The organism is Caballeronia choica (assembly GCF_001544535.1).
Taxonomy (GTDB): domain Bacteria; phylum Pseudomonadota; class Gammaproteobacteria; order Burkholderiales; family Burkholderiaceae; genus Caballeronia; species Caballeronia choica.
Map to the genome: position 1 here is coordinate 1 of NZ_FCON02000041.1, position 57,671 is coordinate 57,671.

The 57,671-nt window shown below is 63.9% G+C and carries 44 protein-coding genes and 1 pseudogene; 20 read left to right on the plus strand and 25 right to left on the minus strand.

Translation table 11 applies throughout. The annotated features are described in order from the left end of the window. The first annotated feature begins 342 nt into the window (after window positions 1–342). The 3 genes from prfB to AWB68_RS19065 all read left to right on the plus strand — a co-directional run bounded on the left by prfB (window position 343) and on the right by AWB68_RS19065 (window position 4,173). Window positions 343–1,447, plus strand: a protein-coding gene (prfB, locus tag AWB68_RS19055; protein WP_200828735.1) for a peptide chain release factor 2 whose coding sequence is annotated in 2 segments (ribosomal slippage) — window positions 343–414 and window positions 416–1,447 — 1,104 coding nt in all. Because the reading frame shifts where the segments join, the coding sequence is not laid out codon by codon here. Window positions 1,448–1,600: 153 nt separating this feature from the next. Next, on the plus strand, window positions 1,601–3,127 hold the full coding sequence (gene lysS, locus AWB68_RS19060; RefSeq protein ID WP_087645908.1) for a lysine--tRNA ligase: 1,527 nt from the start codon (window positions 1,601–1,603) through the stop codon (window positions 3,125–3,127). A 275-nt stretch (window positions 3,128–3,402) separates the two neighbouring features. Next, window positions 3,403–4,173, plus strand: a complete 771-nt coding sequence (locus AWB68_RS19065; RefSeq protein WP_087645909.1) for a glycine zipper 2TM domain-containing protein — start codon at window positions 3,403–3,405, stop codon at window positions 4,171–4,173. Window positions 4,174–4,275: 102 nt separating this feature from the next. Here AWB68_RS19065 and iscX read toward each other — a convergent pair whose 3' ends face one another. From iscX to AWB68_RS19115, 10 genes are all read right to left on the minus strand, one after another. Continuing rightward, the gene (gene iscX, locus AWB68_RS19070; RefSeq protein ID WP_087645910.1) at window positions 4,276–4,473 is read right to left on the minus strand and encodes a Fe-S cluster assembly protein IscX; all 198 of its coding nucleotides are present in this window, start codon (window positions 4,471–4,473) and stop codon (window positions 4,276–4,278) included. A gap of 22 nt (window positions 4,474–4,495) precedes the next feature. Further along, window positions 4,496–4,837 (minus strand): ISC system 2Fe-2S type ferredoxin, encoded by a 342-nt coding sequence (gene fdx, locus AWB68_RS19075; protein WP_035938157.1) that lies wholly within the window; start codon window positions 4,835–4,837, stop codon window positions 4,496–4,498. Window positions 4,838–4,865: 28 nt separating this feature from the next. Beyond that, entirely contained in the window at window positions 4,866–6,731 is a 1,866-nt protein-coding gene (hscA, locus tag AWB68_RS19080; protein ID WP_087645911.1) for a Fe-S protein assembly chaperone HscA, read from the minus strand. Window positions 6,732–6,778: 47 nt separating this feature from the next. After that, window positions 6,779–7,309: a Fe-S protein assembly co-chaperone HscB gene (gene hscB, locus AWB68_RS19085; RefSeq protein ID WP_087645912.1), complete on the minus strand. Its 531-nt coding sequence runs from the start codon at window positions 7,307–7,309 to the stop codon at window positions 6,779–6,781. Window positions 7,310–7,395: 86 nt separating this feature from the next. Further along, a complete protein-coding gene (iscA, locus tag AWB68_RS19090; RefSeq protein ID WP_087645913.1) occupies window positions 7,396–7,719 on the minus strand; it encodes an iron-sulfur cluster assembly protein IscA in 324 nt (107 codons plus the stop codon). A gap of 134 nt (window positions 7,720–7,853) precedes the next feature. Continuing rightward, window positions 7,854–8,282 (minus strand): Fe-S cluster assembly scaffold IscU, encoded by a 429-nt coding sequence (gene iscU / locus AWB68_RS19095; protein WP_087645914.1) that lies wholly within the window; start codon window positions 8,280–8,282, stop codon window positions 7,854–7,856. 51 nt (window positions 8,283–8,333) lie between these two features. Beyond that, entirely contained in the window at window positions 8,334–9,557 is a 1,224-nt protein-coding gene (locus AWB68_RS19100; RefSeq protein ID WP_087645915.1) for an IscS subfamily cysteine desulfurase, read from the minus strand. Window positions 9,558–9,661: 104 nt separating this feature from the next. Beyond that, complete coding sequence (gene iscR / locus AWB68_RS19105) at window positions 9,662–10,189, minus strand: Fe-S cluster assembly transcriptional regulator IscR (RefSeq protein WP_087645916.1); 528 nt, start codon at window positions 10,187–10,189, stop codon at window positions 9,662–9,664. Window positions 10,190–10,319: 130 nt separating this feature from the next. After that, the gene (locus AWB68_RS19110; RefSeq protein WP_087645948.1) at window positions 10,320–10,802 is read right to left on the minus strand and encodes a low molecular weight protein-tyrosine-phosphatase; all 483 of its coding nucleotides are present in this window, start codon (window positions 10,800–10,802) and stop codon (window positions 10,320–10,322) included. A gap of 136 nt (window positions 10,803–10,938) precedes the next feature. Further along, complete coding sequence (locus AWB68_RS19115; protein ID WP_087645917.1) at window positions 10,939–11,181, minus strand: hypothetical protein; 243 nt, start codon at window positions 11,179–11,181, stop codon at window positions 10,939–10,941. 253 nt (window positions 11,182–11,434) lie between these two features. Here AWB68_RS19115 and AWB68_RS19120 point away from each other — a divergent pair, with 253 nt between their 5' ends. Further along, a complete protein-coding gene (locus AWB68_RS19120; protein WP_200828736.1) occupies window positions 11,435–12,013 on the plus strand; it encodes a hypothetical protein in 579 nt (192 codons plus the stop codon). Between the two features lie 483 nt (window positions 12,014–12,496). Beyond that, complete coding sequence (locus AWB68_RS19125; RefSeq protein WP_087645918.1) at window positions 12,497–13,294, plus strand: IclR family transcriptional regulator; 798 nt, start codon at window positions 12,497–12,499, stop codon at window positions 13,292–13,294. Between the two features lie 94 nt (window positions 13,295–13,388). On the opposite strand, the gene pbpG is transcribed toward AWB68_RS19125, so the two are convergent. Both pbpG and AWB68_RS19135 read right to left on the minus strand, forming a co-directional pair. Then, on the minus strand, window positions 13,389–14,585 hold the full coding sequence (gene pbpG / locus AWB68_RS19130; RefSeq protein WP_087645919.1) for a D-alanyl-D-alanine endopeptidase: 1,197 nt from the start codon (window positions 14,583–14,585) through the stop codon (window positions 13,389–13,391). 390 nt (window positions 14,586–14,975) lie between these two features. Continuing rightward, entirely contained in the window at window positions 14,976–15,920 is a 945-nt protein-coding gene (locus tag AWB68_RS19135; RefSeq protein ID WP_087645949.1) for a histone deacetylase family protein, read from the minus strand. A 317-nt stretch (window positions 15,921–16,237) separates the two neighbouring features. On the opposite strand from AWB68_RS19135, the gene AWB68_RS19140 reads away from it, so the two are divergent. Continuing rightward, entirely contained in the window at window positions 16,238–16,813 is a 576-nt protein-coding gene (locus tag AWB68_RS19140; RefSeq protein WP_087645920.1) for a phasin family protein, read from the plus strand. A 283-nt stretch (window positions 16,814–17,096) separates the two neighbouring features. On the opposite strand, the gene lpdA is transcribed toward AWB68_RS19140, so the two are convergent. From lpdA to aceE, 4 genes and pseudogenes are all read right to left on the minus strand, one after another. Beyond that, complete coding sequence (lpdA, locus tag AWB68_RS19145) at window positions 17,097–18,839, minus strand: dihydrolipoyl dehydrogenase (RefSeq protein ID WP_374729585.1); 1,743 nt, start codon at window positions 18,837–18,839, stop codon at window positions 17,097–17,099. 180 nt (window positions 18,840–19,019) lie between these two features. Beyond that, a pseudogene (locus AWB68_RS51870) lies at window positions 19,020–19,184 on the minus strand (biotin/lipoyl-containing protein); the annotation flags it as partial. A gap of 213 nt (window positions 19,185–19,397) precedes the next feature. Further along, complete coding sequence (gene aceF, locus AWB68_RS19150; protein WP_087645922.1) at window positions 19,398–21,047, minus strand: dihydrolipoyllysine-residue acetyltransferase; 1,650 nt, start codon at window positions 21,045–21,047, stop codon at window positions 19,398–19,400. Between the two features lie 79 nt (window positions 21,048–21,126). Then, the gene (aceE, locus tag AWB68_RS19155; protein ID WP_087645923.1) at window positions 21,127–23,823 is read right to left on the minus strand and encodes a pyruvate dehydrogenase (acetyl-transferring), homodimeric type; all 2,697 of its coding nucleotides are present in this window, start codon (window positions 23,821–23,823) and stop codon (window positions 21,127–21,129) included. 270 nt (window positions 23,824–24,093) lie between these two features. Between aceE and fixL the strand changes: the two genes are divergently transcribed. The 6 genes from fixL (at window position 24,094) to AWB68_RS19185 (ending at window position 33,605) form a co-directional block, all read left to right on the plus strand. After that, entirely contained in the window at window positions 24,094–26,622 is a 2,529-nt protein-coding gene (fixL, locus tag AWB68_RS19160; protein ID WP_087645924.1) for an oxygen sensor histidine kinase FixL, read from the plus strand. Beyond that, complete coding sequence (fixJ, locus tag AWB68_RS19165; RefSeq protein WP_087645925.1) at window positions 26,619–27,257, plus strand: oxygen response regulator transcription factor FixJ; 639 nt, start codon at window positions 26,619–26,621, stop codon at window positions 27,255–27,257. The genes fixL and fixJ overlap by 4 nt, the downstream gene beginning before the upstream one ends. Before the next feature lie 561 nt (window positions 27,258–27,818). Beyond that, window positions 27,819–29,237, plus strand: a complete 1,419-nt coding sequence (locus tag AWB68_RS19170; protein ID WP_087645926.1) for a DUF3300 domain-containing protein — start codon at window positions 27,819–27,821, stop codon at window positions 29,235–29,237. A gap of 62 nt (window positions 29,238–29,299) precedes the next feature. After that, on the plus strand, window positions 29,300–30,229 hold the full coding sequence (locus tag AWB68_RS19175) for a DUF2950 domain-containing protein (protein WP_087645927.1): 930 nt from the start codon (window positions 29,300–29,302) through the stop codon (window positions 30,227–30,229). Between the two features lie 271 nt (window positions 30,230–30,500). Then, the gene (gene folD, locus AWB68_RS19180; RefSeq protein WP_087645928.1) at window positions 30,501–31,355 is read left to right on the plus strand and encodes a bifunctional methylenetetrahydrofolate dehydrogenase/methenyltetrahydrofolate cyclohydrolase FolD; all 855 of its coding nucleotides are present in this window, start codon (window positions 30,501–30,503) and stop codon (window positions 31,353–31,355) included. A 117-nt stretch (window positions 31,356–31,472) separates the two neighbouring features. Further along, complete coding sequence (locus tag AWB68_RS19185; RefSeq protein ID WP_087645929.1) at window positions 31,473–33,605, plus strand: M3 family metallopeptidase; 2,133 nt, start codon at window positions 31,473–31,475, stop codon at window positions 33,603–33,605. 114 nt (window positions 33,606–33,719) lie between these two features. Here AWB68_RS19185 and AWB68_RS19190 read toward each other — a convergent pair whose 3' ends face one another. Further along, window positions 33,720–34,994: an amidohydrolase family protein gene (locus tag AWB68_RS19190; protein WP_087645930.1), complete on the minus strand. Its 1,275-nt coding sequence runs from the start codon at window positions 34,992–34,994 to the stop codon at window positions 33,720–33,722. Between the two features lie 195 nt (window positions 34,995–35,189). Here AWB68_RS19190 and AWB68_RS19195 point away from each other — a divergent pair, with 195 nt between their 5' ends. Genes AWB68_RS19195 through xth form a run of 3 tightly spaced genes read left to right on the plus strand, consistent with a single transcriptional unit; the run spans window position 35,190 to window position 37,762 of the window. Beyond that, the gene (locus AWB68_RS19195) at window positions 35,190–36,182 is read left to right on the plus strand and encodes a winged helix-turn-helix domain-containing protein (RefSeq protein WP_087645931.1); all 993 of its coding nucleotides are present in this window, start codon (window positions 35,190–35,192) and stop codon (window positions 36,180–36,182) included. Continuing rightward, window positions 36,176–36,955, plus strand: coding sequence for a hypothetical protein (locus AWB68_RS19200; RefSeq protein WP_087645932.1), 780 nt, complete (start codon window positions 36,176–36,178; stop codon window positions 36,953–36,955). Before AWB68_RS19195 ends, AWB68_RS19200 begins: the two co-directional genes overlap by 7 nt. Before the next feature lie 30 nt (window positions 36,956–36,985). After that, window positions 36,986–37,762, plus strand: a complete 777-nt coding sequence (gene xth, locus AWB68_RS19205) for an exodeoxyribonuclease III (RefSeq protein ID WP_087645933.1) — start codon at window positions 36,986–36,988, stop codon at window positions 37,760–37,762. Between the two features lie 43 nt (window positions 37,763–37,805). Here the strand turns inward: xth and ntrC are convergent, their stop codons facing one another. The 3 genes from ntrC to glnA all read right to left on the minus strand — a co-directional run bounded on the left by ntrC (window position 37,806) and on the right by glnA (window position 42,157). Beyond that, window positions 37,806–39,311: a nitrogen regulation protein NR(I) gene (gene ntrC, locus AWB68_RS19210; protein ID WP_087645934.1), complete on the minus strand. Its 1,506-nt coding sequence runs from the start codon at window positions 39,309–39,311 to the stop codon at window positions 37,806–37,808. A 129-nt stretch (window positions 39,312–39,440) separates the two neighbouring features. Further along, the gene (gene glnL / locus AWB68_RS19215) at window positions 39,441–40,583 is read right to left on the minus strand and encodes a nitrogen regulation protein NR(II) (protein ID WP_087645935.1); all 1,143 of its coding nucleotides are present in this window, start codon (window positions 40,581–40,583) and stop codon (window positions 39,441–39,443) included. A gap of 158 nt (window positions 40,584–40,741) precedes the next feature. Then, on the minus strand, window positions 40,742–42,157 hold the full coding sequence (gene glnA / locus AWB68_RS19220) for a type I glutamate--ammonia ligase (protein WP_087645936.1): 1,416 nt from the start codon (window positions 42,155–42,157) through the stop codon (window positions 40,742–40,744). A gap of 373 nt (window positions 42,158–42,530) precedes the next feature. On the opposite strand from glnA, the gene AWB68_RS19225 reads away from it, so the two are divergent. After that, window positions 42,531–42,995, plus strand: a complete 465-nt coding sequence (locus AWB68_RS19225) for a rhodanese-like domain-containing protein (protein ID WP_087645937.1) — start codon at window positions 42,531–42,533, stop codon at window positions 42,993–42,995. 21 nt (window positions 42,996–43,016) lie between these two features. Here AWB68_RS19225 and AWB68_RS19230 read toward each other — a convergent pair whose 3' ends face one another. The 4 genes from AWB68_RS19230 to AWB68_RS19245 all read right to left on the minus strand — a co-directional run bounded on the left by AWB68_RS19230 (window position 43,017) and on the right by AWB68_RS19245 (window position 46,893). Further along, window positions 43,017–43,829, minus strand: coding sequence for a competence/damage-inducible protein A (locus AWB68_RS19230; RefSeq protein WP_087645938.1), 813 nt, complete (start codon window positions 43,827–43,829; stop codon window positions 43,017–43,019). Window positions 43,830–43,838: 9 nt separating this feature from the next. After that, a complete protein-coding gene (locus AWB68_RS19235) occupies window positions 43,839–44,666 on the minus strand; it encodes an EI24 domain-containing protein (protein ID WP_087645939.1) in 828 nt (275 codons plus the stop codon). Window positions 44,667–44,789: 123 nt separating this feature from the next. Then, window positions 44,790–45,815 carry a sterol desaturase family protein gene (locus AWB68_RS19240; RefSeq protein WP_087645940.1) on the minus strand — a complete coding sequence of 342 codons (1,026 nt, stop codon included), beginning with the start codon at window positions 45,813–45,815 and terminating at the stop codon, window positions 44,790–44,792. Window positions 45,816–45,885: 70 nt separating this feature from the next. Beyond that, window positions 45,886–46,893, minus strand: coding sequence for a YVTN family beta-propeller repeat protein (locus AWB68_RS19245; protein ID WP_087645941.1), 1,008 nt, complete (start codon window positions 46,891–46,893; stop codon window positions 45,886–45,888). Window positions 46,894–47,464: 571 nt separating this feature from the next. On the opposite strand from AWB68_RS19245, the gene AWB68_RS19250 reads away from it, so the two are divergent. Both AWB68_RS19250 and AWB68_RS19255 read left to right on the plus strand, forming a co-directional pair. Then, entirely contained in the window at window positions 47,465–50,422 is a 2,958-nt protein-coding gene (locus tag AWB68_RS19250) for a YadA-like family protein (RefSeq protein ID WP_087645942.1), read from the plus strand. 118 nt (window positions 50,423–50,540) lie between these two features. Then, window positions 50,541–51,092: an outer membrane protein assembly factor BamE gene (locus AWB68_RS19255; RefSeq protein ID WP_160110031.1), complete on the plus strand. Its 552-nt coding sequence runs from the start codon at window positions 50,541–50,543 to the stop codon at window positions 51,090–51,092. 80 nt (window positions 51,093–51,172) lie between these two features. Here AWB68_RS19255 and hrpA read toward each other — a convergent pair whose 3' ends face one another. Beyond that, the gene (hrpA, locus tag AWB68_RS19260; protein WP_235028411.1) at window positions 51,173–55,861 is read right to left on the minus strand and encodes an ATP-dependent RNA helicase HrpA; all 4,689 of its coding nucleotides are present in this window, start codon (window positions 55,859–55,861) and stop codon (window positions 51,173–51,175) included. 22 nt (window positions 55,862–55,883) lie between these two features. Between hrpA and argA the strand changes: the two genes are divergently transcribed. Continuing rightward, on the plus strand, window positions 55,884–57,266 hold the full coding sequence (gene argA, locus AWB68_RS19265; protein WP_087645944.1) for an amino-acid N-acetyltransferase: 1,383 nt from the start codon (window positions 55,884–55,886) through the stop codon (window positions 57,264–57,266). A 125-nt stretch (window positions 57,267–57,391) separates the two neighbouring features. Further along, window positions 57,392–57,664, plus strand: a complete 273-nt coding sequence (locus AWB68_RS19270; RefSeq protein WP_062636188.1) for an oxidative damage protection protein — start codon at window positions 57,392–57,394, stop codon at window positions 57,662–57,664. The last annotated feature ends 7 nt before the right edge of the window (window positions 57,665–57,671 follow it).

Below are 57,671 nucleotides of genomic sequence, written 5' to 3' on the forward strand. Positions count from 1 at the left end.
TTTCTACATGCCAACAACGATGAAACCCCGCTAACGACACTCCCCCGGTTGGACCACTCCGACATAACGGGCTAGCGACGCATGGCAAGCATTGGCGGTGGAAAGCTGCTTTCTTTGCTTACTTTCTTTGCAGCAGCAAAGAAAGTGAGTCCCGCCCCGGACAGGGGCAGAGCTAATAAACCAAAAACAAAGCAAGTTCCGCAGAAGCCCAAGCGCATCAAACGGTGTAAACAAACCGACCCCGACCCCCGACCCCAACCCCACCCCCACCCCAAGCGCCAGCGGCCAAAAACATCCGATCGGCTATAATTTCCCCTTTTCACAAAGCCGAAAAGATCGACCATGGAAGCGGAACGTCTCAACTCGATCGAGAACCTGCTCGCCGACCTGCGCCGCCGCGCGGCCGAGCTACGGGGGTATCTTTGACTACGACGCAAAAGCCCAGCGTCTAGAGGAAGTCAACAAGGTTCTCGAAGACCCGAACGTCTGGAACGACTCCAAGAACGCGCAGGCGCTTGGCCGGGAAAAGAAGCTGCTCGACGGCGTCGTCACGACGCTCACCGGCCTCGATAACGACCTGCGCGACACGCAGGATCTCTTCGACATGGCCCGCGAGGAAAGCGACGAAGAAACGCTCGTCGCCTGCGAAGCCGATACGGCGTCGCTCGAAAAGCGCGTCGAAGACATGGAATTTCGCCGGATGTTCAGCAATCCGGCCGACCCGAACAACTGCTTCATCGACATCCAGGCCGGCGCCGGCGGCACCGAAGCGTGCGACTGGGCGGCGATGCTGCTGCGCCAGTACCTGCGCTACTGCGAGCGCAAGGGCTTCAAGACCGAAGTGCTCGAAGAATCCGAAGGCGACGTCGCGGGCATCAAGAGCGCGACCGTCAAGGTCGAGGGCGAATACGCGTATGGTTATCTGCGCAGCGAAACCGGCGTTCACCGGCTCGTGCGCAAGTCGCCATTCGATTCGTCGGGCGGGCGCCACACGTCGTTTTCGTCGGTGTTCGTCTACCCGGAAGTCGACGATTCGATCGAGATCGAGATCAATCCGGCCGATATCCGCACGGATACGTATCGCGCGTCCGGCGCGGGCGGCCAGCACATCAACAAGACCGATTCCGCGGTGCGTCTCACGCACGGGCCGACCGGCATCGTCGTGCAATGCCAGAACGACCGCTCGCAGCACCGTAACCGCGCCGAAGCCATGCAGATGCTGAAGGCGAAGCTCTACGAGTTCGAAATGCGCAAGCGTCAGGCTGAGCAGGACAAGCTCGAATCGAGCAAGACCGATGTGGGCTGGGGCCACCAGATCCGCTCGTACGTGCTCGACAACAGCCGCATCAAGGATCTGCGCACCAACGTCGAAATCAGCAACACGAAAGCCGTGCTCGACGGCGATCTCGACGACTTCATCAGCGCCAGCCTGAAACAGGGCGTCTAAGCGCAAGCGGCGCGGCTTCGGGTTTCGAAGACCGCGCCGCGCCGTTTTTCCGATCAGCGCCATCCGGGTGCGCGAGCGCCGGACGCATCGTCATTACAGCCACGCCGAGCCGCGCCGAACCGCCTCTCCGACCGAATTCAAAGCCAAACCATCATGACCGAACCGACCCAGACGAGCGCCGCTCCCGAACTGGAAGAAAACCAGATCGTCGCCGAGCGCCGCGAGAAACTGCGTGCGTTGCGCGAGCAAGGCATCGCCTATCCGAACGATTTTCGTCCGACGCATCAAGCCGCCGCGCTGCAAGCCGACTACGCCGACACCGACAAGGAAGCGCTCGAAGCGAATCCGCTCCCGGTGGCGCTGGCCGGCCGGATGATGCTCAAGCGTGTGATGGGCAAGGCGAGCTTTGCGACCGTGCAGGACGGCAGCGGCCAGATCCAGTTCTTCATCACGCCGGCCGATGTGGGCGCGGAAGTCTACGACGCCTTCAAGAAGTGGGACCTGGGCGACATCGTCGCGGCGAAGGGCGTGCTGTTTCGCACGAACAAGGGCGAATTGTCGGTGCGCTGCACGGAATTGCGCCTGCTGTCGAAAGCGCTGCGCCCGCTGCCGGACAAGTTCCACGGTCTCGCCGACCAGGAAATGCGCTATCGCCAGCGCTACGTCGACCTGATCGTGACGCCCGAGGCGCGCAAGACGTTCGTCGCACGCACGAAGGCGTTCACGTCGATTCGCAACTTCATGGCGAAGGCGAACTTCATGGAAGTCGAGACGCCGATGCTGCATCCGATTCCCGGTGGCGCGGCGGCGAAGCCGTTCGTCACGCACCACAACGCGCTCGACATGCAGATGTTCCTGCGCATCGCGCCCGAGCTTTACCTGAAGCGGCTGATCGTCGGCGGCTTCGAGCGCGTGTTCGAAATCAACCGGAATTTCCGTAACGAAGGCGTTTCGCCGCGTCACAATCCGGAATTCACGATGATGGAGTTCTACGCCGCGTACACGGATTACCAGTGGCTGATGGACTTCACCGAGGAACTGATCCGCCAGGCCGCCATCGATGCGCGCGGCACCGCGGCGATCACCTACCAGGGCCGCGAACTCGATCTGGGCAAGCCATTCCATCGGCTGACGATTGGTCAGGCGATCCAGAAATACGCGCCGCAATACACGAGCGAGCAACTCGCCGATAGCGCTTTCCTGCGCACGGAACTGAAGAAGTTCGGCGTCGATACGGCCCAGCCGGCGTTCCTGAACGCGGGCGTCGGCGCGCTGCAACTGGCGCTCTTCGAGGAAACCGCCGAGTCGCAATTGTGGGAGCCGACGTTCATCATCGATTATCCGATCGAAGTGTCGCCGCTCGCGCGTGCGTCGGACAAGGTGGAAGGCATCACCGAACGCTTCGAGCTGTTCATCACCGGCCGCGAGATCGCGAACGGCTTCTCGGAGCTGAACGATCCGGAAGATCAGGCCGCGCGCTTCCAGAAGCAGGTCGACCAGAAAGACGCCGGCGACGAAGAAGCGATGTACTACGACGCCGACTACATCCGCGCGCTCGAATACGGCATGCCTCCGACGGGCGGCTGCGGCATCGGCATCGACCGGCTGGTAATGCTGCTCACCGATAGCCCGAGCATCCGCGATGTGATTCTGTTTCCTCATTTGCGTCGCGAAGACTGACGTCGGCGGGGTGCATTACCCGCATCGTTGTAAAAATGCGCGCCAGCCGGCGCGCATTTTCGTTTGTAACCATCGGTAAAACCTTGCCCGCGTTGTTCGGCGTCGGATGCACACGGCGCCGTGCGGGTGCGTCGATGGCATCGATCATGCTTCGTTACCGAAAAGCGCCGTGTCAGCTTCGGTTACAAAATGAAATGCTGTCGCGATCGTTTTGCCGGAAACTACGTCTTATCAATCACCTAGCCACTACCCATGCCTCGATTCGGAGGTCGAAAATGAATAACGGAAACACCAACCCCAGCACGCCCGACGGCGGGTCTTCGCGGCGTCTGCATCCGCTGATCGCGACCGCGGCAGGCGCCGTGATCGTCGCGAGCCTCGCCGCGACGGCCGCGATCACAGGCGTGTTCCCGAAGGCTTCGAGCAATCTTGTCGAGAACCCGCAGACGCAGTCGGCGGCGGTCACGCCGCAGCCCGTCGTCGATTCGGCCGCGCCGAGCGCGCCAAGCGCCGCCCAACAGCAAGCAGCGCAGCAAGCGCAACAGCAAGCAGCGGCTCAACAAGCGGCCGCTCAGCAGCAAGCCGAACAGCAGGCTGCACAACAAGCCGCTCAACAGCAGGCCGCCGCGCAGCAACAGCAGCAGCAGGCACAACAGGCACCGGCACAACCGGTCGCCCCGCCGCAGCCTTCCTACGCGCAAAGGCCGGCGTATTGCTCGACGTGCGGCACGGTTGAAGCCATCACGGCGGTGCGCCACGAAGGCCAGGGAACCGGGATCGGCGCGGTCGGCGGCGCGGTGGCGGGCGGTGTGGTCGGCAACCAGTTCGGACGCGGCAGCGGCCGCACCGCGATGACGCTGCTCGGCGCCCTCGGCGGCGGTCTCGCAGGGAACTCGGTCGAGAAGCACATCCGCAGCGAGACCGACTATTCGGTGCGCGTACACATGGAAAGCGGCAAGACGCGCGTGTTTACCTATCGTCAGGCGCCGCCGTTCCAGCAAGGGCAGCATGTGCGCGTGCAGAACGGGACGCTCGTCGCAGGCTGATTCCGCACCCGCAGCGCAGCCCTAAATGCAAAACGGCGATTCCTCCCGGAATCGCCGTTTTGTTTCGTGCGCCGCCGCAAAATCACCCGGGCGCACGGTGCATCAATAATCCGCGTCTTCGATCCACGCAGCCTGAATCGCTTCGAGGATCTTCTCGTTCGACTTCGATGGATCGTCGTCGAAGCCTTCGAGTTCGGTGATCCAGCGATGCATGTCCGTGAAACGCACATACTGCGGGTCTACGCCCTGATGCGCGTCCGTCAGTGCCATCGCGATGTCTTGCGTGTCTGTCCACTTCATGGGCGCTCTCCTGTCCGTGCTGTCAGTGATTTTCTTTCGCGTGGTTGATGGAGTAGCGCGGGATCTCGACCACCAGATCTTCCTCCGCCGGCACCATCGCCTGACATGATAACCGCGATGTCGGCTCGAGGCCCCAGGCCTTGTCGAGCAGATCGTCCTCGTCCTCTTCCGACGGTTCCAGCGCGTTGAATCCTTCCCGGATGATCACGTGACACGTCGTGCACGCGCACGATTTTTCGCAGGCGTGCTCGATTTCGATGCCGTGGTCGAGCAGGTTGTCGCAGATGCTCTTGCTGAGGTCCGCATCGATCACGGCGCCGTCCGGGCACAGTTCCACATGAGGCAGTACAACGATTTGAGGCATGAGTCTTTCCGTAGATTCGATGGTTCGATCAGACGTCGTCGAGCTTGCGGCCCGCGAGCGCGCGGCGAATGCTCTTGTTCATCCGGCGCGCGGCGAATTCGTCGGTGGCGGCCGAGAGCGCCTTGGTCGCGGTTTCGATCGCCTCCAGCTTGTCCGCACGCGTGACGGCGGCCAGTTCGGCCACGAGCGCGTCGATCTGCGCGCGTTCGTCGTCGTCGAGGAGTTCGGCGTCGGCTTCCAGCGCCGCCTGCGTCGCTTCGACCAACCGTTGCGCGTCGACCTGCGCCTCGCGCAACGCGCGGGCGCGCATGTCGACCTCGGCGGTCTTGAAGCTCTCCTCGAGCATGCGGGCGACGTCGTCGTCGGCGAGACCGTAGGACGGCTTCACCACCACCGACGCCTCCACGCCCGACCCCTGTTCGCGGGCGAACACGGAGAGCAGGCCGTCCGCATCGACCTGATAGGTCACGCGGATGCGCGCCGCGCCCGCCGCCATCGGCGGAATGCCGCGCAGCTCGAAGCGCGCGAGCGAGCGGCAATCGGCGACGAGTTCGCGCTCGCCCTGCACGACGTGGATCGCCATCGCGGTCTGGCCGTCCTTGAAGGTCGTGAAGTCCTGCGCGCGCGCGACGGGAATCGTCGAATTGCGCGGGATGATCTTCTCGGTGAGCCCGCCCATCGTCTCGACACCGAGCGACAGCGGAATCACGTCGAGCAGCAGCCAGTCGTCGCCGTTGCCGCGACGGTTGCCGGCGAGGAGATCCGCCTGGATCGCCGCGCCAAGCGCGACGACCTGGTCCGGGTCCAGATTCGTGAGCGGCGGCTGCCCGAAGTAGTCTTCGACCGCGCGGCGAATCACCGGCATGCGCGTCGCGCCGCCGACCAGCACGACGCCCTTGATGTCGGCCCGCGCGACTTTCGCGTCGCGCAACGCCTTGCGGGTCGGCGTCAGCGTGCGCGCCACAAGCGCTTCGGAGAGCGTCGCGAATTGCGTTTGGCTGACCGCGACGTCGATCTGCCTGCCGGTCGAAAGCGTGACTTCGATGCGGGCTTCTTCCTGATCCGACAGCGCTTCCTTCGCCGAGCGCACGCGGTCCAGCAGAAGGCGCACGTCCTCGGGCGTGCTGATTTCGATGCCCGCCTGCGCGACCACATGCCGATACAGCGCGGAATCGAAATCGTCGCCGCCGAGCGCGGAGTCGCCGCCCGCCGCCAGCACTTCGAACACGCCCTTGGTGAGCTTCAGGATCGACAGGTCGAACGTGCCGCCGCCGAGGTCATACACGGCGTACAGCCCTTCGGACGCGTTGTCCAGACCGTAGGCGATCGCCGCAGCGGTCGGTTCGTTCAGGAGGCGCAACACGTTCAGGCCCGCGAGACGCGCGGCGTCCTTGGTCGCCTGGCGCTGCGCTTCGTCGAAATATGCGGGAACGGTGATCACCGCGCCGACCAGATCGTCGCCGAGCGAGTCTTCGGCGCGATAACGCAGCGTCGCCAGAATCTCCGCCGACACTTCGACCGGGCTCTTCACGCCGTCGACGGTGCGAATCTGCACCATGCCGGGCGCATCGATGAAATCGTAGGGCGCGTTTTCGGCCCCTTCCACTTCGCTCTTGCCGCGCCCCATGAAGCGCTTGACCGACACGATCGTATTGCGCGGATCGAGCGCCGCCTCATCCTTCGCGACACGGCCGATGCGCCGCCCGCCCTTTTCCAGATAACGCACGACGGACGGCAACAGCATATGGCCGTCTTCGTCGGGCAGGACTTCGGGCACGCTGTTGCGCACGGCGGCGACCAGCGAGTTGGTCGTGCCGAGATCGATGCCGATCGCCACGCGTCGCTGATGCGGCGCGGGCGCCATGCCGGGTTCTGAGATTTGCAGTAAAGCCATCGTTGTTCTATTGGGGGTTGATTGCCGCGTATGCGCCGATGGGCCGGTCAGGCGTGCTCGAGCCTCTCGATCTGCGCGCCGATTTCGCTTGCCACGCGCTCGATGAACATCAACTGGCGCACGGCCTCGCCTGCCGCCTGATCCGCGTTGCTGTCGATCAGTGCTGCAAGTTTTCCAAACCGGATGCGCTCTTCGTCGCGCAACTCGTCGAGCAGGGATTCCAGCGCGCCGAGATTCTTCGCCGCCGCCGCATCCTCGATGCTCTCGCGCCATTCCATCTGCTGCATCAGGAAGGCGGGCTCCATCGCGGTGTTGTTATGGTCGTCGACGTCGACGCCCCGCAGCGACAGCATATAGCGCGCGCGCTTCAGCGGATCGCGCAGCGTCTGGTACGCCTCGTTCGCGCGCGTCGCCCATTGCATCGCGATGCGGCGCTGCGCGTCGCCGGCAGCCGCAAAGCGGTCGGGATGCACTTGCGCCTGCACGGTGCGATAGGCGTGGTCGAGCGTCTCCTGATCGACGGCGTAGATCGGCGGCAGGTGGAACAGGTCGAAGTGGCTGTCGTTGAGCGTTGCCATGATTTACGAAAGTGACTGAATGCGCGAAAGTGGACCACGAAAGAAAAAGGCGGCACACGCCGCCTCTTTGGCCGGTACTCCCGGCATCAAACGCGAAACGACTCGCCGCAACCGCACTCGTCCTTCGCGTTCGGATTGTTGAAGCGGAAACCTTCGTTCAATCCTTCGCGCGCGAAGTCGAGCTCGGTGCCGTCGAGATACGCGAGGCTCTTCGGATCGATGATGATCTTCACCCCCGCCGACTCGAACACCTGATCTTCCGGCGCGAGTTCGTCGACATACTCGAGCTTGTACGCAAGGCCCGAGCAGCCCGTCGTGCGCACGCCCAGGCGCAGACCCACGCCCTTGCCGCGTCGCGTCAGATACTTCCGCACGTGCTGTGCCGCTTTTTCGGTCAACGTGATTGCCATAGTGTCTCGTTCTCGCAGCCGCTCGTCCGCGTGGCTCATTAACTCCAGCTTCGCGGTCGCATGCTGCGGCCTTGCTCTTTGATCCAAAATCAGGGGCGCCAGCGAATCTGTCGCGCCCGCCCTTCATTACGTCATTACGCCGCGTGCTGCTTCGCTTCGTCGTGCGCCGCTTCGGGAGCCGCCGCGCCGTGACGCTGCTTGTAGTCGGCGACCGCTGCCTTGATCGCGTCTTCCGCGAGAATCGAGCAGTGGATCTTCACCGGCGGCAGCGCCAGTTCCTCGGCGATATGCGTGTTCTTGATCGTAAGCGCCTGATCGAGCGTCTTGCCCTTCACCCACTCGGTCACGAGCGAGCTGGAGGCAATCGCCGAGCCGCAGCCGTAGGTCTTGAACTTCGCGTCCTCGATGATGCCGTCCGCGCCCACGCGGATCTGCAGCTTCATGACGTCGCCGCAAGCGGGCGCGCCGACCATGCCGGTGCCGACCGTATCGTCGTCCTTGCCAAACGAGCCGACGTTGCGCGGGTTTTCGTAGTGGTCCAGAACCTTGTCGCTATATGCCATGATTCAAACTCCTTTCGTATTCCGTGTATGTCCGAGCTACGGGCGGGGCGCTCAGTGCGCGGCCCACTGGATGGTCGAGATGTCGATGCCGTCCTTGTGCATTTCCCAGAGCGGCGACAGGTCGCGCAGCTTGGCGATCTTGCCCTTCAGCAGGTTGATCACGTAGTCGACGTCCTGCTCCGTCGTGAAGCGGCCGACCGTGAAGCGAATCGAGCTGTGCGCGAGCTCGTCGTTGCGGCCCAGCGCGCGCAACACATACGACGGCTCCAGCGACGCCGACGTGCAAGCCGAACCCGACGACACCGCCACGTCCTTCACCGCCATGATCAGCGACTCGCCTTCGACGAAGTTGAAGCTGATGTTGAGGTTGTGCGGGACGCGCTGTTCCATGTCGCCGTTGACATAGGTTTCCTCGATATCCGAGAGGCCCTTGAGCAGCCGGTCGCGCAGCATGCGGATGCGCTCGTTCTCGGTTGCCATTTCCTCGCGCGCGATGCGGAACGCCTCGCCCATGCCGACGATCTGGTGCGTCGCGAGCGTGCCCGAGCGCATGCCGCGTTCGTGGCCGCCGCCGTGCATCTGCGCTTCGATGCGCACACGCGGCTTGCGGCGAACATACAGCGCGCCGATGCCCTTCGGACCATACGTCTTGTGCGCCGAGAACGACATCAGGTCGACTTTCAGCTTCTGCAGGTCGATTACGATCTTGCCGGTGGCCTGCGCCGCGTCGACGTGGAAAATGATGCCCTTCTCGCGCGTGATCTCGCCGATCGCGGCGATGTCCTGAATCACGCCGATCTCGTTGTTCACGTTCATGACCGACACGAGAATCGTGTCCGGGCGAATCGCCGCCTTGAGCTTGTCCAGGTCGATCAGGCCGTCGTCCTTCACGTCGAGATACGTGACCTCGAAGCCTTCGCGTTCGAGTTCACGGCAGGTGTCGAGCACGGCCTTGTGCTCGGTCTTCACCGTGATGACGTGCTTGCCCTTGCTCTTGTAGAAGTGAGCCGCGCCCTTGATCGCGAGGTTGTCCGACTCGGTTGCGCCCGACGTCCAGATAATTTCGCGCGGATCGCAGTTCACCAGCGCGGCGACGTTCTCGCGCGCTTGCTCGACCGCACGTTCCGCATCCCAGCCGTACTGGTGGCTGCGCGATGCCGGATTACCGAATTGCTCGCGCAGATACGGAATCATCTTGTCCACCACGCGCGGGTCTACCGGGGTCGTCGCGCTGTAGTCCATGTAAATGGGCAGGTGGGGAAACTCGTTGTTCATCAGTCGCTCCGGGAAATCTGTCTAATGGCGTTGTCTTTGTTGTAGATGCGGACGCTTCGCGCTTGCTGCTGCTTGTGCTGCCTGGCAGTTCGGCGCGGCAGCCGTCAGCCCGCCAGGTTGAAAACGGAATTGGGTCCTTTGGGCACGACGCGCGCGGCTTCGACGCCCGCACTCTCGGTGCGCCGGTCGCGCAGCACCGCCGACGAGCCTTCGCGCGCACGCTGCTGGTCGACGAGATCCTTGAGCGACACCGAATCGAGATACTCGACCATCTTCTGGTTGAGCGTCGCCCAGAGTTCGTGGGTCATGCAGTGGCCGTCGTGCTGCTTCGTGCCTTCGCATGTGCCCTTGCCGCCGCACTGGGTGGCGTCGATCGGTTCGTCGACCGCGATGATGATGTCCGCGACCGTGACGTTCTCCGCGCGGCGCGCGAGGTTGTAACCGCCGCCCGGCCCGCGGACCGATTCGACGATTTCATGCCGCCGCAGCTTGCCGAACAGCTGTTCGAGGTAGGAAAGCGAGATGCGCTGGCGCTGGCTGATGCCGGCCAGCGTCACCGGGCCCTGCTCCTGGCGCAATGCCAGGTCGATCATCGCCGTGACGGCGAAACGGCCTTTCGTGGTGAGTCTCATATTTGGGGGCTACCGCTAATACTTGAGGATTTTCGTCCAGTATAAATAGCCTACGCTTTTAGTCAAGTATCCCGCCCGAAAAAATCTATAGGAATTTACTTAAAGGCGGTCGATGCCGCGCTCTAGTCGTTTAGACGACCAGTTGCGCGCGCAGCGCGTTGAGCAGGCCTTCGCAGGCGTCTTCGCACTGGTCGAGAACGCGCTCGAAACCTTCGTCGCCGCCGAAATAAGGGTCGACCACCACGCGGCTGTCGTCGCGGGTGGCGAATTCCATCAGCAGACGAATCTTGTCGCGGTGCTCCGGCGGGCAGCTTTGGGCGAGCGCGGCGGCGTTGGCATCGTCCATCGCGATCAGCAAGTCGAAGCGGGCGAAGTCGTCGGGGGCGATCTGCCGGCCGCGCAACGCCGAAAGATCGTAGCCTCGGCGCTTGGCCGCACGCTGGGCGCGTTCGTCGGGCGCCTGGTCGATGTGCCAGTCGCCGGTGCCGGCGGAGTCGACGACGATGCGATCCGCGAGTTTCGCCTGCGCCACCTGATGCAGCATCACGGCCTCCGCGCTCGGCGAGCGGCAGATATTGCCCAGACACACGAAGCAGACGGCGATCGAATTCATCGTTTGGGAGTGAGACTGCACGGGATTAAGGAGGAGATTGCGCCGGCCGCGCGCGGACGAGGCCGGCCGCAGCTTCGATTGCCGCGAATTATACAAAGGCGCGGAAAAAAGCGCCCGATTCGGATCCCAGCACGATTCAAAGCACGCGCGGCGCGGGAGCCGTCTCGCTCGGCATGGCCGTTGCGGGATTCCAGCCGGCCTCGGGTTCAACGTAGCCAAACGAAACCGCGCGCGCGAGCTCGGCGCTGACGTTCGCCGCGCTCATCAGTTGACGCGGTGCGGCTTCCGGCTGAGTGACACTCAAGGCGTGAAGGTACGAGGCAAGGGCGATCGGGATCAGGATCGCGACGGGCCAGTAGGTCGATATTGTCTTTTTCATGGTCAACTCTGCTTCCAGGTCGCGTGGGCAACAAGCCCACTTGTCGACGCTTCGAAGTCTACGGGTTTGCCCTTGCCTCAAAAAGACGTCTGAAAGCAAATGTTTGTTGCATTGGGGACAACAAACCGTTGCACCAAGGGCGATCGAGGATAATCCTGCGTCTGCCCGTCATAAAGCCTTACAAAGTTTTCGAGACACTTGCGGCGTGCAGGTGTCTTATTCAGTAATCGATCAACGGGTTTTCCAGTCAATCATGAAATTCGCAGTCGCAGGTTTCGTTGTCGCGTCGTCGGCGCTTCTCGCCGGGTGCGCGGTCTACCCGGACGGCACGCCCGCTTATGGCGGCGGTTATCCGGCAGCAGGATACGACCCCGGGTATGACCCCTACGGTTACGGTGGCCCGGTCGTGCAATCGGGCGTCTATGTCGGAGGCGGAAGCTATTACGGCGGTCCGGCGTACTACGGCGGTCCGCCTCCGCGCAGGTACTGGGACGACGGCCCGGGATACCGGCACCCTTCTCAAGGCGGCTGGCAAGGTCAGGGCCGGCCTCCTGGCGACAACGGCCACGGCGGCAATCACGGCGGACCGCCGCCGGGACAGCAGGCCGGTGGCGGCAATCATGGCGGACCGCCGCCTGGACAACAGGCGGGCGGTGGGAGCGGCGGCAATCATGGCGGGCCCGGCGGATCGCAGGCGGGTGGCGGACGGCCGCCGCCGGTTGCGGTCGGCGGGCCTGCGCCGAGCCGCCCGACGGTGCAGCCGCCTTCCAATCAAGGTAACGGTGGACACGGTTCGCAACGCTGGCCGGGCGGCCAGCCCACCGGCGGTTGAGCGGATATTGCTCGAGGCGAGGTCGTTTGTCTCGCGCTGCGTCGTTCAGTCGAGCAATGAGTGGGGGAAGCGATAAAAAGGCCGCTCCGGCGTCAGTCGGAGCGGCCTTTTGCCTTGGGGCAACGCTTAACAAGTACGTGAATTTCGCCGAAGGCTACGTGGCGACAAGGGCTCTCCAAGGGGCCAAATGAACCTTATCCGCGTTGCCTTAAACGATTTCTCGTGCCAGGCGGGTCTCGCCAAAATACGACTTTCACGCCTTAGTTTGATGACCGAAAAGCCGATCCCCGGGCGCATTAAGTCCAGCCGCCTCGGACTCTAGCTTCTCGACTCGTCGCGAAAACGCTCCGAATATCCGCGAAGATCCTCGGTGCGCGGCCATCCAACCCAAAAAAGGGACGGAAGCGCCCATCCTTTCGCTTTTTTCACATTACGAGATACAATTGCAGTTCCGCTGTTTGACGCGTCAAGCGATTTCCCACGATGAGCGATACGAACCCGGAATCCAAAACGTCCATTCAGGTCATCGAGCGCATGATGCGTCTTCTCGATGCCCTCGCCGCGCATACCGACCCTGTCAGCCTCAAAGAACTCGCGCACAGCACCGAACTGCATCCGTCGACGGCACACCGCATCCTGAACGACATGGTGCTGTGCCGGCTCGTCGACCGGTCGGACCCGGGCACGTACCGGCTCGGCATGCGGCTGCTGGAACTCGGCAATCTGGTGAAGGCGCGTCTCTCGGTGCGCGAAGCCGCGATGCCGCCAATGCGCGAACTGCATCGGCAGACGGGGCAGACGGTGAATCTCTCGGTGCGACAGGGCGACGAGATCGTCTACATCGAGCGCGCCTATTCGGAGCGCTCGGGCATGCAGGTCGTGCGGGCGATCGGCGGGCGGGCGCCGCTACATCTGACTTCAGTCGGCAAGCTCTTTCTCGCCGCCGACGAGGCCTCGCGCGTGCGCGCCTACGCGATGCGCACGGGACTCTCGGGGCATACGCAGAACAGCATCACCGATCTCGGGAAACTCGAGCGCGAACTGACGTTCGTGCGCCAGCAGGCCTGCGCGCGCGATAACGAGGAACTGGAACTGGGCGTGCGCTGCATCGCGGCCGGCATCTACGACGATACCGGTCGGCTCGTCGCGGGACTGTCGCTGTCGGCGCCTGCTGACCGCTTGCAGGACGCCTGGCTCAAGCAGTTGAGCCATACGGCGCTGGAGATTTCGCACTCGCTGGGTTATCGGGCAGACCAGGGCTCGGATTCGCAGCAGCGCTAGCGTTCAGGCCCGGCGCTTGGCGCCCATATGGAAAAGCCGGATTCATCTTGCGATGAATCCGGCTTTTTTCATGCGTAGCAAGCTAGATCAGGGATCAGGCGCCGCCACCTGCATCAGCACTGGTAATATGCGGCTCGGTGGCTGTATCGAGGAATGCGCGCAGGCGTCCTGCGTCGGCGAAACGCGAATACTTGCCCGACGAGTCGAGCAGCACCATCACCACCTGCCGGCCATTGATGTTCGCCTGCATCACGAGACACTCGCCCGCTTCGTTGATGAAGCCGGTCTTCTGCAGGCCAATGTCCCACGTCGGGTTGCGGATCAGCGCATTCGTGCTTCGGTAGGCGATGTTGCGCTTGCCCGTGTACACCTCGTAGCTGCTGTCCGTCGAGAACTTGCGGATCAGCGGATACTGATACGCCGCGTTGACCATCTTGACGAGGTCACGCGCGCTCGACACGTTCAGGCTGGTAAGGCCCGTCGAGTTTTCGAAGTGCGTGTCGGTCATGCCGAGCGACTTCGCCTTCGCGTTCATCGCGGCGATGAAGCCCGGGCGCCCGTTCTGGTAATAGCGCGACAAGGCCGCCGCCGCGCGATTCTCCGATGCCATCAGCGCGATATGCAGCATGTCTTCGCGGTTCAGCACCGAGCCGACCGCCAGACGCGAACCGGTGTACTTCTCGTAGTCGCGATCTTCGTCGGTGACCTGGATTTCGTCGGTCAGCGGCTCGCGTGAATCCAGGACGACCATCGCCGTCATCAGCTTCGTGATCGACGCGATCGGCACGACGGCCCGCGAGTTCTTGTCGAAGAGCGTTTCCTGCGTGTTCTGATCGACGACATACGCGACACTCGAACGCAGCGCGAGGCTGTCCGCTGTCTCATGCAGGCCGAACGCCTGGCCCACGCTCGGCGTACGCGGCTGGAACGCGACCGCGTGAACGGCGCTGCGGCGGCTGTGCGGGTCCATCCGGTAGGTCACGCGGCGCTTGCGCGCAGCGCGGGGCGCATCATCGTCGTCGTCCGCGGCCGCTACTTTCGCGGCTTTGGCCGGCGCGGGCGCCCTGATCGCCTTGACCGGCTTCGCCCTTGGCGCGGCGGCCGCGGCGGTTTCGGTCGTGCTGGCTTTTTTGGCGGCGGACTTCGACGCCGCGGTGGAGGTCTTTGCGAAGGCTTCGCCGGGCATGGCCGCGAAAGATGTCGCAACCGCGATGGATACGGCGACCGACATTGCGGTGCGTAGCGCCACGCCTTGCATCACCTTTAGCGGCGAAAACATTTCGGTTTTCATTAGTGTTCTGTTCTGGGCGGCGGGAGAGTACCGCAAGTGTAGTAAAGCTGCGAAATTTAAGCAATATTAAGCACTTATGGGCGCTCTTTAAACCGAGTTGTAAGCCTCGATTGTGAAAAGCCAATAAGGTTCTACATTCGATCGTCAAAAACGATCGGAATCGGAAAACTTTTCGCCGATGACGCATGAGTCGGGCGGGCCCTTCCATGCCTATCGGCAATTAATTCTGCAACTTGAGAGAAATGTCGACTCTGTGGTGTCCGGAACCGCTCTGCGTGCAATCGTGGTTGACGCAGACCGGCTGGAACGCTTGTCGCCGAACGGCAACGGGCGTTTCGACTAAGACCAAATGTTAACGTTCCTGGAACACTTTAGGTTTACGGCCACATCCTAAAAAAGCACGCCGGTGGCGTCCGGCCGCGCAGCGCGACGCGCGCACGCGGAAGCGGCAAGCTGGATCGTCCGCAAATGGACGTCCACCGTGTCGTGAATGTCGCGACCATAGCCGCCGGCCATCGTGATCGCGACGGGTAGATTGTGCGCGGCCACGGCTTCAAAGACCAGACGGTCGCGGCGCGCGAGGCCGTCGAAACTCAGCGCGAGACGCCCGAGCCGATCTCCTGCGTGCGGGTCGGCGCCCGCCAGGTAAATGACGAGCGCCGGGTCGCAGCGCTCGAACATCTTTTCGAGCGCGAGCGACAAGGCGTCGGCGTAGGCATCGTCATCGCAGCCGTCGGGCAGCGCGACATCGAGATCGCTCGTTTCCTTCGAGAACGGATAGTTGGACTCGCCGTGCAGCGAGAGCGTAAACACGCTCGGATCGTCGCGAAAAATCGATGCCGTGCCGTTGCCCTGATGCACGTCGAGATCGACGATCGACACCTGCTCGCGCGCGCCCTTCTCGCGGGCTTCGGCCTGCATCACGCGGGCGGCGACGGCCGCGTCATTGAAGACGCAGAATCCCGCGCCGTGCGCCGCATACGAATGATGCGTGCCGCCGGCCAGATTGACCGCGAAGCCTTCGTCGAGCGCGGCGCGGCAGGCGGCGATCGTCGCGCCAACCGAACGACGCGACCGCTCGACCATTTCGCGCGACCACGGAAAGCCGATTTCGCGCTGCTCGCCCGCATCGAGCGCACCCGTCGCGACCCGTTCGACGTAGCCGGCGCAGTGAACGCGGGTGAGTTCCGCGTCGCTTGCGACAGGCGCTTCGTGCAGGACGACGTCGCGCAACTCCGATTCCACACGCTCCCGCAGCAAACGGTACTTCTGCATCGGAAATCGGTGGCCGGCGGGAAGCGGCAACACGAAACGGTCACTATAGAATGCTCTCATCATTGCCTGCGGATGTTCTCCAGACGCCGATCGTAGCATCGGAATCGTCCTGTATGCCTTGTCCCGTCTTGGTGCATCAGGGTTTTCCCCGAGCATTCCACCGCCTCGGCCAGCGCGGGTAAGCCTTTGTTTAAGAAAATAAATTAACCACTTTGTGCACCGCACAAAAAGCGCTTGACATGACTAGGAATATGACTAAAATGAGCTTCATGTTGCGACGCACCAATCGTTGTTGCTTCATCCGGTAGCCGGACTTCCGGCTGCCGTCACCAAAACCACGACCCGCTCGATGCTGGGTCGATTTTCAGGAGTGTGATATGACCCTGTTGACCCCCGAACAAGTCGCCGCCGCACAAAAAGCTCAATTCGACACGCTCTTCGGCCTGACGAACAAGGCATTCGAAGGCATCGAAAAGCTGGTTGAACTGAACCTGCAAGTCGTGAAGTCGACGCTCGCAGAAAGCCAGGAAAACACGCAACGCGCATTGTCGGTGAAGGACGCGCAGGAACTGCTGGCGCTGCAAGCCAGCCTGACCCAGCCGGTCGCGGAAAAGGTCCTGTCGTATGGCCGTCACCTGTATGAAATCGCATCGGCCACGCAAGCTGAATTCGCCCGCGTTGCTGAAGCTCAGTACGAAGAGCAAAACCGCAAGGTGCAGACGCTCGTCGACAACGTCGCGAAGAACGCACCGGCAGGCTCGGAAACGGCTGTCGCCGTGATGAAGTCGGCGATCACCGCTGCCAACACCACGTACGAAACGGTTCACAAGGCAACGAAGCAAGCTGTCGAAATCGCTGAAAGCAACTTCAACGCAGCCGCTACGGCCGCCACGAAGGCCGCTACGCAAGCGACCGAACAAGCTACGCGCACCGCCAAGAAGTCGGTTGCCTAAGCTTTTTGCCTGATCGAAGGTCGGCTGGCTAGGTCAGCGGCCGATCGGCAGAACCGGTTTCGGCCGGGATGTCGTTCAGTCAGGCAGGTTTGAAAAAAACGCCGCGCTCTATTCGAGCGCGGCGTTTTTGTTTGCGCGAACGGAATCTGGATGCGGCAACCGTGACGGTCCGCGAGGCCTGGCTGAACAGCGTCGACGCGCACGACATGCCACGCCACGCTCGAAAAAAAGCGGCGCCCCAAAAGGTGCGCCGCTTTTGCTTCGTACCGCCCGATGCCGCGACTTACTTCTTGCGCTGCGGCGGCAGATCGGTACAGACGCCTTCGTACAGCTCGGCCGCCATGCCGATCGATTCGCCGAGCGTCGGATGCGGATGGATCGTCTTGCCGATATCCGTCGCGTCCGCGCCCATCTCGACCGCCAGACACACTTCGCTGATCAGGTCGCCCGCGTTCAGGCCGACGATCCCGCCGCCGATCACGCGATGCGTTTCTTCGTCGAAGATCAGCTTGGTGAAGCCCTCATCGCGGCCGTTGGCGATCGCGCGGCCCGACGCGGCCCACGGGAACACCGCCTTGCCGTACTTGATGCCCTGCGCCTTGCACTCGTCTTCGGTCTTGCCCGCCCACGCCACTTCCGGATCGGTGTAGGCCACCGACGGAATCTGCAGCGCGTCGAAGTACGCTTTTTCGCCGTGCGCCGCTTCCGCCGCGACGTGCGCCTCGTGCACCGCCTTGTGTGCGAGCATCGGCTGGCCGACGAGATCGCCGATCGCGAAGATGTGCGGCACGTTGGTGCGCAACTGCTTGTCGACGTTGATGAAGCCGCGATCTGTAACCGCGACGCCCGCCTTGTCCGCGCCGATCTTGCCGCCGTTCGGGCTGCGCCCGACCGCGACCAGCACGAGGTCGTAGCGCTGCGCTTCGGCCGGCGCCTTCTCGCCTTCGAAGCTGACGTAGATGCCGTCGTCCTTCGCTTCGGCCTTGGTCGTCTTGGTCTTGAGCATGACGTTCGCGAAGCGCTTCGCGTTGTACTTCTCCCAGACCTTCACGAGATCGCGGTCGGCGCCCGTCATCAGGCCGTCAAGCATTTCGACGACATCGATTTGCGAGCCGAGCGCCGCGTACACCGTCGCCATTTCCAGGCCGATGATGCCGCCGCCGACCACCAGCATCCGCTTCGGAATCTGCCGGAGTTCGAGCGCGCCGGTCGAATCGACGACGCGCGGGTCTTCCGGCATGAACGGCAGCTTCACCGCTTGCGAACCGGCCGCGATGATCGCCTTTGCGAACTTCACGACCTTCTTGCCGTCGGCGGTCTCGACTTCCATGTGATTCGGATCGACGAAACTGCCGACGCCCGTCACCACCTGCACCTTGCGCGCCTTCGCCATCCCGGCGAGACCGCCGGTCAGCTTCTTGACGACGCCTTCCTTGAAGCCGCGCAGTTTGTCGAGGTCGACCGACGGCGCGCCGAACGTGATGCCGTGATGTTCGAGCGCCTTGGCTTCGTCGAGCACGAGCGCCGTGTGCAGCAGCGCCTTCGACGGAATACAGCCGACGTTCAGGCACACGCCGCCGAGCGTCGCATACCGTTCGACGAGCACCGTCTTCATGCCGAGGTCGGCGGAGCGGAACGCGGCGGAATAACCGCCGGGGCCCGCGCCGATCACGACCATGTCGCATTCGATGTCCGCGGCGCCCGAGTAGCTGCCCGCTTTGGGCGCGGGCGCAGCCGCGGCCGGAGCAGCGGCTTGCGGCGCGGCCTGCTGCGGCTTGGCTTCGGCCGGAGCCGCGCCGCCTCCCGCATCTTCGAGCGTCAGGATCACGACGCCTTCCGACACGTTGTCGCCGACCTTCACCTTCAATTCCTTCACGGTTCCGGCGGCGGGCGATGGCACGTCCATCGTCGCCTTGTCGGATTCGAGCGTGACGAGCGACTGCTCCTTCTCGACGGTATCGCCCGGCTTCACGTGGACTTCGATCACGGGAATATCGCTGAAGTCGCCGATATCCGGCACCTTCACTTCCTGCGTCCCGCCGCCGGCGGCGGGCTTGGCACCCGCGTTGGCATTGGCAGCAGGTGCTTCCTTCGGCGCGTCGGCCTTCGGAGCAGCGGCGGCGGCGCCCGCTTCGGCCGTCTCGACCATCGCCACGACGGAGCCTTGCGAAACCTTGTCGCCGGCCTTGACCTTGACTTCCTTGATCGTGCCCGCGACGTCGCTGGGCACTTCCATGGTTGCCTTGTCGGTTTCGAGGGTGATGACGCCCTGCTCTTTTTCGATGACGTCGCCGGCTTTGATGTTGACTTCGATGACATCGACGTCAGTGAAGTCGCCGATATCGGGTACTTTTAATTCGACGAGACTCATGTTGTCCCCTAAGAATGAAGCGGAGAGAACCGAAGGCCAAATGAGGCGATCGGTTCTGCCGTCGGCAGACGCGCCTTTCTTTGCTTACTTTCCCTGGCAAGGCAAAGAAAGCAAGTCCTGCCCCGCACAGGGGCAACGCTGAAAGACCGGCGCGAATGCAAGTTCAATGACACGCGATGCTGACCGCCGAAGCGGCCAGCCAAGGCGAAAAAATCAAAGAATCACCCGACGGAAATCCGCCAGAATCCCCGACAAATACGCGTTGAAGCGCGCAGCTTCTGCCCCGTCGATGACGCGATGGTCATAGGAGAGCGAAAGCGGCAGCGTCAGGCGCGGGACAAACTGCTTGCCATCCCAGACCGGCTTCATTGCGCCCCGCGACAACCCGAGAATCGCGACTTCGGGCGCGTTGATGATCGGCGTGAAGTTCGTCCCGCCGATCCCGCCGAGCGACGAAATCGAGAAGCAGCCGCCCTGCATCTGGTCGGGCTTGAGCTTCCCGTCGCGCGCTGCCTTCGACAGGTCCGCCATTTCCTTGGCGATGTCGAGCAGGCCCTTCTTGTCGCAATCGCGAATCACCGGAACCATGAGACCGTTCGGCGTATCGGCCGCGAAACCGACGTTGTAGTACTGCTTGAACACGAGGTTATCGCCGTCGAGGCTCGCGTTGAACGTCGGGAATTTCTTCAGGGCCGAAACGACCGCCTTGATGACGAACGCGAGCATCGTGATCTTGATGCCGGCCTTTTCGTTTTCCTTGTTCAACTTGACGCGCAGTGCTTCGAGTTCGGTGATGTCCGCTTCGTCGTTGTTCGTGACGTGCGGAATCATGACCCAGTTTCGATGCAGGTTCGCGCCCGAGATCTTCTTGATGCGCGAGAGCGGCTTCGGATCGACCGGACCGAACTTGGTGAAGTCGACCTTCGGCCACGGCAGCAGGCCCAACTCGCCGCCGCCACCGCCGGCAGGTGCCGCGGCTGCCGCCGGTGCCTTGCCCTGGCCCGTCATGACGCCCTTGACGAACGCGGTGATGTCGCCTTGCGTGATGCGGCCCTTCGGACCGGAACCGGTCACACGCGACACCTCGACGCCCAGGTCGCGCGCGAACTTGCGCACCGAAGGCGATGCATGGCTCGACGTGCGCACGCCGTCGCCGGCGGGCATCACGGGCGCCTGCGCAAGCGCCGACGGCGCTTCCTTCTGCGGTACCGGCTTGGCGGGCGCGTCCGACGGCACTTCGGCCTTCGGCGCTTCCTGCTTGGGCGCGGGCGCCGCGGCAGCACCGCCGCCGCTTTCCAGCACGACGATCAACGTGCCTTCGGAGACGGTGTCACCGAGCTTGACCTTCAGTTCCTTGACCGTGCCCGCGGCGGGCGACGGCACGTCCATCGTCGCCTTGTCGGATTCGAGCGTGACGAGCGATTGCTCCTTCTCGACCTTGTCGCCGACCTTCACGGCGATCTCGATGACCGGGATGTCCTTGAAGTCGCCGATGTCCGGCACCTTCACGTCGACGGTGCCACCACCGGAGGCCGCCGGAGCCGCAGCCGCCGGCGCGGCGGGCGCGGCTTCTTGCGCCTTGGGCGCCTCGGCCTTCGCCGGAGCAGCAGCGGCCCCGTTCACGCCGCCTTCCAGCACGACGATCAACGTGCCTTCCGATACGTTGTCGCCCACCTTGACCTTCACTTCCTTGACCGTGCCCGCGGCGGAACTGGGCACGTCCATCGTGGCTTTGTCGGATTCGAGCGTGACGAGCGACTGCTCTTTCTCGACGACATCGCCCGCCTTCACCAGCACTTCGATCACGGGGATGTCCGTGAAATCGCCGATGTCCGGCACTTTGACTTCGATCGCTTGACTCATTATTAGTGTCTCCTGGCTTGCACGGCGCGCCCGCTCGCTTCGAGCGGGCGCGCCGTCACAACGCTCGGGGGCGATGCCTTTAGACGGTCATCGGGTTGGGTTTCGACGGGTCGAGGCTGTACTTCTTGATAGCCTCGGCGACGACCTTGCGCTCGATCGTGCCTTCGTCCGCGAGCGCGTTGAGCGCCGCGACCGTGACCCAGTAGCGATCGACTTCGAAGAAGTGGCGCAGTGCTTCACGCGTGTCCGAGCGGCCGAAGCCATCGGTGCCGAGCACGACGAACTTCTGCGGCACGAAGGCGCGGATCTGGTCGACGAGCGCACGGATGTAGTCCGTCGATGCGATCACCGGGCCCTTCGCGTCCTTCAGCAGCTTGGTCACGTGCGCGACCTTCTTCTCTTCGGTCGGATGCAGCAGGTTGTAGCGTTCGACGGCCTGGCCTTCGCGCGCCAGTTCCGTGAAGCTCGGCACGCTCCACAGGTCGGCGGCGACGCCCCAGTCGTTCTTGAGCAACTCGGCGGCGGCGATGACTTCGTTGAAGATCGTGCCCGCGCCCATCAGTTGCACGCGCGGCGCCTTCTTGTCGGCTTCGGCCTTCCTGAACGAGTACATGCCCTTGATGATGTCCGAAGCAACCGACTCGCCTTCCGGAATCGCCGGATGCTCGTAGTTCTCGTTCATCACCGTGACGTAGTAGTACACGTCCTCCTGATCCGCCACCATGCGGCGCAGGCCGTCGTGCATGATCACGGCGAGTTCGTAGCCGAACGTCGGGTCGTAGCTCACGCAGTTCGGGATCGATGCCGCCCACAGCAGCGAGTGGCCGTCTTCGTGCTGCAGGCCTTCGCCGTTCAGCGTCGTGCGCCCCGCCGTGCCGCCGAGCAGGAAGCCGCGCGAACGCATGTCGCCCGCGGCCCACGCCAGATCGCCGATGCGCTGGAAGCCGAACATCGAGTAGAAGATGTAGAACGGGATCATGATCTCGCCGTGCGTCGAGTACGACGTCGCGGCCGCGATCCAGTCACACATGCCACCGGCTTCGTTGATGCCTTCCTGCAGGATCTGCCCGGTTTCCGATTCGCGATAGAACATCAGCTGGTCGGAGTCTTCCGGAATGTACTTCTGGCCTTGCTGGTTCCAGATGCCGATCTGGCGGAAGAGCCCTTCCATGCCGAAGGTACGCGATTCGTCCGGCACGATCGGCACGATGCGCTTGCCGAGCGCCTTGTCCTTCAGCAGGATGTTCAGCACGCGCACGAACGCCATCGTCGTGGAGATCTCGCGGCCCGGGCCCGTGCCCTTCAGCACCGGCTCGAATGCCGACAGGTCCGGCACCGGCAGCGACTCCGCCTTCTCGCGGCGCGTCGGCAGATAGCCGCCCAATGCCTGGCGGCGGGCACGCATGTACTCGAGTTCCTTCGAGCCTTCCTCGAACGTGAGGTACGGCACGTCCTCGATCTTGTCGTCGGCGATCGGCAGGCGGAACTGGTCGCGGAATTTCTTCAGCGTCTCGATCGGCAGCTTCTTCTGCTGGTGCGTGATGTTCATCGCCTGGCCGTGCTCGCCCATGCCGTAGCCCTTGATGGTCTTGGCAAGGATGACGGTCGGCGCGTCCGTCGCCTTCTGCGCCTGGTCGTACGCGGCGTAGATCTTGTGCGGATCGTGGCCGCCCCGGTTCAGGTTCCAGATGTCTTCATCGGACCAGTCGGCGACGAGCGCCTTCAGTTCCGGCGAATTGAAGAAGTGCTCGCGAACGAACGCGCCCGACTCCGACTTGTACGTCTGGTACTCGCCGTCGACGACTTCCATCATCCGGCGCATCAGCGCGCCCGATTTGTCGCGTGCGAAGAGCGCGTCCCAGCGGCTGCCCCACACCACCTTGATGACGTTCCAGCCGGCGCCGCGGAATTCGCTTTCCAGTTCCTGGATGATCTTGCCGTTGCCGCGCACCGGGCCGTCGAGGCGCTGCAGGTTGCAGTTGATCACGAAGACGAGGTTGCCGAGCCGCTCGCGGCCGGCCATGCCGATCGCGCCGAGCGATTCCGGTTCGTCGGTTTCGCCGTCGCCGAGGAACGCCCACACCTTGCGGCCTGCCGTCTTCACGATGCCGCGTGCTTCCATGTACTTCATGAAGCGCGCCTGATAGATCGCCATGATCGGGCCGAGGCCCATCGAGACGGTCGGGAACTGCCAGAAGTCCGGCATCAGCCACGGGTGCGGATAAGACGAGATGCCCTCGCCGCCCACTTCCTGGCGGAAGTTGTTCAGTTGCTTTTCGGTCAGGCGGCCGAGCAGGAACGCACGCGAGTAGACACCCGGCGACGAATGGCCCTGCACGAACACGAGATCGCCGCCATGTTCCGGCGATGGCGCGTGCCAGAAGTGGTTGAAGCCGACGTCATAGAGCGTGGCGGCGGAAGCGAACGAAGCGATGTGGCCGCCGACGTTCGTGTCCTTGCCCGCGCGCAGCACCATCGCGATGGCGTTCCAGCGCGTGTACGAACGGATGCGATGTTCGAGGTCCTGATCGCCGGGAATGTTGGCCTGGTTGGCGACGGGAATCGTGTTGATGTAGGGAGTATTCGCGGAGAACGGCAAATGCTGGCCGTGCACGCGGGCAAACTCGATTTGCTTCTCGATCAGGTAATGCGCGCGATCAGGACCTACCGCCGATATCACGCCGTCGAGCGCTTCGAGCCACTCGGCGGTTTCCTGGGGATCGTCGTCTTTGGGATTGGCGACATATTTCAGAACTTCGTCGGGTACAGCGGACATGCTCGTCTCCTGATTTGAGGAACGCTCTATGAACAGACATCACGCGCCATACGGCGCCGGCCGCGTGCCGCAATTCTAAAGAGGGTCCGGACCATCACGCAAGGAATTTTTCGAATCATGAGACTGAATCTCATAATGCGGAAAATTGCTGCGGCGCACCGTCCGATAAGGCTTTTTTGGTAGACGTTTCGCTCCCTTGCGACCCATTGAAGGCGGTTTCCCGTCTTTTTACGCCATTTAACAATCAAACGCTGCGTTACAATCGCCGTCATGTTGACCGATCGGCTTTTCGCACGCTCGGCGCGGTCGTCGCGCAAGCCGACAGACTCGTCGCCGTCTCGCTGGCACCACGGACCGTGGTGGTCGAACTCCTATTTACTGACGCCGCTGATCTCGATCCTGGTGTTCCTGGTCGTGATGAGTTTGATCCTCTGGAGTTTGAACCGGCGCGAACAACAACAGCAGGAAGACACGCTATACCGGAACGTCGCGTGGGCCCAGCAGCAGATTCGCCTTTCCATGACCGGAGCGCAAGAGCAGATTCAGGCGCTCGCTCGCGATATCGTCAGCGGGCATGGCGATCCGCAGACGTTTCAGACCTCCTCCGCCGACATCATGCAGGGTCATCCCGAGATCCTGTACATGAACTGGTACACGAGCGAGCACAAGCCGCGCTGGCCGAACACGCCGTTGCCGGTGCTGGGTTCGCGCCTCGCCAAGCCCAACGACACGCAGATGGACGAAGCCGTGCAGGCATCGTTCGACGAAGCCCGCACGACGCGCCGCCAGATTTATTCCCCGCTGCTCTACGACGATCTCGGCAACGGCTACATCACGTTGCAGACGCCGGTATTTCGCGACCGCGAATTCCTCGGCTCGATCGCGGCGGTGTTTTCGATCGAAGGGATCCTGAAGCACGACATTCCGAGCGAGTTGTCGGCGAAATACAAGATCTCGATCACCGATCTCAACAACCGCGAACTCGCCACCACGTCGAGCCGTCCGCGCCTGCCGCGCGACATGTTCTACGACCTGCCGCTCGATCCGCCGGGACAAGGCGTGTCGGTGCGCGTCTACTCGTACCCGCAGCTCACGAACTTCACGAACAACACGCTCGTGTGGCTCGTGGCCGGGCTGTCGTGTTTCGTGCTGTGGAGCTTGTGGAGCCTCTGGAAGCACACGCGCCAGCGTTTTGAAGCGCAGCAGGCGCTCTACGCCGAGGCGTTCTTCCGCCGCGCGATGGAAAACTCGGTGCTGATCGGCATGCGCGTGCTCGACATGCACGGCCGCATCACGCACGTGAATCCGGCGTTCTGCCGGATGACGGGCTGGGACGAAAGCGATCTCGTCGGCAGGATCAAGCCGTTTCCGTACTGGCCGCGCGACGCGTATCCCGAGATGCAGCGGCAACTCGACATGACCCTGCGCGGCAAGGCGCCCTCGTCCGGGTTCGAATTGCGCGTGCGCCGCAAGGACGGCTCGTTCTTCCACGCGCGGCTATATGTGTCGCCGCTCATCGACAGTTCCGGCCGGCAGACCGGCTGGATGTCGTCGATGACGGACATCACCGAGCCCAAACGCGCGCGCGAGGAACTCGCCGCCGCGCACGAGCGCTTCACCACCGTGCTCGAAAGCCTCGACGCGGCCGTCTCCGTGCTCGCCGCCGACGAAGCCGAACTGCTCTTCGCGAACCGCTATTACCGGCACCTGTTCGGCATCCGGCCCGATGGACACCTGCAACTCGCGGGCGCCGGGTTCGACGGCGCACAGACATCGTCCGACACCATCGACATGGTGGATACCTATGCGGGCCTGCCCGCCACCGCGCTCACGGAGAGTTCGGCGGACGCGCAGGAAGTCTATGTCGAAGGCATCCAGAAGTGGTTCGAAGTGCGGCGCCAATATATCCAGTGGGTCGACGGCCATCTCGCGCAGATGCAGATCGCCACCGACATCACGCAACGCAAGCAGGCGCAGGAACTCGCCCATCAGCAGGAAGAGAAGCTCCAGTTCACGAGCCGCCTGATGACGATGGGCGAAATGGCGTCGTCGCTCGCGCACGAGTTGAACCAGCCGCTCGCCGCGATCAACAACTACTGCTCGGGCTGCGTCGCGATGGTCAAGTCGGGCCGGATGTCGCAGGAAAACCTGCTGCCCGTGCTCGAGAAAACCGCGCAGCAGGCCGTGCGCGCGGGCATGATCATCAAGCGCATCCGCGAATTCGTGAAGCGCAGCGAACCGAAACGGCAGCCGGCGCGCGTCGCCGACATCGTCGCCGATGCGGTCGGTCTCGCCGAAATTGAAGCGAGAAAGCGCAAGATCCGCATCGTGACGGAGATCCGCGCGCGCATGCCGGTGATCCAGGTCGATCCGGTCCTGATCGAGCAGGTGCTCGTCAACCTGTTGAAAAACGCGGCCGAAGCGATGCATGATGCGAAACCGAACGCAGTCGATCCGGTGATTCGCGTGGTCGTGCAGCGCGTCGACGGTGGTTTCGTGTGCATCAGCGTCGTGGACCAGGGTCCGGGCGTCGACGAAGCCACGGCCGAGCGCCTCTTCGAGCCGTTTTACAGCACCAAGTCCGATGGCATGGGCATGGGGCTGAACATTTGCCGTTCGATCATCGAATCGCATCGCGGACGCCTGTGGGTGGTCAACAACGTCGAAGCCGACGGCCACGTCACGGGCGCCACGTTCCATTGCAGTCTGCCTATTGGAGAGTCCAACAGCCCGAGCAACGGCGGGCCGGACACTCACAGTGAACAAACCAGACAACAAACCGTTACGGGAGAGCTATGAGCAGTCCAGTCACCACTCAGGAAACCGTCTTTGTCGTCGACGATGACGAAGCCGTGCGTGATTCTTTGCGCTGGCTGCTCGAAGCCAACGGCTATCGCGTGCAGTGCTTCGCGAGCGCGGAGACGTTTCTCGATGTCTACCTGCCGATCGCGCATTCCGGCGCGATTTCCTGCCTGATCCTCGACGTGCGCATGTCCGGCATGACCGGACTCGAGTTGCAGGAGCGCCTGATCACCGAGAACTCGCTGCTTCCGATCATCTTCGTGACGGGGCACGGCGACGTGCCGATGGCCGTCTCGACGATGAAAAAAGGCGCGATGGATTTCATCGAAAAGCCGTTCGACGAAGCGGAGTTGCGCAAGCTCGTCGAGCGCATGCTCGACAAGGCGCGCAGCGAGAGCACGAGCGTCCAGCAGCAGCGCGCGGCGGCCGAGCGCCTCGGCAAGCTGACGGCGCTCGAGCACCAGGTGCTCGAGCGGATCATCGCGGGGCGCCTGAACAAGCAGATCGCCGACGACCTCGGCATCAGCATCAAGACGGTGGAAGCGCATCGCGCGAACATCATGGAGAAGCTGAGCGTCAACACGGTCGCCGATTTGCTGAGACTCGCGCTGTCGAACAAGCCCCAGCAGTAAGCCGCTTCAAGCCGCAAGCCCCATCACATGCGCGCCGGACCGACGATGTCCGGCGCGCTTCAGGTTTCAGCCTCTCCCGCCCCCGCATCGACCCTCTCCCGTTTTCCTGGTTTCCCCATTTTCGGAATCGTGATATTTCTGCTTCGCGTTGACATGATGTGTGTCCGGCCCTTAATTTGGCCGAATCGAAACCACAGGAACAGGATCATGCGCAGTCAGGCGCGAAGCAACGTGCTCCATCCGCATGCCAGCGGTTCAACTGCCTTTCCGGTCCTGATCGGCCGGCATTCTCTCAGTCTCGTTACTGCGCACCTCGCGCACCTCGTGCACCTTACGCGCGCGGTTTCGACACTCCGCTCGCGTCATACTCCTCTTCCCGCCTCCCTTCCCCTTTCCGATTTTCCCGCCGCACGGCAGCCTCGCCACGTTCCCGGCGACACCCACCCAAGCGGCACGACACCGGCTGTCGCCACGCGCGACGGCCTCGAGGACCCGACCGTGAATCGAAACCGGACACACTCATCGGCGCATCGCGTGCTCGATGCCCACCCGACCTCACGCATGCTCGTGCTGTGCGCGGCGCTCGTTGCGGGGCCGTTGCTCGCGCTCCATGCACCGTCCGCTCACGCGCAGGCGCAGGCGCAGACCAGCGCACCCGCCGCGGCGAAGCTTTCGAACGAGCAGCTCGACTCGTTGACGGCGCCCGTCGCGCTTTACCCCGACGCCCTGCTCGCCCAGGTGCTGATGGCGTCCACTTACCCGTCGGACGTAACCGCCGCTGCCTCATGGTCGAGCTCGCACACGAACATGAAGGGCGATGACGCCGTGAAGGCCGTCGCGTCCGAGCCATGGGACCCGAGCGTGCAATCGCTGGTCGCGTTCCCGCAGGTGCTCGCGACGATGGCATCGAAGCCCGACTGGATGACGCAACTCGGCAACGCGTTCATCGCGCAGCCGAACGACGTGATGGATTCCGTGCAGCGTCTGCGGCGCGCGGCGCAATCGGCGGGCAACCTGAAGTCGAACGAGCAGCAGAAGGTGATCGTCGAGCAGAGCACGATCCAGATCCAGCCGACCAGCACGCAAGTCGTCTACGTGCCGACCTATAACCCGACGGTCGTCTACGGCACCTGGCCCTATCCGGCGTATCCGCCCGTCTATGTGCCGCCGCCGCCCGGCTATGCGATCGCGTCCGGCTTCGCGGCGGGCATCGCGTTCGGCGCGGGGATCGCCGTCACCAATGCGTTGTGGGGCGGCTTCAACTGGAACAACCACGACGTCAACGTGAACGTCAATCGCTATAACAACATCAACGTCAACAATCGCATCACCGCGAACGGCGGCACCACGAACTGGAACCGCAACAACCCGCAGTTCAACCGCAACAACGTCAACGCGAGCAACCGGCAGAACAACCTGAACACGGGGAACATCGGCAGCGGCAATCGCGCTCAGGCCAATCAGTACCGCGGCCGCGACGATCCGCGCGCCCAGGCACGGCAGACGCTGCAAACGCGCACCGGCCAGGACGTGAACGGTCCCGCTAGCCAACGCGTGCAGGACATCAAGCAGGGCGGCAACCGCGCGGGCGGAGGCGGCGGCGGGTTATCCGGCGCGAATCGCGGCGACGTGCAGCAGCGCGCCCAGGGCGTGAATCGCGACAACGCACTGCGCGGCGCCGGCGACGGCGACACCGCGCGGCGCGACGCGCAGCGCGGCCAGGCGAGCCGCGAGCAACTCGCGAATCGTGGCGGCGGCGGTGGCGGCATGCAACACGGAGGCGGCGGAGGCGGCGCCATGCAGCACGGCGGTGGCGGAGGTGGCGGATTCGGCGCCGGCGGTGGCGGCGCACAACGCGGCGGTGGAGGCGGAGGCGTACAGCGCGGCGGAGGCGGAGGCGGCGGAGGCGGAGGCGGCGGAGGCGGATTCGGTGGTGGCGGACATGGTGGCGGACACGGCGGCGGCATGCACCGTCGGTGAGCACGCCCGATTCCGATTCCCAGACGTCAAGCCTACGCACAACCCGATTCAGGAGCCCTGTGATGAATCACACATCCGTACACGCCACATCGAAGAAACTGCGCGCACGCATCGTCGCGTCGCTCGCCGCGCTCGGTGCCACCGGTGCGCTTTTCATGACGCCCGCAGCCCATGCGCAGACCGTCTATCCGAGCCCCGACGCAGCGGCCGACGCACTGTTCGACGCCCTCGCCACCAGCGACCACGCCGCACTGCGCCATGTGCTCGGCAACGACTTCAACCGCTTCATCCCGACCGACAACATCGGCGAGCAGGATATCTACGATTTCCTCGGCGCCTGGGCGAAGCACCACAAGGTCGTCAACGATGCCGCCCCGCTCGGCGGCCATGCGAGCGCGCACATCGAAGTCGGCGAAAGCGGCTGGACGCTGCCGATCCCGCTCAGTCAGGTGTCGAAAGGCTGGCAGTTCAACCTGCCCGCCGCGCGCGACGAGATCCTGACCCGGCGCATCGGCCGCGACGAGCGCTCAGCGATGCTCGCCGCGCTCGGTTACGTCGACGCCCAGCAGGACTATCACAAGCAGACGCAGCGCTATGCGCAGTTGTTCGTCAGCACGCCCGGCAAGCACGACGGCCTGTATTGGGACAGCGCGCCCGGCGAGCCGGAAAGTCCGCTCGGCCCGCTTGCGGCCACGATGCCGAACCACACGCTGCCCGCCGATGCCTATCACGGCTATCACTACAAGATCCTCACCGGGCAGGGTTCGCACGCGAAAGGCGGCGCGCAGAGCTACGTGAGCGGCGGCGAGATGACCAAGGGTTTCGCTCTCGTCGCGTGGCCGGCGGACTATGGCAAGACGGGCGTGATGAGCTTCATCGTCAATCAGGACGGTCAGGTTTATCAGAAGAACCTCGGGCCCTCGACGGCGACAGTCGCCGCCGCGCTGCGTGCCTTCGATCCCGACCCGACATGGCAACCCGTGTCACCATGAAGAGGAATGCGATCGTCATGAGGCGACGCCAGGCGAGGCCCCTTCCGGGGCCTCGCTGTCTTGAACGCGCTGACGACACACGAGGCGGGCAAGCGCGGGGAAACATCCCGAAGCGGTATAATTTCGGCCTTTCCATCAGCGCCGTCCGAAAGCGCCGTGTATCGGCCGGCCTCACGCCGAACCCGCACGGAACGCACCTTGGGCGCGTTTCACCAACGCGCCATCAAGTCCGCCCGCGCCGCGCCACTTGCCTACTCTCGACCGACTCACCATGACTGCCCAACTGATCGACGGCACCGCCCTATCCAAGAAACTTCGCACCGATGTCGCCACGCGCGCCGCCGCCCTCACCGCTCGCGGACATCAGCCGGGCCTGGCTGTCGTGCTGGTCGGCGACAATCCGGCGAGCGAAGTCTATGTGCGCAACAAGGTAAAGGCGTGCCAGGACAACGGCCTCTTTTCGGTGTTCGACCGCTTCCCCGCGACGCTCCCGGAAGCCGACCTGCTCGCGCACATCGACGCGCTCAACCAGAACCCGAAGATCCACGGCATTCTCGTGCAGTTGCCGCTGCCGGCGCACATCGACAGTCACAAGGTCATCGAGGCGATCTCGCCGGAGAAGGACGTCGACGGATTTCACGTCGCCAATGCCGGCGCGCTGCTGACCGGCAAGCCACTGGTTCGTCCGTGCACGCCCTACGGCGTGATGAAGATGTTCGACGCATACGACATCCCGCTCAAGGGTGCGAACGCGGTGGTAATCGGGCGCTCGAACATCGTCGGCAAGCCGATGGCGCTCTTGCTCCTCGAAGCGGGCGCGACCGTCACGGTCTGTCACAGCAAGACGCGCGATCTCGCCGCGCATACGCGCAACGCCGATGTCGTCGTGGCGGCGGTCGGCCGGCGCAACCTGCTTACCGCCGACATGGTGAAGCCGGGCGCGACCGTGATCGATGTCGGCATGAATCGTGACGACGCGGGCAAGCTTTGCGGCGACGTCGATTTCGCGGGCGCGCGGGAAGTGGCCGCGTTCATTACGCCGGTGCCGGGCGGCGTCGGCCCGATGACGATCACGATGCTGCTCGTCAACACGATCGAAGCCGCCGAGCGGGCCGCCGCGGGCTGAACCCAACGACCGGACGACGGCGTTGGAATTTGCCCGTTTGCCCCAAGATACCGAGCCAGTAACCGAGTAACGCGAGCGGGCTCCGAGGCCCGCTCCTCAAATGAGACCGGGAGAGCCATGAGCGACACCACGTCAGCCACGTCAGAGAAGCAAATCAACCCGCTGCTCGATTTCTCCGACTTGCCGCGTTTCGGCGAGATCAAACCCGAACACGTGACGCCCGCGCTCGATGAACTGCTCGCCGCGGCGAAAGCGGCCGTCGATCACGCGAGCGCGCCGGATACGCCCGCCACGTGGAAGGATATCGTCGAGTCGGTCGAGAGCGCGTCCGAGCGCCTGTCGCGCGCGTGGGGCGTCGCGGGCCACCTGAATGCCGTCGCCGATACGCCGGAACTGCGCACCGCCTACGGTGAAAACCTGCCGCGCGTGACCGAATTCTGGGCGAGCGTCGGCCAGAATCTCGCGTTGTACGAGAAGTACAAGGCCATCGCCGCGGGCGACGAATTCGCGGGCTTGTCGGTGGAGCGCAAGAAGATCCTCGAGAATTCGCTGCGCGACTTCCGCCTGTCCGGCGCCGAACTGCCCGAAGACCGCAAGCCGCGCTTCGCGCAGTTGCAGGAAGAGCAGGCGGCGCTGTCGAAGGCATTCTCCGATCACGTCCTCGATGCCACCAACGCGTTCGCCTATATCGTCACGAAGGAGAGCGAACTGGCCGGGCTGCCCGAGGATGTCATCCAGGCGGCGCGCGAGGCCGCGCAAAAGGACGGCCGCGACGGCTGGAAGTTCACGCTGCACTTTCCGTCGTATTTCCCGGTGATGCAGTACGCCGAACACCGGCCGCTGCGCGAAGCGATGTATCGCGCATATGTGACGCGCGCGTCCGAACTCGGCGAGATGTACGGCAACGGCAAGTCCGAGTGGGACAACACCGCGAACGTCGCCGAAAGCCTGAAGTTGCGTGCCGAAGAGGCGCACACGCTCGGCTACCAGAACTTCGCGGAAGTATCGCTGGCGCCGAAGATGGCGGAATCGCCCGCGCAGGTGATCGCGTTCCTCGAAGACCTCGCGAAACGCGCGCGTTCGCACGGCGAAAACGACTGGATGGAGTTGCGCGCGTTCGCCGCCACTGAACTCGGCATGCCCGAGTTGCAGCCGTGGGACGCGACCTTCGCCGCCGAACGCCTGCGCCAGCAGCGCTATTCGTTCTCGGAAAACGAGGTCAAGCAGTACTTCCCGCAGGAAGCGGTGCTCAAGGGGCTGTTCAAGGTCACGGAGACGCTGTTCGGCGTGTCGATCCGGCGCGACGAAGCCGCTGTGTGGAATCCGGAAGTGCGGTTCTTTCGCGTCGAGAACAAGGACGGCTCGCTCGTCGCGCAGTTCTATCTCGACCTGTACGCGCGCGAAGGCAAGCGCGGCGGCGCCTGGATGGACGATGCGCGCTCGCGCCACAAGCTCACCGGCGGCAACGTGCAGACGCCTGTCGCCTACCTCACGTGCAACTTCTCGGCGCCGGTCGGCGGCAAGCCCGCCTGCTTCACGCACGACGAAGTCATCACGCTCTTCCACGAATTCGGCCACGGGCTGCATCACATGCTGACGCGCGTCGATGAGATGGGCGTGTCGGGCATCAATGGCGTCGAATGGGATGCGGTCGAGCTGCCGTCGCAGTTCATGGAGAACTTCTGCTGGGAGTGGGACGTGCTGACCGACATGTCCGCGCACGTCGATACCGGCGCGCCGCTGCCGCGCGAACTCTTCGACAAGATGCTCGCCGCGAAGAACTTTCAGAGCGGGCTCGGCACGTTGCGGCAGATCGTGTTTTCGATGTTCGACATGGTGCTGCACACGTCCTACGATCCGTCGCGCGACGGCGGCAAGAGCGTCAACGATATCGCCCGCGAGATCAACGAGAAGTTTCATGTCGTGCCGCAGGCGCCGTTCTCGCGCTGGCCGAATACGTTCAGCCATGTTTTCGCCGGAGGTTATGCCGCTGGGTACTACAGCTACAAGTGGGCGGAAGTGCTGTCGGCGGATGCTTATGCGGCGTTCGAGGAAGCAGCGAAATCGGCGGGAGGGTCGGTGCTCGATGCCGGGACGGGGATTCGCTATCGCCGCGAGATTCTGGAAGTGGGCGGCAGCCGGCCCGCGATGGAATCGTTCAAGGCGTTTCGCGGACGCGAGCCGACTATCGATGCGTTGCTGCGCCATAACGGCATGACGGCGGATGCGGTGCATTTGCGCGCCGACTGAAGGAGTCGCAGGCGTTCGGAGTGGGGTGCTGTTCGTCGGGCACTTTAAGCTCTAACCACGACCAGGGGCCGTACCGGCGTAAGCAGGTACGGCCTTTGTCGTTTCAGCCCGGCGTTACCGCTCCAGCCTGAAATTCACCTCCTGAGGCCGCCCTTCGAGCGACAAACTCGCCCTCATCGCCGGCGCGCGGCTCACCACCTTGCCGCGCCGGATCACCGCCGTGCGGCCGGCGCGCAGCCTGATCGCCTCGATGGGATCGCGCGCGTCAAGCACCACGCAGTCCGCGTTGCAGCCCACTTCGATTCCATATCCTTCGATGCCCAGAATCCGCGCCGGCGTCGTCGTGACGGCGTCAAACGCTGCGCGCATGCCGTCGACGCCCGTCATCTGCGCGACGTGCAGGCCCATGTGCGCCACTTCGAGCATGTCGCCCGAACCGAGGCTGTACCACGGGTCCATCACGCAGTCGTGGCCGAACGCGACATCGACGCCCGCCGCGATCAGCTCGGGCACGCGCGTCATGCCGCGCCGCTTCGGGTACGTGTCGGAGCGGCCCTGCAGCGTGATGTTGATGAGCGGATTCGCGATCGCCGCGACGCCCGACTCGCGCATCAGCGGTATCAGCTTGCTCACGTAGTAGTTGTCCATCGAGTGCATCGACGTGAGATGCGAGCCGGTCACGCGGCCAGCAAGGCCGAGCCGGTGCGTCTCTGCCGCGAGCGTTTCGATGTGGCGCGACATCGGATCGTCGGTTTCGTCACAGTGCATGTCGACCCGCAAACCCTTCTCAGCCGCGAACTCGCACAGCAGTTTCACCGATGCGGCGCCGTCCGCCATCGTCCGCTCGAAATGCGGAATGCCGCCGACCACATCGACGCCGAGTGCGATCGCGCGCTTGAGGTTGTCGAACGCGCCGGCGCTGCGCAGCACGCCGTCCTGCGGGAATGCGACCAGTTGCAGGTCGAGATACGGCTTCACGCGCCGCTTCACTTCGAGCAGCGCCTCGACGGCGAGCAGGCGCGGATCGCAAACGTCGACGTGCGAGCGGATCGCGAGCAGCCCGCGCGCGACGGCCCAGTCGCAATACTGCATCGCCCGCTCGACGAGCGCTTCCTGCGTCAGTTCGGGCTTGAGTTCGCCCCACAGCGCGATGCCTTCGAGCAGCGTCCCCGACGCGTTCACGCGCGGCAAGCCGTAGGAAAGCGTCGCGTCCATGTGAAAGTGCGCGTCGACGAAGGGCGCCGTGACGAGCGAACCGTTCGCGTCGATTTCCTCGCGCGCGGTGGCGGACAAATGCGGCTCGATCGCGGCGATCCGCCCCGCCTCCATGCCGATGTCGACCGGGTCGCGGTGAGGGCCAAGCGCCGCGCGGCGAATGATGAGGTCCATTGCGAATCCTTTTGGCGTGCGGTGAATGTAAGCGCTTCAGACTAGACGATTGTAGCGGGACAGAAAGCGCGGGGGCGCCGGCGACCCGCCCAGCCTCTTCGCAACTTGGTCTATGGCTGATGGCCAATAACCGCGATTTGCACGATAACAACATCAATGTTATCGTGCAGAAATTGAGTTATTAACCCAATTGCCGTGCCCGCCCTCGCCACCAGCGCCCAGAACTACCTGAATCAAACGCTAGGCGCTTCCACGTCGGGACATCGACCGTGGGCGGGCCAGGAGAGCCTGCCCTACTTTCTGCGCGACGCCTTCGATTTCCGGCAACTGGACATCCTTGGCCACAAAGTCCTGCTGGCCCTGGAGCGAAATCCCGAGAAGCCGTCCATTGGCGATATCCGGAATCGGTTGGACAAGTTGCGGTCAGTGGCGAAACTGCCCGTGGTCTATGTGACGGAGGCACTCGCTTCCTATGAACGCAAGCGACTGATCGCGCAAAAAGTGCCGTTCATTGTCCCTGGCAACCAGCTCTATCTGCCTGACCTGGGGCTGGACCTGCGCGAATATTTCCGCCAGCGCCGCAGCTCGGCAGACGTCCCGCTCAGCCCTTCGGCTCAGGCCATGTTGATCGCGGCGTTGCTGCGTCCTGGCTGGGAGGCCGAATGGCATCCGGCAGAGACTGCCGCTATCCTGGGCTACACACCGATGACGCTCTCGCGTGCCGTGCGAGAACTGGTGGCGGCAGGACTCGCACAGACACACAAGGCCGGCCGCTCCCAGTACCTGAGGATGGCGTACGCTCCCCGGGAGACCTGGGAGCAAGCACTGCCCCTGCTGCGCAATCCCGTGCAGCGCACCGTCTGGACATCCACGCAGCCGAAGGCAGAAGAACTGCCCGTGCGAGTGGCTGGACTGAGCGCGCTCGCGCGCCACTCGATGCTCGCGGAACCCGCATCGCCGGTATTCGCCGTGAGTCGCACCGCATGGCAGGCGATGAAGGCAGACATGGTCGAACTTCCGGAAGCCATGCCAGGCGCATGCGAATGGCAGTTGTGGAATTACGCCCCGACGCTACAGCCGGACAGCGACACGGTGGACCCCCTCTCGCTCATGCTGAGCTTGCGGGATAGCACGGACGAACGTGTCCAAAGCGCGCTGGATGCACTAAAGGAACAGTTGCCATGGTGAAGGGACTTGATGTTTTTCGGGCATGGTTCGCCGACTACCCGGACCAGTACATCCTGATCGGCGGCACTGCGGCCACCTTGGCAATGGAAGAGGCAGGACTGGACTTTCGCGCCACCAAGGACCTCGATGTCGTGCTGCATGTCGAAGCGCTGACGCCTTCATTCGGCGAAACCTTCTGGCGGTTCATCGAAGCGGGCGGCTATGAAATCCGGCAAGCCACCGACAGGGGAAAGCCGACCTTCTACCGTTTCCAGAAGCCGACCGACCACCGCTTTCCAGTCATGGTCGAACTGTTCTCCCGTGCGCCCGACAGCCTGCGGCCCATCGAGAACGGACAGCTCACGCCGATCCCTTTCGATGAAGCGGTTTCAAGCCTGTCGGCCATCCTGCTCGATGACGCCTACTATGCATTCATCATGGCCGGACGGCGCGAGATCGATGGGGTGCCCTGGGTCGGCGAGGATCGTCTGATCCCCCTGAAAGCCATCGCCTGGCTGGACCTGAGCACCCGTCGGGAACAGGGCGAACCGGTGGACGCGAAGAGCATCCGCAAGCATGCCAACGATATCCTGCGACTTTCGCAATTGCTCACCCCCTCAACACGCATCCCTCTCGAAGCGAAAATCGCCGATGACATGCAGAGATTTCTGGACGCGGCGGCAGCCGACGACTCCCTTGACCCCAAGACCCTGGGGCTCGACCGGACGCCCCTTGCCGAATTCCTCGGTCGGATCGCACAGGCTTACGGCCTTAAAGAGACACAAGAAAGATGAACGCTTTGAAATCAACTTGATTGGCTACATATGAAAATCGCCACCTGGAACGTCAATTCCCTCAAAGTCCGCCAGCAACACGTCATGGACTGGCTCCAACAAAGCCAGGTCGACGTGCTGTGCCTTCAGGAACTGAAACTCCCCAACGAGAAATTCCCCTGCGCCGAGTTCGAAGCCGCCGGCTTCAAATGCTGGTTCGCCGGCCAGAAGACGTACAACGGCGTCGGCATCCTGGTCCGCAAGGGCATCGCGGTCGATGAAACCAATATCGTGCGCAATATCCCCGGCTTCGAGGATCCGCAGCAACGCGTGATCGCCGCGACCGTCGAGGACATGCGCATCGTGTCCGCCTATTTTCCGAACGGGCAGGCCGTGGGCAGTGAGAAGTTCGCCTACAAGATGCGCTGGCTCGACGCGCTGCACGACTGGCTCGGCGCCGAGATGAAGATCCATCCGAAGCTGGCGCTCCTCGGCGACTACAACATCGCGCCCGACGATCGCGACGTTCACGATCCGAAAGCGTGGGAAGGCCAGAATCTCGTGTCGCCGGAGGAGCGCGCGCACTTCGTGCGGCTCGTCGAACTCGGCCTGACCGACGCCTTTCGCCAGTTCGAGCAGCCGGAGAAGCTTTTTACGTGGTGGGATTACCGGATGCTCGCGTTCCGCCGCAACGCGGGGCTGCGCATCGACCACATCCTGCTGTCGGCGGAACTGGCCGCGAAGTGTTCCGCCTGCGAAGTCGACAAGGTGCCGCGCAAGTGGGAGCAACCGTCGGACCACGCACCGGTGGTTGCGACGATCGGCTGATCGCTTAGCGACGTAACGACGTAACGACGCCGCCAATGGACGATCAAGCGTCGAGATGCAGTTCCTGGATCTTGCGCGTGATCGTATTGCGGCCGATGCCGAGCCGCTCCGCCGCCTCGACCTTGCGGCCGCGCGTGAAATCGAGCGCCTCGCGGATCACAGCCGCTTCGAAACGGCGCGCGAGTTCGTCCATCACGTCGGCGGTGTTCTCGCGCAACAGCCGTGCGACTTCCGTGCGCAAGCCGTTCTCCCACACGCTGACCGGCACGCCGGCCGGTGCCGTGCCGAGCGTCGCCGGCGCGCTGGTCGTGCCGTTGTGCCCCGCGGCGGATTGCGACGTCCCGCTCGCCTCCGCCGTCGCCGTGAGCGACGTGCTCTCGCCGGCATATTCCTGCGTCGGCGTGAGGTCGGGTGGCAGGTCCTTCTGCTCGATCGTCTGCGCGGGCGCCATCACGGTCAGCCAGTTGCACAGGTTTTCGAGTTGCCGCACGTTGCCCGGAAACGGCAGCGAAGCAAGATAAGCGAGCGCATCTTCGGACACGCGCTTCGACTCGACCCCGAGATCGCGCGCGCTTTTTTGCAGGAAGTGTCGCGTCAGGAGCGGGATATCCTCGCTGCGCTCGCGCAAGGCGGGCAGCCGCAGGCGAATCACGTTGAGCCGGTGATACAAGTCCTCGCGAAACAGGCCCTGCCGCACGCGCGATTCGAGATTCTGGTGCGTCGCCGCGATCACGCGCACGTTCGCCTTCAGCGGATTGTGGCCGCCCACGCGATAAAACTGCCCGTCGGACAACACGCGCAACAAGCGCGTCTGCAGGTCGAACGGCATGTCGCCGATTTCATCGAGGAACAGCGTGCCGTTCTCGGCCTGCTCGAAACGGCCCTGCCGCATTGCCTGCGCGCCGGTGAACGCGCCGCGCTCGTGGCCGAAGAGTTCCGACTCGAGCAAGTCCTTCGGAATCGCCGCGGTGTTCAGCGCGATGAACGGTCCGTTCGCGCGCGGGCTATGGCGGTGCAGCGCGCGGGCAACAAGCTCCTTTCCGGTGCCTGATTCGCCCGTGATGAGCACGGTCGCGGCCGAATGCGACAGACGCCCGATCGCGCGGAACATATCCTGCATCGCCGGCGCCTGGCCAAGCATCTCGGGCGTCTCGGTGACACGGTCGTCGTAGGCGGCCTCGCCGCGCATGCTTTCGTCGACGGCGCGGCGGATCAGTTCCACCGCCTTGTCGACGTCGAAGGGCTTGGCGAGATATTCGAATGCACCACCCTGGAACGCGGCGACGGCGCTGTCGAGGTCGGAAAACGCGGTCATGATGATGACCGGCAACCCCGGCAGGCGCTCGCGCACGGTCTGCAGCAATTCGAGGCCCGAGCCGCCCGGCATGCGGATGTCGGACACGAGCACTTGCGGGCTCTCCTGCTCGAGTGCGGCGAGCGCATCGCGGACGCCGGAAAAACTTCGCGTCGCGAAGTTCTCGCGTGCCAGGGCCTTTTCGAGCACCCAGCGGATGGATTGGTCGTCGTCTACTATCCAGATCGGCTTCATATCGTTCGGCGAGAAGTCTTCGTGTGGTTCGGTGTGAGCCCGTCGAAACGGTCAGGCGTCAAAGCGTGATTCGGAATGGGGTTCTGGATATTTGAACTTCCGGTCGAGCCTCCCGGTTCAACTCCGTATTCAACTCCCGAAAGGCAACAGGATCATGAACTCGGTGCAGCCCGGCCTGCTCTCCACTTCGATCAGTCCATCGTGCTGCTGGACGAACGACTGCGCGAGCGTGAGACCGAGTCCGCTGCCGTCCTCGCGGCCCGACACGAGCGGATAAAAGATCCGGTCGCGGATGTCGCCGGGGATGCCGGGGCCGTTGTCAGTAATATGCAAGTCCAGTGCCAGCTTGTGCAGGCGCTTGCCGATCGTGATCTTGCGCGCGACGCGCGTGCGCAGTTCGATCTTTGCGTCGCCCTGCGAGATGCGCTCGCGCAGCGCTTCGGCCGCGTTGCGCACGATGTTCAGCAGCGCCTGGATCAACTGCTCCTTGTCGCCACGCAGGTCGGGCACGCTCACGTCGTAGTCGCGTTCGATCGTGAGGCCGCGCGGAAACTCAGCGAGAATCACCTGCCGCACGCGCTCGCAGACTTCGTGAATGTTCACGTCGCCGACGATATGCGGATGCCGGTGCGGTTCGAGCAAGCGGTCGACGAGTGTCTGCAGCCGGTCCGACTCCTTGATGATCACCTGCGTGTACTCGCGCAACTCGTCGCGTTCGCGCGCGCCAAGTTCGAACTCAAGCAACTGCGCGGCGCCCCGGATCCCGCCGAGCGGATTCTTGATCTCGTGCGCGAGGTTGCGGATCAGTTGCTTGTTGACCGCGGTCAGGTCGTGGATACGCTCCTCGCGATCGCTTTTCAGATGCCGCTCGTTCTCGAAGAGTTCGAGCAGCACGTAATCGGGTGCGACTTCGAGATACGCGACCACCGCATGCACATGCAGCGGCTCGCGCCCCTGGCGCTCGAGCACGGCATCGAGATGGGTCGCGTTGAAACGGTTCTCGGCAATCGACGCAATCGTGCTGACCAGTTCATCTGCGTTCGCGAAAAGCTCGGGCCAGTGCGCCTGCGTAAGCTGCTTCCTCGACATCTCCAGCATCGACTCCGCCGACGGATTCGCGTACGCGATCTTCAGGCTGCGCTTGTCGAGGACGAGCACGACCGTCGGCAACGCTTCGAACCCCGGCAGCAAGCCCGTGTGGACGAGTTGCCCATCGTCGGAGAGCGCATCGGCCTGGGGCTTTCTCGACTTGATCAGATTCTTGAGAACCATCGTGCTGTGGGGCCTTTCGTTTAAGCCTTGAATTCCAGACGGGGCGACGATTAAAAAAGGGACGGCGCGCCGTCCCTTTTTGCTGTTCGCCTCGTTGCTCGCAAAGAGGCGCGCGCTTCATCGATCATCAGCCGACGAAGCGCCGCCATGAAGCGTGCTTACAGCGAGTAGTACATTTCGAACTCGATCGGATGCACCGCCTGACGGAAGCGTTGCAGCTCGCCCGTCTTCAGTTCGATGTAGGCATCGAGCATCGAATCCGTGAACACGCCGCCGCGCGTCAGGAACTCGCGATCAGCATTCAGTGCGTCGAGCGCTTCGTCGAGGCCGGCACACACGGTCGGGATCTTGGCATCCTCTTCCGGTGGCAGGTCGTACAGGTTCTTGTCGGCGGCTTCGCCCGGATGAATCTTGTTCTGCACGCCGTCGAGACCGGCCATCATCAGCGCCGAGAAGCACAGGTACGGATTCGCGAGCGGATCCGGGAAACGCGTTTCGATACGGCGGCCCTTCGGGTTCGGCACGTGCGGAATGCGGATCGATGCCGAGCGATTGCGCGCCGAGTAAGCGAGCTTCACCGGAGCTTCGAAGTGCGGCACGAGACGCTTGTACGAGTTCGTACCCGGGTTCGTGATCGCGTTCAGCGCGCGAGCGTGCTTGATGATGCCGCCGATGTAGAACAGCGCGAATTCCGACAGGCCCGCGTAGCCGTTGCCCGCGAACAGGTTCTGACCGTCCTTCCAGATCGACTGGTGAACGTGCATGCCCGAACCGTTGTCGCCGACGACCGGCTTCGGCATGAACGTCGCCGTCTTGCCGTAGGTGTGCGCGACGTTGTGGATGATGTACTTCATCTGCTGCAGCCAGTCGGCGCGCTGAACCAGCGTCGAGAACTTCGTGCCGATTTCGTTCTGGCCCTGGCCCGCCACTTCGTGGTGATGCACTTCAACCGGAATGCCGATCTGTTCGAGCAACAGGCACATTTCCGAGCGGATGTCCTGGAACGTGTCGACCGGAGCGACCGGGAAATAGCCGCCCTTCGTGCCCGGACGATGGCCGGTGTTGCCGCCTTCGAAGTCCATCGCCGACGACCACGGTGCTTCTTCCGAGCCGATCTTGACGAACGTGCCCGACTGGTCCGTGCCCCACTTGATCGAGTCGAAAATGAAGAATTCCGGCTCCGGACCAAAGAATGCCGTGTCGCCGAGACCCGAGCTCTTCAGGTACGCCTCGGCGCGCTTGGCGAGCGAGCGCGGATCGCGTTCGTAGCCCTTGCCGTCAGCCGGTTCGACCACGTCGCACGACAGCACGAGCGTCGATTCCTCGTAGAACGGGTCGATGAAGGCCGTGTCCGCGTCCGGCACGAGCAGCATGTCCGACGCTTCGATGCCCTTCCAGCCTGCGATGGACGAACCGTCGAAAGCGTGGCCGCTTTCAAATTTGTCTTCGTCGAATGCCGATACCGGCACCGAAACGTGTTGTTCTTTACCGCGCGTGTCGGTGAAACGGAAATCGACAAACTTGACGTCCTCGTCCTTGACGAGTTGCATGACGTCGGCCACGGATTTACTCATTACCTATCTCCTGATTAACAAAAGTCGGCGAAAAGCCTTCGCCGCCCCGTACCGATCCGAAAACTATCGGCGTCTAAAAAGCAGCTTCCATGCCAGGCGTTGCGATTCGTGCGCCAAGCGATTGAAGCAGCGCGCATTTTCCATGAAGAACACTATGCGGCCACGCAGGACCCCGGCTGAGCGACACGCGCGCGTGCACAATAATGGTGCTTCGTCCTGCCACTCGTCTTACGTTAGCACTGAAACCGGGCACGCGATATCTCGCGCACCAACTTGATGCATGCAGCCGTTTCTCTTGCTTCTGTTCACTGCCGCGCTGTGGGCGCCGGCGCCACGCTAGAATGATCTTTTCAGCTTTCTGGAGACTTGCGTCATGAGCACGCTAGAGCAGTTGTACGGTCAGGCCAAGGCGCGTGGCACTGAAAACCGGTTGCCGTACGCGGGCGCCATCATGCCCGCCGAGGCCTTCGAACTGCTGCAACTCGATCCGCACGTCCGGCTCGTCGACGTCCGCACGCGCGCGGAACTCGACTGGGTCGGCCGTCCCGCCATCGACGGCGCGCAGTACGCTCACATCGAATGGATCCGCTACCCGGGCTCGGTTCCGAATGCGGAGTTTATCGAACAACTGCGCCAGGTCGCCACCCCGGACACGCCGGTTTTATTCCTCTGCCGAAGCGCGGCGCGCTCGAAGCTCGCGGCGATTGCCGCGCAGAAGGAAGGCTTCACGCAGGCTTTCGACGTGCTGGAAGGCTTCGAAGGCGACAAGAACGGTCAGGGACATCGCAAGACGGTTTCAGGCTGGTGTTTCCGCGGCTTGCCGTGGATGGGCGCCTGAACGCTCGGACTGGACCCGCCTTCACTCCGCCGCGCCCGACTGCGTCTCCACCATTTCTCCGCCGAGGGCGCGCACGCCCTCGCGCAGCACGTCGAACGCCGCGTTCGCCGTCTCCGGATCGCCCTTCACACCCAGATCGATGTGCGAGCGCGCATAGATCTCGCCACGCGACGGATCGCCGACGCTCGGCAGGCTGAACGCGCGCACGCCAGGAAAATCCTGCTCGATCGCGACCATCAGCGGCGTAATGCGCGACTCGGGCAAGCCGAACACCAGCACCGAGCGCTCGATAAAAGGTTGCGCGTGATGCAGATGCCCATACGCCGTGTCGAGCACCCATTCGATCATCGGCCACGCCATCACCGGAAAGCCCGGCACGAAATGGTGATTGCCGATTGAAAACCCCGGAATGCGGTTGTAGCTGTTCGGAATGATCGCGGCGCCCTTCGGAAACGTCCCCATGTTCAGCCGATGGACGTTTTCCGGCGCCTGGAGATCGAAGGCCGCGCCGTTGGCCATCTCGACGATGCGCGCGCGGATCAGTTCCGCAGCCTCCGGATGCAATTCCAGCGGCACGCCGAGCGCTTCCGCGGCACAGCGCCGCGTGTGGTCGTCGGGCGTGGCGCCGATGCCGCCGGTCGAAAAAACGAAGTCGCCCGACGCGAACGTGCGCGCAAGCGTCGCGGTGATGCGAGCCGGATCGTCGCCGATGTATTCCGCCCATTCGAGCGACAGCCCGCGCGCCGCCAGCAGTTCGATGATTTTTGGCAGATGCTTGTCCGCGCGACGCCCGGACAGGATTTCATCGCCGATGATGATGACGCCAAAGCCCATAAAAACCCCTCAGGATTGAACCGGCACGACCACGCTGCGCGCGGTCTCGGCACGCAGGCGCTCGAGCGCGTGCAGGCAGTAGTGCGCGAACCAGAGCGCCGAAAAGACGAGGATGAACGCGTAGATCCAGATCGTCGCGGCGGCCACGACCGGAAAGAGCGGCAAGAGCCATACCGACCACGCCCAGAGCACGGTCGGCAGAGAGCCGAGCAGTCCGCTCACAATGCCGATCGACAGAAGCGGCCAGCGGGCCGTGCGCACGATCTGGCGGCGTTCGGCAGCCGTTGCGTGCAGCGCGAGCGCGTCATAGGTCATGACGCGATACGTGAGCCAGCCCCACAGGAGCGGCGGGATCAGCGCGAAGAACGGCGGGATCAGCCAGAGCGGCAGCGTCACGACGAGCAGCACGAGGCACACGACCGTCGTCACCACCGAATGGCCGAGGCTCCCGTACCAAGAGCCGCCGCGCCGCGTTTCGAGCGTGGCGTACTGCCGGCGCATGAGCAGCTTGATGACCGAGGGCATCGACATCGTCGCGATCAGCAGCAAAACCGTCACGACGATCAGCGGTATCGACATCACGACGACCAGAAACGGCGCGATCACCGCATGCAGCGACGAAAAGCCGACCGAATCGAAGAGCCGGTACAAGGTCGATGTGAACGCCCAGCCGTCGAGCCAGCCGCTTGCGGCGCCCGTCAGCGTCTGCCAGAAAAACCACAGGAGGACGCCCCACCCGGCCGTCGCGACCACGAACGGCATGAAGGTGAGCCAGAGCATCCTCGGGTGAAACGCGTTCGCGAGCGCGCGCGCGAACGAACGCAGCAGGTCATTCATGCGGGAGTCGTTCAAGAAGGGAAAAGAGACAGGATAAACCAGCGGAGGCCCGCCGCGCAGTTGGCCGAGTGGCCAGTGACGGGGAGAAAATGCCGCGCGAGCGCCGCGCGGCATGGACATGCGCTAGACAGCGGCGGCGTCCGTATCGGAATTGCCGCGGCCGGTCGTGCGGCGAGCGGACAGACGCGCGCCGATGCGTTTGAACGCGAGCCAGTGCTGCTCGAAAAAGCCTTCGCCGTAGTTCACCGCGCGCTCGCCGGGCGCGGCGATCTGGTCGCGGATGCCGGTCGGCTCGATCTCGCGGCTCCACGACACGCTCCGAAACAGCATGTCCCACCACGGAAACAGGACGCCGAAGTTGCAGCCGTATTTCGTGCCTTCGTGGCCGTAACCGATCGCATGATGCCGGCGATGAAACGCCGGCCCCACCAGCAAACGCTCGCCGAGCCAGCCGTAGTTGAGGCGGATGTTCGCGTGCTGCACGCTCTGCATCAGGTTCGTGATCGCGACGAGCACCACGAATTGCGACGGCTCCACGCCGATCACGAGCGCGACCGCCGCGAAAAAGCTCGCCTGAAGGATGTCGTCGAGCAGATGGTTGCGATCGTCGGACCAGAGCGACATCTGCTGCTGGCTGTGATGCACGGCGTGCAGTTCCCACCAGATGCCGATCCGGTGCTCCAGCCGGTGATACCAGTAGCCGGCGAAATCGAGCACCACGAGATAGATGGCGAATGCGACGAGCGGTTGAGTCGTCACACCCGGCCAGAGGTTGTCGATTTCGAGATTCGACACGTTGTGCAGGCGCAGCCAGCCTTGCAGCGAATCGAAGACCGGCTGGAACGTGAAGAAGAAGAACAGGTTCAGGATGCCGAGCTTCACGATCCAGGTGTAGAGCACGTCCACCCGCACGCCCTTGCGATGCTCCCATTCCTCGGCCGGCCGCAGCGCCTCGAGCGGACGCAGCAGCGCATACATCACGATCACTTCGAGCACGCCCACGATCACCCAATAGAGCGCGTCGTAGGTGTCCTCGTCGTAGTCCATCAGGCCGACCTTGAACAGAACCGGCTGCACGATATCGACATACAGCAGCGTCTGCAGCGTCGAAACGAAATTATCGAGGGACGAAAAAATGAAATGAAACATGGTGCTCCGTCACTTGCGCTGCCAGCGGGCCTATATCGATCTATACCAATCGTAGTACAGCCGAGGCCCGTCAGGCGCCATTCGGCGCCGTGACCGGCGCGCGATTGTAAAAATAAATTCCGTGCGGCGAGCGGCCCACGGCAATCGTCTGGATCAGCTTGCGATTCGTCAGATCAATGATGCCAATGTGCTTCGCGAATCGGAACGTTACCCAGAGATAGCGTTTGTCGGCGGAAAGTTCCATGTCGTCGGGGCCGGACATCAGACCGGTGATGTCGCCGACATTGGTGAGCGACTCCTCGTCGATGATGCTGATCGTGCTCGCCACCCGGTTCGATACCGCGACGTGCTTGCCGTCCGCCAGCGAGCGGAAGTTGTGAGCGCCGTTACCCGTCTTGATCGTTTTCACGATTTTCTGGTTGCGCCAGTCCACCACCGCGACGTAATCCGCGCCCGTCATGCCGACGAGCAGATATTTGTCGCCCGGCGTCAGCCAGACACCCGCCGGCACCTTGCCGACCTTCATCTTCCATTTGACGGTCTGCGTCGCGAGGTCGATCGCGGCGATTTCGCCCGACACCTGCAGCGAGATGAACGCCGTCTGGCTGTCGTTCGTGAACGCGATGTGACTCGGCATCGTGGCGAGCGGCAGGCGCTTCGCGATCGAAATGTCGCGGCCGTCGTAGTGATAGATGTCCAGGCGATCGAGGCGCAGGCCGGTTGTCACGAGCCACTTGCGGTCCGGTGAGAAGCCGATCTGGTACGGGTCCTCGATGTTTTCCAGCCAGCGCTGCGTCTTGCCCGTTTTCGGGTCGACGAACATCAGGTTGTTCGACACCGAATTCGCGACGATCAGCGACGAACCGTCGGGCGTGGGCATCAGGTGATGGGGTTCCTTGCCCGTCGGGACGGTGCCGACGACCTGGTGGCTCGTTTCGTCGATGAGGCTCAGCGTGGCCTCGCCGGAATTCAGCACGATGACGTTGTTGGCGTGGGCGGCGGGTGCGAGGAAGGCGGCGGCGAGGGCCGTGCCGGCGAGGGTCGCGCGAACGAGACCGGATAGCGGGAAAGTGCGCATGAAAGCTCGGGTGGGAAAACAGGCCGTCATTGTAGAACGTTTGCCGGCGGGAAAACGTTGACGGGAGTCACGCGGGATCGACGCTGTCCTGTTGCGCCAATGCGCCACTGAGGTATTGCGCCCGACGCGGGGCCGCTCTCCTGAAACGCGTCACGCACGGCGCCGCCCGCGACCGCACCCGCCGCCTCCGACAGCGCGCGTGCTCCCTCGTTCGGACGCGTTTTCCAGCACCTCGCCCGCCCCCGTTCTCTCCACTTCCCCGTTGCGACGATCCCACGTCGGCACGCCTCATTTTAAGAATCGCCCTAGCTCGATCCTAAGCTTCGCGGATTGTTACGAAGCGTTAAATCGTTTCGCCCTCCCCTCGAACTAGGAAATTTCGCGTATTGGCGGGCGGGAATTGGAGCGAATATCACGCGATTCTAGGTCTGCAGACGATCAATCACAGGAGTCCGAATTTGAGCGGGCCGAAGAACACGAGGCCCCCAGCGCTCGTTTCACGAAACGTCCGACCAGTTGCGGGCGCTTCAGAGATCGACAGTTTTTATCATTTGGTTGGACATCCCTTTTTATGAACAGAATCTTCAAGGCAATCTGGAACGAATCGACGGGAACGTGGGTCGCCGCTTCGGAAACGTCGCGCGCCAAGACCAAGCGGGCATCGTCGCGCGGCAAGCTCGCGATACTGTGCGTGGCAGTAGCGAGCGGCGTAGTGGCGGGGGCGGCACATGCGGATGACTGGACGAACACGTCCATCTCAGGTGCGCTTGAGGCGGGGAGCAGCGCAAGTGCTACCGACGTCAATGCTATCGCCATAGGCGCGGGTGCCACGAGCGGCATGGCCCAGCCCGGAGGTATCGGAGGCGGTGCCATCGCAATCGGTGCGCAAAGCCGGGCCGTGTACCCAGCGTCCATGGCGCTCGGTATCAACGCGTCTGCCATCGGCTCAAACACTCTCGCAATTGGCTCCAGAGCAAATGCGGCCGCTGGCGGCGCAATCTCAATCGGCAGTGATAGCTATGCCACAAAACAAGGCGCAGTCGCACTCGGTATATTCGCCACTGCGAGCGCCGCATATGCCACCGCCCTTGGCGGCTTCGCCACGGCAGACAGGCATGCCACCGCGCTCGGCGGCCACGCCACGGCAACGGCCGAGGAGGCGCTCGCCGCTGGCTACGGCGCCACTGCCGGCGGCATGCAAGCAGTCGCGGCAGGCGCAAACGCCGTAGCGAGCGCCCAGGGAGCCACCGCCGTCGGTGCCAACAGCTACGCTGAGGGCAGCGGGGCCACAGCGGTCGGCCGGTATGCCGGAGCGATTGGCGAAAACGCAACCGCCCTCGGATTACGCGCTGCCGCGAACGGCGCCAACGCCACAGCGGTCGGCTTCTATGCTAACGCCGCAGCCGACGCCGTTGCGGTCGGCGCTGACGCAAACGCGTCCGGCGCCTCGAGCGCGGCGTTCGGGAATGCCGCCAATGCGTCGGCAGACCAGGCGGTCGCCATCGGCACGGGCGCGCAGGCGACGCATGACAACAGCGTTGCGCTCGGCGCGGGTTCGGCGACGACCATCGGCGCTCAAAGCGGCTACGCCGCCTATGGCCTCGCCGCTCCGCAAACGTCTTCCGGCGAAGTGAACATCGGCAACCGCACGATCAGCGGCGTCGCGGCCGGCAAGAACAGTGACGACGCGGTCAATGTCGCGCAGTTGACAAGCGTGAACACGCGCATCGACGGCGCCGTGATGTACGACAGCGCCGCCGACAAAACCAGCGTCACGCTCAACCCGGGCGGCAGCGCCGCCACGATCCACAACGTCGCGGCCGGCGCGGCGGACACCGACGCCGTGAACGTCGGCCAGTTGAACACCGCCATCAGCGACGCTTCCAACCCATTCTTCGTCGCGCAGGGCAATCGGGCAACCGAAGGCGCAAAGGCCACGGAAGGCTACGCGCTAGCCGCGGGCGCGAACGCCACGGCGAGCGGCGAGGGAGCCACCGCCGTCGGACACAACGCCAACGCGAAGGCGCCCGGGGCCACGGCGATCGGCGAAGAGACCATCGTGACCAGCAACAGCGGAACCGCGCTCGGCTACTTGGCCAAGTCGGACGGCATCGACTCAACCGCCCTCGGCGCCCGAAGCAAGGCCATAGGTCATGGAGCCAGCTCTCTCGGCCTGTACGCCGGAGCGGTTGGCGACAACGCAACGGCCATCGGATCGTTCGCCGCCGCGGACGGCGCGGATGCCACGGCGGTCGGCACCTATGCCAGTGCGACAGCCGGCGCCGCTGCGTTCGGCGCCAACGCAAACGCGTCCGGTGCCTTGAGCGCCGCGTTCGGAAATGCGGCCAATGCGTCGGCAGACCAGGCGGTCGCCATCGGCACGGGCGCGCAGGCGACCCTGGCCAACAGCGTCGCGCTCGGCGCGGGTTCCTCGACCCAGGTCGGCAAACGCGACGCGTACACCGGCTATGGCCTCACCGGCACGCAAGCGTCGGTGGGCGAAGTCAACGTCGGCAATCGCACGATCAGCGGCGTCGCGCCGGGCCTGAACGACGACGAAGCCGTCAACGTCGCGCAGCTGAAGGGCGTGACGGCCAAGGTCGACGCAGCGGTCGCCGCCACGGAAGGCGCCGTCAAATACGACCGCAACCCCGACGGCACGGTCAACAAGAACAGCGTCACGCTCGAAGGCGACCCGGCCGCGGGCGGCACCGCGATCCACAACGTCGCGGCCGGCACCGCTGCCGGCGACGCGGTAAACCTCGGCCAGTTGAACGACGCCCTCGGCGCGGTGAACAACGCCATCGTCAATTCCGCCAATCCGTTCTTCAGCTCAGAAGGCGATCGCAACGGCGAAGGCGCGGTGTCGAGCGGCGCGCATTCCGTTGCATCGGGTGCGAAGGCATCGGCAACGGGCGTGGGATCGGCCGCGTTCGGCGCAGGCGCATCGGCAGCGGGCGCGGGCGCACTCGCAGTGGGACAAAACGCGTCGGCATCGAACGTCGGAACGGTCGCGGCCGGTCAGAACGCGTCGGCCTCGGGTGTCGGTGCAACGGCAATCGGCAGTGGCACGAAAGCCACCGCCGACAACTCGGTCGCACTCGGCCAGAACTCCGTCGCCGATCGCGCCAACACGGTGTCGGTCGGTGCGGCGGGCCAGGAGCGGCAGATCATCAACGTCGCGCCCGGCACGCAAGGCACCGACGCCGTGAACGTCAACCAGTTAAGCCAGTTCTCGGCGAATACGCTCAAGCAGGCCAACGACTACACCGACGCGAAATTCGACGATGCACGCCGCGACGGCTACGGCGGTGCGGCGGCGGCAATCGCGATCGCGAACCTGCCGCAGGCAGTGTTGCCAGGCCGCGGCATGGTGGCCGTAGGCGGCGGCACCTACGGCGGCCAGTCGGCGCTCGCAATCGGCGTGTCGCAACTGTCCGAAAACGGCATCTGGGCCTACAAGGTGACCGGCACAACCAGCACGCGCGGCCAGTTCGGCGTGGGCGTCGGCGCCGGCATGCACTGGTAAGCGCCTCCAGTCGGCCTCTTGCGCAGGGAGGCCGGGCGCGGATCTGGCACATCGTCGAATCCGCGCCCATCGCGCTCAATCAATCACAACAAGAATCGAAATGGGTGAATCAAGCATGATGAAACACACACTCCAGACCGTCTCGCGCCGCGCGCCGGCGTGGGCCGCATTGGCGGCCATGCTGTCGGCTGCGGCGCTGCTCCAGGGCTGCGGTTCGCTGAGTCGGATTTCCGACGACGGCATGCACGACAAGCTGGTCTTCCCAGCCCCGGACGCGGCAACGTGGGCGCACAACGGCTCCTACCCGCTCGTCGAGTCGCTGCGCAAGCTCAGGCCGGGCATGACGAAGAGCCAGATTTCAGCGCTGATCGGCCGGCCGCAATATAGCGAAGGCTTCTTCGGCGTCCGCGAATGGGATTACCGGCTGAACGTGACAAACGAGGCCGGCGCACCGCAGTTCGTTTGCCAGTTGAAGGTGATCTTCAATTCGCGCGACGAGGCTCGCAACTACTATCGCAAGTGCGGCGATAACGTCGAAACCCTGCTCGACGGCAAATGGCGCAAGTACGAACCGCCGGTTGAAGTCATCGTGCCAGTGGCCGTCGCCGAACCGGAAGCCACCACCACGGCAGTGGCCGACAGTGCGGTCAAGGTCGACCAACTCAAGTAAGCGCGCATCGTGCCTTGCACGACGCAAAAGCACGAGGCCGGCGCAAAACGCCGGCCTCGTGCTTTCCAGACTTACAACGCCTAGCGCTGCATCGACTCCCATACCTTGTACAGCCGCTTGACCGAAATCGGCATCGGCGTGCGCAACTCCTGCGCGAAGAGCGACACGCGCAATTCCTCCAGCAGCCATCGATATTCGCCGAGCCGCGCATCCGCGACGCCGCCACGCTGCGCAATCGCGCGCTGGTAGTTCTGCACGAGCGGCTGCAAATCGGCGGACAGACGCCCATCGCGTGACGGATCGGCCTTCAGCTTGTCGATGCGCAATGCGATGCTCTTCAGGTATCGCGGAAAGTGCGTCAGTTGCGCATACGGCGTATCGATCACGAAGCGTTTGCCGATCAGCGAATTCAGTTGCGCCAGCATGTCGGCATAAACCGCGCCGAACGACTTGGCCTGCACGAGCTTCTTCGCGGCCGCCGCGTACTCGGCGAGGATCAGCCCCGTCAGCCGCGCGATCTCCTGCGCGAGCAGCGTGAGCCGGCCTTTCCCTTCGTCGCGACGCTTGTGAAAACTGGCGTCGTCGTCGGGCAGCGGGTCTTGTAGGCACGCGCGGTCGAGCGCGGTCTCGATGATCTGGTCGCGCAGTTCTTCCTGCGTGCCGAGCGCCATGTATTGCAGCGACATCTCGCGCAGGCCGCCGAGGTTTCTCTCCAGATACTTGATCGGCTCGCGCAGTTGCAGCGCGAACAAGCGCCGCAAACCCGCGCGATGAATCCGCGCCGCTTCCTCGGGCGAATCGAACACTTCGACATCGCAATGCGTGCCGCGATCGACGAGTGCCGGATAGCCGAACAGCGTCTGTCCGCGACGACGGATTTCGAGCAACTCGGGCAGCTTGCCGAAGTTCCACGTCGTGAGGTTTTCGTAGAGCGCGGTACTCGAAGGTGCCGCTGCGGCCTGCGGGTCGGCATCGTCCGACGCATCCGCCGACGTCGATAGCGTCGCGCCCGCCGCGAGCTTCTGGAAATGCTGCTGTGCCTGCCCGCCGAGTTCCGCGCGCAACTGTGCAAGGTTGCGTCCCATCGCGAGCTGCCGGCCGTGCTCGTCGATGACCTTGAAGTTCATGAAAAGATGCGCCGGCAGCGTTTCGAGCTTGAAGTCGGAGCCCTTCATCGCAATTTGCGTCTGCTCGCGGACATCGGCGATCAGCGCTTCGAGCAAGCCGCCCGCGCCGAACTTCGGACTGCCGTGACGATCGACGAAACCCGCCGCGAATTCCGGCAGCGGCACGACATGACGCCGCAGCTTCTGCGGCAACGACTTCAGCAGCAATTGCGCCTTTTCCTTCAGCATGCCGGGCACGAGCCATTCGGCGCGGCGCGCATCGACCTGGTTCAGGCCGTAGAGCGGCACCGTGAGCGTCACGCCGTCGCGCGCTGAGCCGGGCTCGAAGTGATAGGTCAGCGACATTTCGATGCCGGCCATCGTCATGCGCTTCGGGAACAGGTCGGTCGTGATGCCAGCGGCTTCGTGGCGCATCAGGTCGTCGCGCGAGAGGAACAGGAGACGCGTCTTGCCCGCCTTCTCTTCGTCGCGATACCAGCGCTCGAACGCAGCGCCCGTGTAGATGCCCTCCGGCACGAGCGAATCGTAGAACGCGAAGATCAGTTCGTCGTCGACGAGCACGTCCTGGCGGCGCGACTTGTGCTCCAGTTGCTCGATATCCGCGACGAGCTTGCGGTTGTGGGCGAAGAACGGCAGCCTGGTGTCGAACTCGCCTTCGACGAGCGCGCCGCGGATGAACAGTTCCCGCGCGCGCGACGGGTCCTGCTTGCCGAAACTCACGCGCCGCCGTGCATAGACGGTCAGCCCGTGTAGCGTCGCGCGCTCGAAAGCCGCGACCTGCGCCGCCTTCTTCTCCCAATGCGGCTCGGAAAGCGAGCGGCGCAAGAGATGCGCCCCGACCTGCTCCAGCCACTCGGGTTCGATCTTCGCGATCGTGCGCGCATAGAGCCGGCTCGTCTCGACCAGTTCGCCCGCCATCACCCAGCGCCCCGCTTTCTTCAGCAACGCCGACCCAGGCCACAGATAGAACTTGATGCCGCGCGCGCCGAGGTAATACGGCTCGTCATCGGCTTTTAGGCCGACGTTGCCGAGCAAGCCGGTCAAGAGCGACAGATGCACCTGCTCGAACGTCGCCTCCGATTCGTTCAGCCGCCAGCCGTGCTCGCGCACCACCGTCAGCAATTGCGAATGGACGTCGCGCCACTCGCGCAGGCGCAAATGCGACAGGAAGTTCGCGCGGCACGCATCCGTCAGTTGCTTGTTCGACTTCTTGTGCGTGATCGCGTCCTCGAACCAGGCCCAGATGCGCGTCCATTGCAGGAATTCGGAACGCTCGTCGACGAACTTCCGGTGCGCCTGGTCCGCCTGCTCTTGCGCTTCGATCGGGCGGTCGCGCGGGTCCTGCACGGAGAGCGCCGCCGCGATGATGAGCACCTCGCGCAGCGCCTGATGATCGCGCGCGGCGAGAATCATCCGCCCGACGCGCGGGTCGAGCGGCAGGCGCGCGAGTTCGCGGCCGAGCGGCGTGAGCGCGTTGTCGTCATCGACGGCGCCGAGCTCGTTCAGCAACTGATAGCCATCGGCGATGGCGCGGCCCGGCGGCGGTTCGATGAACGGAAACGTTTCGATTGCCGTCAGATGCAGCGATTTCATCCGCAGGATGACGGCCGCGAGCGACGAGCGCAGGATTTCGGGATCGGTGAAACGCACGCGCGACTGGAAATCGGCTTCGTCGTAGAGACGGATGCACACGCCGTCCGCGACACGCCCGCAGCGGCCCGCACGCTGGTTCGCCGCCGCCTGCGAGACCGGCTCGACCTGCAATTGCTCGACCTTGTTCCGGTACGAATAGCGCTTCACGCGCGCCATCCCGGTATCGACGACATAGCGAATGCCCGGCACCGTCAGCGACGTTTCCGCGACGTTGGTCGCGAGCACGATGCGTCGCGCGTTCGACGGCTTGAACACGCGCTCCTGCTCGGCGGCGGAGAGGCGCGCGAAGAGCGGCAGGATTTCCGTGTGCGGCGGATGGTGCTTGCGGAGCGCTTCGGCGGCGTCGCGGATCTCGCGCTCGCCGGGAAGGAACACGAGCACGTCGCCGGAACCTTCGCGGCAGAGTTCATCGACGGCATCGACGATGGCTTCCATCAGGTCGCGATCGGTCTCGCGCGCGCTTTTCTGACGCGGTTCCTTCTGCGGCGTGCCCTGCGCGTTCTTCACCGCCGGACTGTCTTCCTGCACCGGCCGGTAGCGCACTTCCACGGGGAACATCCGCCCGCTCACTTCGATCACCGGCGCCGGTTTCTCGTCGCTGCCGAAATGGCGGGCGAAGCGGTCGGCGTCGATCGTGGCCGAGGTCACGATCAGCTTCAGGTCGGGCCGGCGCGGCAGGATCTCTTTCAGATAGCCGAGCAGGAAATCGATATTGAGACTGCGCTCGTGTGCCTCGTCGATGATGATCGTGTCGTAGGCAGCAAGCAGCGGGTCGGTCTGCGTTTCGGCGAGCAGGATGCCGTCGGTCATCAGCTTGACCGATGCGCCGGGCGAGAGGTTATCGGTGAAACGCACCTTGTACCCGACCACTTCGCCGAACGGCGTGCCGAGTTCTTCGGCGATGCGCCGCCCCGTCGCCGATGCCGCGATCCGGCGCGGCTGCGTGTGGCCGATCAAACCGGAGCCGCCCGCGCCCAGGCCGCGTCCGAGCGAGAGGCAGATCTTCGGAAGCTGCGTCGTCTTGCCGGAGCCGGTTTCGCCGCTGACGATCACGACCTGATGCGCTTCGATCGCCCGCGCGATTTCCTCGCGACGGCCGGAGACCGGCAGCGCTTCGGGGAACGTGATCGGCGGGATCGGGTTCGGCTCGACGATGCGTCGTTCGCGCGGGGTGTCGCGACGCGGTTTGTCGCGTTGGGTGGATTGCGGTGTCGCGGGCTGTGCGCCGCGTTGCGCCGGCGGACGATCGGCGCGCGACTCCAAAGGCTTCGCGGTTGCTTGCTGTGTCTCGCGTTTTGGCTGGCGGTTTTCGGCGTGCTGCCCGCGCTGCTGCTCGCCTCGGGGCAGATGGCTTACGCGTTCGTTTGCAGGGCGTCCCGTGCTCGCCGACCGGTCACGCGTCGACGCATCGGCGTCGCTTCGAACCGTTTTTGTGGCCGATCCATCGCGGGCGGATTCTGTCGTTCGCCGGCCCGCGGGATTCGAATCGTCCGGCGCGCGGGTTGGCGACGGTTTTGCGTTGAGCGGCTCCGCCGAACGTGCCGATTTCGTCGCCTCATCAACGCGCGCACGTTTCGCTTCCGGTCGCGATGGCGCGCGTCGCGGCACGTCGGGGTTCGAATGACGCTCGCCGCTGCGCGATTTCGCGTGATGAGCCGTATCTTCGGCACCGGCTCCCGGCTTGTCCTGTTGCGCGCTCGCGGCAGAAACCTGCGGCCCGCGCGGTAGCGAAACCGGTCCCGCCGCGCGCGCTTTCGCACCCGCCGGAGATGCCGTGCCGACAGCAGGCCGCGCCGCCGTCGCGCCTCCAGCCCCCGCGAACCGCCGCGCGGCCGCCTCCTTCTTGCTCAGCGCTTCTGTCTGATCTTCATCACCGGCGCCCCCGGGACGCACCTCCGCATCGCGCAGCAGACTTTCACGCAGCTTCTTCAACTGTTCCTGGGGATCGAGCTTCTCCGCATCGGCGGGGTGTTTGGAAACATTCGGCATAGCGTCGCATTATAATCCCCGCATGAATTCTCAAACCGACCTCCCCCCCGTCCCGTCGCAGGTTGCAGACGCGCCCGCGGCCGAACCGGAAGCGCCGAATCCGCACGGCCAGTTCGTCGACTGGATGCGTTCCGTCGCGCCGTATATCCACGCGTTCCGCAACAAGACGTTCGTCGTCGCGTTCGGCGGTGAACTCGTGCAGGAAGGCCGGCTCAACGCGCTCGTGCAGGACGTCGGCCTGTTGCACGCGATGGGCATCAACGTCGTGCTCGTGCACGGTTCGCGCCCGCAGCTCGACGAGCAGTTGAGCCTGCATGGCGTGGAATCGTCGTTCTCGCACGGACTGCGCATCACCGACGCCCGCGCGCTCGAATCCGCCAAGGAAGCGGCCGGCGAAGTGCGCCTCGACATCGAGGCCGCCATCAGCCAGGGCTTGCCGAACACGCCGATGGCGCACGCGCACATCAGCGTCGTGTCGGGCAATTTTGTGACGGCGCGACCGGTCGGCATCCTGGACGGCGTCGATTTCCAGCACACGGGTGTCGTGCGCAAGATCGACGGCGATTCCATCCGCCAGTCGCTGGCGAGCAACAAGCTCGTGCTGCTGTCCTCGCTCGGCTTTTCGCCGACCGGCGAGGCGTTCAACCTGTCGATGGAAGATGTCGCCTCCGCCGCGGCCATCGCGCTGCGCGCCGACAAGATCATCTTCGTCACGGAGATCGACGGCCTCGTCGACCCGGAAGGCGAGCTGATGCGCGAAATGTCGCTCGACGACGCCTATCGTCTGCACGAAGGCGGCGAACTGCAGGGCGACGCCGCGTTCTACCTGAAACATGCGATCCGCGCCTGCCGCGGCGGCGTGGCGCGGGCGCACATCATCCCTTACGCGCTCGACGGCAGCGTGCTGCTCGAACTGTTCCTGCACGACGGCGTCGGCACGATGATCTCGTACGAGAATCTCGAAAGCCTTCGCGAAGCAACGCCGGACGACGTCGGCGGCATTCTCACGCTGATCGAGCCGCTCGAATCCGACGGCACGCTCGTGCGGCGCGGGCGTCACCAGATCGAGCGCGACATCGACCACTTCTCGGTGATCGAGCACGACGGCGTGCTGTTCGGCTGCGCGGCGCTTTACCCGTACACGCAGGAGCGTATCGGCGAGATGGCGTGCCTGACGGTGGCGCCCGAGGCGCAAGGCTCCGGCGACGGCGAGCGGCTGCTGAAGCGCATCGAGCAACGCGCCCGCGCGCGCGGCCTCACGCATATCTTCGTGCTGACGACGCGCACCGAGCACTGGTTCCTGAAACGCGGCTTCGTGAAAGTCAACGTCGACGATTTGCCGGAAGACCGCCGCCGGCTCTATAACTGGCAACGCAAGTCGCTCGTGCTGAAAAAACAGCTGTAGACCACATTCCGGGCGGCCGCAGGTTTCGATGAAAATCGCGACGCCCCGCTACCCCCGATATGGCAACCACGGGACCAGAATAATGCGCTAGCCGCCAACTCTGGTCGACACAGGAGAAACACACAATGGCCCGAATGGTTCAATGCGCGAAGCTCGGCAAGGAAGCCGAAGGACTCGATTTCCCTCCGCTGCCGGGCGAACTCGGCAAGCGGATCTACGAAACGGTGTCGAAGGAAGCGTGGCAAGGCTGGCTCAAGCAGCAGACCATGCTGATCAACGAAAATCGTCTCAACATGGCCGATCCGCGCGCGCGCCAGTATCTATTGAAGCAGACGGAGAAGTATTTCTTCGGCGAAGGCGCCGATACCGCTTCGGGTTATGTCCCGCCGCAGAGCTGAAACCGGC

Bases quoted from the DNA above. Each gene is read 5' to 3' on its own strand.
- fdx (WP_035938157.1), bottom strand. From the start codon at position 4,837: ATGCCTCAAATCGTTGTACTGCCTCATGTGGAACTGTGCCCGGACGGC.
- glnL (WP_087645935.1), bottom strand. From the start codon at position 40,583: ATGGTTCTCAAGAATCTGATCAAGTCGAGAAAGCCCCAGGCCGATGCG.
- AWB68_RS19200 (WP_087645932.1), top strand. From the start codon at position 36,176: ATGGTGAAGGGACTTGATGTTTTTCGGGCATGGTTCGCCGACTACCCG.
- AWB68_RS19250 (WP_087645942.1), top strand. From the start codon at position 47,465: ATGAACAGAATCTTCAAGGCAATCTGGAACGAATCGACGGGAACGTGG.
- xth (WP_087645933.1), top strand. From the start codon at position 36,986: ATGAAAATCGCCACCTGGAACGTCAATTCCCTCAAAGTCCGCCAGCAA.
- AWB68_RS19125 (WP_087645918.1), top strand. From the start codon at position 12,497: ATGAGCGATACGAACCCGGAATCCAAAACGTCCATTCAGGTCATCGAG.
- argA (WP_087645944.1), top strand. From the start codon at position 55,884: ATGAATTCTCAAACCGACCTCCCCCCCGTCCCGTCGCAGGTTGCAGAC.
- iscX (WP_087645910.1), bottom strand. From the start codon at position 4,473: ATGAAGTGGACAGACACGCAAGACATCGCGATGGCACTGACGGACGCG.
- AWB68_RS19255 (WP_160110031.1), top strand. From the start codon at position 50,541: ATGAAACACACACTCCAGACCGTCTCGCGCCGCGCGCCGGCGTGGGCC.
- glnA (WP_087645936.1), bottom strand. From the start codon at position 42,157: ATGAGTAAATCCGTGGCCGACGTCATGCAACTCGTCAAGGACGAGGAC.
- hscB (WP_087645912.1), bottom strand. From the start codon at position 7,309: ATGGCAACGCTCAACGACAGCCACTTCGACCTGTTCCACCTGCCGCCG.
- AWB68_RS19190 (WP_087645930.1), bottom strand. From the start codon at position 34,994: ATGGACCTCATCATTCGCCGCGCGGCGCTTGGCCCTCACCGCGACCCG.
- ntrC (WP_087645934.1), bottom strand. From the start codon at position 39,311: ATGAAGCCGATCTGGATAGTAGACGACGACCAATCCATCCGCTGGGTG.
- AWB68_RS19100 (WP_087645915.1), bottom strand. From the start codon at position 9,557: ATGAACAACGAGTTTCCCCACCTGCCCATTTACATGGACTACAGCGCG.
- aceF (WP_087645922.1), bottom strand. From the start codon at position 21,047: ATGAGTCAAGCGATCGAAGTCAAAGTGCCGGACATCGGCGATTTCACG.
- AWB68_RS19115 (WP_087645917.1), bottom strand. From the start codon at position 11,181: ATGAAAAAGACAATATCGACCTACTGGCCCGTCGCGATCCTGATCCCG.
- folD (WP_087645928.1), top strand. From the start codon at position 30,501: ATGACTGCCCAACTGATCGACGGCACCGCCCTATCCAAGAAACTTCGC.
- hscA (WP_087645911.1), bottom strand. From the start codon at position 6,731: ATGGCTTTACTGCAAATCTCAGAACCCGGCATGGCGCCCGCGCCGCAT.
- iscU (WP_087645914.1), bottom strand. From the start codon at position 8,282: ATGGCATATAGCGACAAGGTTCTGGACCACTACGAAAACCCGCGCAAC.
- AWB68_RS19245 (WP_087645941.1), bottom strand. From the start codon at position 46,893: ATGCGCACTTTCCCGCTATCCGGTCTCGTTCGCGCGACCCTCGCCGGC.
- AWB68_RS19235 (WP_087645939.1), bottom strand. From the start codon at position 44,666: ATGAATGACCTGCTGCGTTCGTTCGCGCGCGCGCTCGCGAACGCGTTT.
- iscA (WP_087645913.1), bottom strand. From the start codon at position 7,719: ATGGCAATCACGTTGACCGAAAAAGCGGCACAGCACGTGCGGAAGTAT.
- AWB68_RS19230 (WP_087645938.1), bottom strand. From the start codon at position 43,829: ATGGGCTTTGGCGTCATCATCATCGGCGATGAAATCCTGTCCGGGCGT.
- pbpG (WP_087645919.1), bottom strand. From the start codon at position 14,585: ATGAAAACCGAAATGTTTTCGCCGCTAAAGGTGATGCAAGGCGTGGCG.
- AWB68_RS19240 (WP_087645940.1), bottom strand. From the start codon at position 45,815: ATGTTTCATTTCATTTTTTCGTCCCTCGATAATTTCGTTTCGACGCTG.
- lysS (WP_087645908.1), top strand. From the start codon at position 1,601: ATGACCGAACCGACCCAGACGAGCGCCGCTCCCGAACTGGAAGAAAAC.
- AWB68_RS19065 (WP_087645909.1), top strand. From the start codon at position 3,403: ATGAATAACGGAAACACCAACCCCAGCACGCCCGACGGCGGGTCTTCG.
- AWB68_RS19270 (WP_062636188.1), top strand. From the start codon at position 57,392: ATGGCCCGAATGGTTCAATGCGCGAAGCTCGGCAAGGAAGCCGAAGGA.
- AWB68_RS19135 (WP_087645949.1), bottom strand. From the start codon at position 15,920: ATGAGAGCATTCTATAGTGACCGTTTCGTGTTGCCGCTTCCCGCCGGC.
- hrpA (WP_235028411.1), bottom strand. From the start codon at position 55,861: ATGCCGAATGTTTCCAAACACCCCGCCGATGCGGAGAAGCTCGATCCC.
- AWB68_RS19120 (WP_200828736.1), top strand. From the start codon at position 11,435: ATGAAATTCGCAGTCGCAGGTTTCGTTGTCGCGTCGTCGGCGCTTCTC.
- aceE (WP_087645923.1), bottom strand. From the start codon at position 23,823: ATGTCCGCTGTACCCGACGAAGTTCTGAAATATGTCGCCAATCCCAAA.
- AWB68_RS19175 (WP_087645927.1), top strand. From the start codon at position 29,300: ATGAATCACACATCCGTACACGCCACATCGAAGAAACTGCGCGCACGC.
- AWB68_RS19185 (WP_087645929.1), top strand. From the start codon at position 31,473: ATGAGCGACACCACGTCAGCCACGTCAGAGAAGCAAATCAACCCGCTG.
- AWB68_RS19140 (WP_087645920.1), top strand. From the start codon at position 16,238: ATGACCCTGTTGACCCCCGAACAAGTCGCCGCCGCACAAAAAGCTCAA.
- AWB68_RS19225 (WP_087645937.1), top strand. From the start codon at position 42,531: ATGAGCACGCTAGAGCAGTTGTACGGTCAGGCCAAGGCGCGTGGCACT.
- AWB68_RS19170 (WP_087645926.1), top strand. From the start codon at position 27,819: ATGCTCGTGCTGTGCGCGGCGCTCGTTGCGGGGCCGTTGCTCGCGCTC.
- fixJ (WP_087645925.1), top strand. From the start codon at position 26,619: ATGAGCAGTCCAGTCACCACTCAGGAAACCGTCTTTGTCGTCGACGAT.
- fixL (WP_087645924.1), top strand. From the start codon at position 24,094: ATGTTGACCGATCGGCTTTTCGCACGCTCGGCGCGGTCGTCGCGCAAG.
- iscR (WP_087645916.1), bottom strand. From the start codon at position 10,189: ATGAGACTCACCACGAAAGGCCGTTTCGCCGTCACGGCGATGATCGAC.
- AWB68_RS19110 (WP_087645948.1), bottom strand. From the start codon at position 10,802: ATGAATTCGATCGCCGTCTGCTTCGTGTGTCTGGGCAATATCTGCCGC.